The 57,671-nt window shown below is 34.2% G+C and carries 46 protein-coding genes and 1 tRNA gene; 32 read left to right on the forward strand and 15 right to left on the reverse strand.

Translation table 11 applies throughout. From position 1 onward, the window contains the following. Positions 1-68 precede the first annotated feature (68 nt). The 4 genes from SCB73_RS00005 (at position 69) to SCB73_RS00020 (ending at position 3,015) form a co-directional block, all read left to right on the forward strand. Positions 69-593 (forward strand): GNAT family N-acetyltransferase, encoded by a 525-nt coding sequence (locus tag SCB73_RS00005; RefSeq protein ID WP_320568160.1) that lies wholly within the window; start codon positions 69-71, stop codon positions 591-593. Between the two features lie 155 nt (positions 594-748). Further along, positions 749-1,873, forward strand: coding sequence for a lactonase family protein (locus tag SCB73_RS00010; RefSeq protein WP_320568161.1), 1,125 nt, complete (start codon positions 749-751; stop codon positions 1,871-1,873). Positions 1,874-1,902: 29 nt separating this feature from the next. Continuing rightward, positions 1,903-2,430, forward strand: a complete 528-nt coding sequence (locus SCB73_RS00015) for a GNAT family N-acetyltransferase (RefSeq protein ID WP_320568162.1) — start codon at positions 1,903-1,905, stop codon at positions 2,428-2,430. Positions 2,431-2,433: 3 nt separating this feature from the next. Then, a complete protein-coding gene (locus SCB73_RS00020; protein WP_320568163.1) occupies positions 2,434-3,015 on the forward strand; it encodes an LOG family protein in 582 nt (193 codons plus the stop codon). 11 nt (positions 3,016-3,026) lie between these two features. On the opposite strand, the gene SCB73_RS00025 is transcribed toward SCB73_RS00020, so the two are convergent. Further along, complete coding sequence (locus SCB73_RS00025) at positions 3,027-3,863, reverse strand: helix-turn-helix domain-containing protein (RefSeq protein WP_320568164.1); 837 nt, start codon at positions 3,861-3,863, stop codon at positions 3,027-3,029. 85 nt (positions 3,864-3,948) lie between these two features. On the opposite strand from SCB73_RS00025, the gene SCB73_RS00030 reads away from it, so the two are divergent. From SCB73_RS00030 to SCB73_RS00055, 6 genes are all read left to right on the forward strand, one after another. Then, positions 3,949-4,341 (forward strand): DoxX family protein, encoded by a 393-nt coding sequence (locus SCB73_RS00030; RefSeq protein ID WP_026730320.1) that lies wholly within the window; start codon positions 3,949-3,951, stop codon positions 4,339-4,341. A 5-nt stretch (positions 4,342-4,346) separates the two neighbouring features. Further along, positions 4,347-5,297 (forward strand): polysaccharide deacetylase family protein, encoded by a 951-nt coding sequence (locus tag SCB73_RS00035; protein WP_320568165.1) that lies wholly within the window; start codon positions 4,347-4,349, stop codon positions 5,295-5,297. A gap of 168 nt (positions 5,298-5,465) precedes the next feature. After that, a complete protein-coding gene (locus SCB73_RS00040) occupies positions 5,466-5,933 on the forward strand; it encodes an SRPBCC family protein (protein WP_132989957.1) in 468 nt (155 codons plus the stop codon). 247 nt (positions 5,934-6,180) lie between these two features. Continuing rightward, positions 6,181-6,549, forward strand: coding sequence for an iron chaperone (locus SCB73_RS00045; protein ID WP_320568166.1), 369 nt, complete (start codon positions 6,181-6,183; stop codon positions 6,547-6,549). Positions 6,550-6,590: 41 nt separating this feature from the next. Next, positions 6,591-7,487 carry a TlpA family protein disulfide reductase gene (locus SCB73_RS00050; RefSeq protein WP_320568167.1) on the forward strand — a complete coding sequence of 299 codons (897 nt, stop codon included), beginning with the start codon at positions 6,591-6,593 and terminating at the stop codon, positions 7,485-7,487. Between the two features lie 8 nt (positions 7,488-7,495). Further along, positions 7,496-8,179 carry a 2'-5' RNA ligase family protein gene (locus tag SCB73_RS00055; protein WP_320568168.1) on the forward strand — a complete coding sequence of 228 codons (684 nt, stop codon included), beginning with the start codon at positions 7,496-7,498 and terminating at the stop codon, positions 8,177-8,179. Between the two features lie 85 nt (positions 8,180-8,264). On the opposite strand, the gene SCB73_RS00060 is transcribed toward SCB73_RS00055, so the two are convergent. Both SCB73_RS00060 and SCB73_RS00065 read right to left on the reverse strand, forming a co-directional pair. Then, the gene (locus SCB73_RS00060; protein ID WP_320568169.1) at positions 8,265-8,630 is read right to left on the reverse strand and encodes a VOC family protein; all 366 of its coding nucleotides are present in this window, start codon (positions 8,628-8,630) and stop codon (positions 8,265-8,267) included. A gap of 31 nt (positions 8,631-8,661) precedes the next feature. After that, positions 8,662-10,809, reverse strand: coding sequence for a cation:proton antiporter (locus SCB73_RS00065; RefSeq protein ID WP_320568170.1), 2,148 nt, complete (start codon positions 10,807-10,809; stop codon positions 8,662-8,664). A 304-nt stretch (positions 10,810-11,113) separates the two neighbouring features. Between SCB73_RS00065 and SCB73_RS00070 the strand changes: the two genes are divergently transcribed. The 7 genes from SCB73_RS00070 to ypfJ all read left to right on the forward strand — a co-directional run bounded on the left by SCB73_RS00070 (position 11,114) and on the right by ypfJ (position 21,368). After that, a complete protein-coding gene (locus tag SCB73_RS00070) occupies positions 11,114-12,541 on the forward strand; it encodes an L-serine ammonia-lyase (protein ID WP_320568171.1) in 1,428 nt (475 codons plus the stop codon). A 90-nt stretch (positions 12,542-12,631) separates the two neighbouring features. Beyond that, the gene (gene panB, locus SCB73_RS00075) at positions 12,632-13,450 is read left to right on the forward strand and encodes a 3-methyl-2-oxobutanoate hydroxymethyltransferase (protein ID WP_320568172.1); all 819 of its coding nucleotides are present in this window, start codon (positions 12,632-12,634) and stop codon (positions 13,448-13,450) included. Positions 13,451-13,641: 191 nt separating this feature from the next. After that, positions 13,642-14,331: an RluA family pseudouridine synthase gene (locus SCB73_RS00080; protein WP_320568173.1), complete on the forward strand. Its 690-nt coding sequence runs from the start codon at positions 13,642-13,644 to the stop codon at positions 14,329-14,331. 78 nt (positions 14,332-14,409) lie between these two features. After that, positions 14,410-15,738: an aldehyde dehydrogenase gene (locus SCB73_RS00085; RefSeq protein ID WP_320568174.1), complete on the forward strand. Its 1,329-nt coding sequence runs from the start codon at positions 14,410-14,412 to the stop codon at positions 15,736-15,738. A gap of 119 nt (positions 15,739-15,857) precedes the next feature. Further along, on the forward strand, positions 15,858-16,652 hold the full coding sequence (locus SCB73_RS00090) for a hypothetical protein (protein WP_320568175.1): 795 nt from the start codon (positions 15,858-15,860) through the stop codon (positions 16,650-16,652). Positions 16,653-16,742: 90 nt separating this feature from the next. Further along, positions 16,743-20,426 (forward strand): response regulator, encoded by a 3,684-nt coding sequence (locus SCB73_RS00095; protein WP_320568176.1) that lies wholly within the window; start codon positions 16,743-16,745, stop codon positions 20,424-20,426. Between the two features lie 93 nt (positions 20,427-20,519). Beyond that, positions 20,520-21,368 (forward strand): KPN_02809 family neutral zinc metallopeptidase, encoded by an 849-nt coding sequence (gene ypfJ / locus SCB73_RS00100; RefSeq protein WP_320568177.1) that lies wholly within the window; start codon positions 20,520-20,522, stop codon positions 21,366-21,368. A gap of 368 nt (positions 21,369-21,736) precedes the next feature. On the opposite strand, the gene SCB73_RS00105 is transcribed toward ypfJ, so the two are convergent. The 4 genes from SCB73_RS00105 to SCB73_RS00120 all read right to left on the reverse strand — a co-directional run bounded on the left by SCB73_RS00105 (position 21,737) and on the right by SCB73_RS00120 (position 24,240). Next, positions 21,737-21,810: transfer RNA gene (locus SCB73_RS00105), tRNA-His, on the reverse strand. Between the two features lie 77 nt (positions 21,811-21,887). Next, positions 21,888-22,604, reverse strand: a complete 717-nt coding sequence (bshB1, locus tag SCB73_RS00110; protein WP_320568178.1) for a bacillithiol biosynthesis deacetylase BshB1 — start codon at positions 22,602-22,604, stop codon at positions 21,888-21,890. Positions 22,605-22,734: 130 nt separating this feature from the next. Continuing rightward, positions 22,735-23,805 carry a chorismate-binding protein gene (locus tag SCB73_RS00115; protein WP_320568179.1) on the reverse strand — a complete coding sequence of 357 codons (1,071 nt, stop codon included), beginning with the start codon at positions 23,803-23,805 and terminating at the stop codon, positions 22,735-22,737. A gap of 3 nt (positions 23,806-23,808) precedes the next feature. Then, positions 23,809-24,240, reverse strand: a complete 432-nt coding sequence (locus SCB73_RS00120; protein ID WP_012026684.1) for a PaaI family thioesterase — start codon at positions 24,238-24,240, stop codon at positions 23,809-23,811. Positions 24,241-24,547: 307 nt separating this feature from the next. On the opposite strand from SCB73_RS00120, the gene SCB73_RS00125 reads away from it, so the two are divergent. From SCB73_RS00125 to purL, 3 genes are all read left to right on the forward strand, one after another. Next, positions 24,548-26,062 (forward strand): hypothetical protein, encoded by a 1,515-nt coding sequence (locus SCB73_RS00125; RefSeq protein ID WP_320568180.1) that lies wholly within the window; start codon positions 24,548-24,550, stop codon positions 26,060-26,062. A 341-nt stretch (positions 26,063-26,403) separates the two neighbouring features. Next, complete coding sequence (locus SCB73_RS00130; RefSeq protein WP_320568181.1) at positions 26,404-28,251, forward strand: endonuclease; 1,848 nt, start codon at positions 26,404-26,406, stop codon at positions 28,249-28,251. Positions 28,252-28,634: 383 nt separating this feature from the next. Further along, on the forward strand, positions 28,635-32,306 hold the full coding sequence (gene purL, locus SCB73_RS00135) for a phosphoribosylformylglycinamidine synthase (protein ID WP_320568182.1): 3,672 nt from the start codon (positions 28,635-28,637) through the stop codon (positions 32,304-32,306). A 201-nt stretch (positions 32,307-32,507) separates the two neighbouring features. Here purL and hypE read toward each other — a convergent pair whose 3' ends face one another. The 4 genes from hypE to SCB73_RS00155 are packed head-to-tail and all read right to left on the reverse strand — an operon-like array spanning position 32,508 to position 34,978. Then, positions 32,508-33,518, reverse strand: coding sequence for a hydrogenase expression/formation protein HypE (gene hypE, locus SCB73_RS00140; RefSeq protein WP_320568183.1), 1,011 nt, complete (start codon positions 33,516-33,518; stop codon positions 32,508-32,510). 9 nt (positions 33,519-33,527) lie between these two features. Beyond that, positions 33,528-33,764 (reverse strand): HypC/HybG/HupF family hydrogenase formation chaperone, encoded by a 237-nt coding sequence (locus SCB73_RS00145; RefSeq protein ID WP_091491746.1) that lies wholly within the window; start codon positions 33,762-33,764, stop codon positions 33,528-33,530. Between the two features lie 2 nt (positions 33,765-33,766). Beyond that, positions 33,767-34,615 carry a hydrogenase nickel incorporation protein HypB gene (hypB, locus tag SCB73_RS00150; protein ID WP_320568184.1) on the reverse strand — a complete coding sequence of 283 codons (849 nt, stop codon included), beginning with the start codon at positions 34,613-34,615 and terminating at the stop codon, positions 33,767-33,769. 6 nt (positions 34,616-34,621) lie between these two features. Further along, on the reverse strand, positions 34,622-34,978 hold the full coding sequence (locus SCB73_RS00155) for a hydrogenase maturation nickel metallochaperone HypA/HybF (RefSeq protein WP_320568185.1): 357 nt from the start codon (positions 34,976-34,978) through the stop codon (positions 34,622-34,624). A gap of 160 nt (positions 34,979-35,138) precedes the next feature. Here SCB73_RS00155 and SCB73_RS00160 point away from each other — a divergent pair, with 160 nt between their 5' ends. The 12 genes from SCB73_RS00160 (at position 35,139) to SCB73_RS00215 (ending at position 50,487) form a co-directional block, all read left to right on the forward strand. Then, positions 35,139-36,266: a hydrogenase small subunit gene (locus SCB73_RS00160; protein ID WP_320568186.1), complete on the forward strand. Its 1,128-nt coding sequence runs from the start codon at positions 35,139-35,141 to the stop codon at positions 36,264-36,266. A gap of 17 nt (positions 36,267-36,283) precedes the next feature. Beyond that, complete coding sequence (locus SCB73_RS00165; RefSeq protein WP_320568187.1) at positions 36,284-38,020, forward strand: nickel-dependent hydrogenase large subunit; 1,737 nt, start codon at positions 36,284-36,286, stop codon at positions 38,018-38,020. A 15-nt stretch (positions 38,021-38,035) separates the two neighbouring features. Continuing rightward, a complete protein-coding gene (gene cybH / locus SCB73_RS00170) occupies positions 38,036-38,800 on the forward strand; it encodes a Ni/Fe-hydrogenase, b-type cytochrome subunit (RefSeq protein ID WP_320568188.1) in 765 nt (254 codons plus the stop codon). Positions 38,801-38,808: 8 nt separating this feature from the next. Next, positions 38,809-39,315 carry a HyaD/HybD family hydrogenase maturation endopeptidase gene (locus SCB73_RS00175; RefSeq protein WP_320568189.1) on the forward strand — a complete coding sequence of 169 codons (507 nt, stop codon included), beginning with the start codon at positions 38,809-38,811 and terminating at the stop codon, positions 39,313-39,315. 11 nt (positions 39,316-39,326) lie between these two features. After that, a complete protein-coding gene (gene hypF / locus SCB73_RS00180) occupies positions 39,327-41,600 on the forward strand; it encodes a carbamoyltransferase HypF (protein ID WP_320568190.1) in 2,274 nt (757 codons plus the stop codon). 3 nt (positions 41,601-41,603) lie between these two features. After that, positions 41,604-42,230 carry an FKBP-type peptidyl-prolyl cis-trans isomerase gene (locus SCB73_RS00185; RefSeq protein ID WP_320568191.1) on the forward strand — a complete coding sequence of 209 codons (627 nt, stop codon included), beginning with the start codon at positions 41,604-41,606 and terminating at the stop codon, positions 42,228-42,230. A 191-nt stretch (positions 42,231-42,421) separates the two neighbouring features. Beyond that, the gene (hypD, locus tag SCB73_RS00190) at positions 42,422-43,498 is read left to right on the forward strand and encodes a hydrogenase formation protein HypD (protein ID WP_320568192.1); all 1,077 of its coding nucleotides are present in this window, start codon (positions 42,422-42,424) and stop codon (positions 43,496-43,498) included. Positions 43,499-43,506: 8 nt separating this feature from the next. Beyond that, on the forward strand, positions 43,507-44,223 hold the full coding sequence (locus SCB73_RS00195; RefSeq protein ID WP_320568193.1) for an urease accessory protein UreH domain-containing protein: 717 nt from the start codon (positions 43,507-43,509) through the stop codon (positions 44,221-44,223). A gap of 154 nt (positions 44,224-44,377) precedes the next feature. Then, positions 44,378-46,783, forward strand: coding sequence for a TonB-dependent receptor domain-containing protein (locus SCB73_RS00200; RefSeq protein ID WP_320568194.1), 2,406 nt, complete (start codon positions 44,378-44,380; stop codon positions 46,781-46,783). A 275-nt stretch (positions 46,784-47,058) separates the two neighbouring features. Then, complete coding sequence (locus tag SCB73_RS00205) at positions 47,059-47,511, forward strand: hypothetical protein (RefSeq protein WP_320568195.1); 453 nt, start codon at positions 47,059-47,061, stop codon at positions 47,509-47,511. Positions 47,512-47,659: 148 nt separating this feature from the next. Next, complete coding sequence (locus SCB73_RS00210) at positions 47,660-49,438, forward strand: AMP-dependent synthetase/ligase (RefSeq protein WP_320568196.1); 1,779 nt, start codon at positions 47,660-47,662, stop codon at positions 49,436-49,438. Between the two features lie 134 nt (positions 49,439-49,572). Then, entirely contained in the window at positions 49,573-50,487 is a 915-nt protein-coding gene (locus tag SCB73_RS00215; RefSeq protein ID WP_320568197.1) for a phytanoyl-CoA dioxygenase family protein, read from the forward strand. A 6-nt stretch (positions 50,488-50,493) separates the two neighbouring features. Here SCB73_RS00215 and SCB73_RS00220 read toward each other — a convergent pair whose 3' ends face one another. From SCB73_RS00220 to SCB73_RS00235, 4 genes are all read right to left on the reverse strand, one after another. After that, positions 50,494-51,039, reverse strand: coding sequence for a 3'-5' exonuclease (locus SCB73_RS00220; protein ID WP_320568198.1), 546 nt, complete (start codon positions 51,037-51,039; stop codon positions 50,494-50,496). Between the two features lie 800 nt (positions 51,040-51,839). Beyond that, positions 51,840-52,325, reverse strand: coding sequence for a hypothetical protein (locus tag SCB73_RS00225; RefSeq protein WP_320568199.1), 486 nt, complete (start codon positions 52,323-52,325; stop codon positions 51,840-51,842). A 1,338-nt stretch (positions 52,326-53,663) separates the two neighbouring features. Further along, positions 53,664-56,579, reverse strand: coding sequence for a TrlF family AAA-like ATPase (locus SCB73_RS00230; RefSeq protein WP_320568200.1), 2,916 nt, complete (start codon positions 56,577-56,579; stop codon positions 53,664-53,666). 202 nt (positions 56,580-56,781) lie between these two features. Further along, positions 56,782-57,582: a TatD family hydrolase gene (locus SCB73_RS00235; protein ID WP_320568201.1), complete on the reverse strand. Its 801-nt coding sequence runs from the start codon at positions 57,580-57,582 to the stop codon at positions 56,782-56,784. Between the last annotated feature and the right edge of the window lie 89 nt (positions 57,583-57,671).

Here is a 57,671-nt window from a genome sequence, read left to right on the forward strand (position 1 = left end):
CGAAACTTGAAACTCGAAACTTGTCCCGATAGCTATCGGGATGAAACCTGAAACTTGAAACTTAAAAAATGAACAATTATATCATACGAAACGCAAAACCTTCAGAATTTGAGGAAATCGGGGAACTTTTAATTCGCGTTTATTCAGCTTTGGAAGGTTTTCCTAAAGAAGAGGAACAACCAAATTATTATAAAATGCTGGCCAATATTGGCAATTTTACGCAATATCCAGAAACAGAACTTTTAGTGGCAGTTGATGAAAATAATACCATTTCTGGAGCAGTTGTTTATTTTAACGACATGCAATATTACGGCTCTGGTGGCATTGCGACTCAAGAAAAAGATTCGGCCGGATTTCGATTGCTTGGAGTTGATTCTCAAGCGAGAGGAAAAGGAATTGGAAAGCTTTTGACTTTAGAATGCCTCAAAAAAGCACAAGATTCCAAAAGGAAACAAGTCATTATCCATTCTACTTTAGCAATGAAAACAGCTTGGAAAATGTACGAAAATATCGGATTTAAAAGAGATGAAATTCTGGATTTTATGCAAGGAGAACTTCCTGTATTCGGATTCAGATATCCATTAATTTCATAAAAAATAAAAACTTTAAACATTTTCTATGTCACCCTGAGCGAAGTCGAAGGGCGCTGCAATTGGAAATGGGGCTTCGACTTCGCTCAGCCTGACAAAACAAACAAAAACTTGAAACATTAAACTTGAAACATTAAACTTGAAACAAAACAAAAGCCTTGAAACTAAAAACTATCCTTTTTATCGTTGCTTTTCTGGCAACTTTTAACCTTTTCGCACAAAATACCTACGTTTTTCTAGGTTCCTATAATCGTGATAAATCGGCGGAAGCCATTCAAGTTTATCAATTGGATACGCTAAATGGAAAATTGACAAAATTTGCTTCGGCAAAAAACATTGTAAATCCATCTTATTTGGCGGTTTCTCCAAATGGAAAATATGTGTATGCTTGTACCGATACTAAAACGCCAAACGCGGGAAGCATTAGCAGTTTTGAATTTAATTCTGAAAACAAAAGCCTGACTTTTTTAAACAGCCAAAGAAGTGGTGGTGAAAATCCAGTTTATGTTACGATTCATAAAAGCGGAAAATGGATTGCCAATGCCAATTATACTGAAGGAAGCGTTTCTGTTTTTCCAATTTTAGAAAATGGCAAAATAGACTCGATTGCACAAAATTTCCAATATATGGACGGAAGTACGCACAAAGAAAGACAAACCCGTTCACATGTACACTCGGCAGTGTTTTCGCCTGAATTTGATTATTTGTTTTTGCCCGATTTAGGTGCCGATAAAATTCGTTGTTATGCCTTTGATGAAAATCAGAAAAAACCTTTACTTGACACTAAAAATCCATTTACAAAGACTGATTTAGAAGCTGGTCCGAGGCATTTTACTTTTCATCCCAATCAGAAATTTGGGTATTGTATTGAGGAAATGGCTGGACAAATTAGTGTTTACAAATATGAAAATGGTGTTTTGAATAAAATTCAGCGCATCGCTACGCATCCTGATAAAATAAAAGAAGGTTTTGAAAGCTCAGATATTCATATTTCGCCTGACGGGAAATTTCTGTATGCTACAAATCGTGGAAAAGAAAACAATATTGCCATTTTTGCAATTGATGAAAATGGACTTCTGAAAAATATTGGTTATCAATCTACTTTAGGAAAACATCCAAGAGTTTTTGCCATTGATGAAAGCGGAAAATTTTTAATTGCTTCAAATGTGAATACCGGAAATGTGGTTGTTTTTAAAATAAATCCAAAGACTGGTCTTCTAAAAAAGGTCGGAAAAGAAATCAAAATGGAAAGTGTTTCCTGCGTTCAAATCCGAAAAATTTAAAAATAGAATTTTAATCTGTTACAAAAAAAATGACTCCGAACAACTTTAATTTACAGCCTGATTTTCTCGAAAACGAAATCTTAAAATTGATTCCGTTGCAAGAAAATCATTTTGAAGCGCTTTATAAAGTCGCTTCAGATCCTTTAGTTTGGGAACAACATCCTAATAAAAATCGCTATGAACGAGACGTCTTCCGAAACTTTTTTGAAGGTGCGATGGAAAGCAAGGGCGCTTTTGTTATTTTGGACAAAACAACAAATGAAATTGCCGGCAGTACACGATTTTACGATTATGAACCAGAAAACAAAAGCATTTTTATAGGCTATACTTTTTACGGCAGAAACTTCTGGGGAACTGGTTTTAATGCACAAGTAAAAAAAATTATGCTCGATTATGCGTTTCAGTTTGTTGATAACGTTCAGTTCCATATTGGGGCAGAAAATTACCGTTCGCAAAAAGCAATAGAAAAATTAGGTGCCAAAAAAATAGACGAAATCAATGTTGCTTATTATAACGAACCTTCGCGTCATAATTTTGTTTACAGAATAAAAAAATAAAAAATGAAAAATATAACCGTTTTCTGCGGATCCAGTTTTGGAACCGATGAAATATTTAGAGAACAGGCAGAATTGCTTGGAAAAACTTTAGCCAAACAAAATATAGGTTTAGTTTACGGAGGCGCAAACGTAGGCTTAATGGGCGCTGTCGCAGATGGTGCACTGAGCGAAAACGGAACCGTAATTGGCGTTCTTCCAAATTTTCTAAGATCTAAAGAAATTGCACATTTGGGTTTGACCGAATTGATTTTGGTCGAAAGCATGCACGAACGAAAAACCAAAATGAATGATTTATGCGATGGTGTAATCGCGCTCCCAGGTGGTTTTGGAACACTAGAAGAGCTTTTTGAAATGCTGACTTGGGCACAATTAGGACTTCATAAAAAACCAATCGCGATTTTAAATACGAACGGTTTTTATGATTCGCTGATTGAATTGACAGAAACAATGGTTGAAAAAGGCTTACTGAAAGACGTCAATCAAAAAATGCTTTTGGTAAGCGACAATATTCCCGATTTGCTGGAAAAAATGAAAAACTACAATCCGCCAACGGTTGGAAAATGGATAAATAAAGAAGAAGTTTAATGTGTTTCAGATTATAAGTTTTTAAACTGCTTTTTATATGCACTCGGGTTTAGTCCTGTATATTTCTTAAATAATCGATTCAGATGGCTTGCATCACTAAAACCAAATTCGTACACGATTTCATTAATACGCATATTGGTAAATTTTAATCGGGTTTCAATCAGCTTAATTTTATATGCGATACTATATTCTTGTATATTCTGTCCTGTTTTGGTTTTAAAATACTCGCTTATATACGTTGGTGAAACATTAAAAGCTGTTGCCATTTTCGAAGATTTCAATTGATCTGGCCGATAGATATTCTGATGAACATAATGTAATAAATCTAAATTTGGCATCGTGGTGGTCTGCTCAAAATTTATATTCGCCACAAGCGAAATATTTCTGGCAGCAATGGTTATTATAGTATTTAGAATTTGTTTTATTACTTCTTGTTGCTGCTGATCATGACTTTTTTCTTCTCTAATAAGGGCTTCGATCATTGCTCTTATTAATGGCTTGTCTGTCACTGTCTTTAATATACATCCCGGCAAATGATTATGATTGTGAAAAATAAATTCAAGTTTTTGAATCCATTCGCTGCTTTGAGTTTTAAGATAACTGTTATGAAATCTAATAAAGAAAAATTTCGTTTTCTCAGTAACTTCAAAACTGTGAGTATCTTCAGGAAAAATCAAAAATAACTTATCACTGCTGTAAGGTAATCGATGATCATTTATGATCTGAATTCCTTTTCCTTCCAATACAAAAACCATTTCAAAAAAAGTGTTTTTGCGCTCTTTCGCTTCATATTCTAAAACTTCTAAAAACTGAAGTTCAAATGGATGGTATAAATTTCTAATTTCCATCTTTCAAAAGTACAAAATATTCCAATGATTGTACAAATTTAAAAAAGCAGATCTTCTCAACTTTGTTGTATAAAATTACAACAATATGGAAACAATTTCTTTTTTATTATTGCGCATTGCAATAGCAATCAGCATGTTTGGACATGGATTAGTACGACTACCAAAACTGGAAGCTTTTAGTAACTGGATGACCAATAGTTTTGAAAATTCTATGCTGCCAAAAATTCTTGTAACTCCTTTTAGTTACATCTTACCCGTAGCAGAATTTTCAATTGGCGTTTTATTATTACTGGGTTTATTTACAAAACCATCTTTAATTGCCGGAGCTGTAATTATGCTAATTTTATTATTTGGCACCTCAATGATTGAAAACTGGGAAGCCATTCCGTCACAACTAATGCACATTGCTTTTTTTGCTTTACTGTTACATTTTATAAATGATAACAGTTGGGCTATTGATACATTAATTAAAAAATAAGCATTATGAGTTCAAGAAGAAATTTTATTAAACAAACCGGAATAATAGGAATGGTTGGCCTGATGAATCCTATTGAAACATTTTCTGAAGTTTCAAACAATGCTCCTGTTTTTTCTTCTAAAAAAACTAAATGGGCAGACGGCTCAAGATTAGTGGTTTCAATCTCTATGCAGTTTGAAGCCGGAGGACAACCGCTAAATGCCGAAAGTCCTTTTCCTCAAAATATGCAAAAAGGGTTTATTGATCTACCTGCTTCTACCTGGTATGAATACGGATATAAAGAAGGAATTCCACGTATGTTGGACAATTGGGATAAACTTGGCGTAAAAGTAACTTCGCACATGGTTGGAACCGCTGTTTTAAAAAATCCGGAACTGGCAAAAGAGATTATACAAAGAGGCCACGAAGCCGCCGCACACGGAATGAGCTGGAGCACACAATATACAATGCCGTATGAAGAAGAAAAAAAGTTCATAAAAGATGGTATTGATGCTATAAAAAAAGTCACTGGTTTTACTCCTGTTGGTTATAATGCCAACTGGCTGCGCCGAGGACAAAACACACTCAATATTTTACAAGAACTTGGTTTCAAATATCATATCGATGATCTTAGCCATGATGAACCTTTTATCATTCAGGTAAAAAATAAAGATTTTGCAGTAGTTCCATACACAATCAGATGCAACGACATAGTTCTGATTGAAGGGAAAAACTTTTCATCAGATCAATTTTTCCAACAAGCTAAAATGGAATTTGACCAATTATACGCCGAAAGTGAAACACAACGACGCCAAATGTCAATTAGTTTTCACGACCGCATTGGAGGAACTCCACAAATGGTAAAAGCCACAAATGATTTAATAAAATACATGCAACAACATCAGGGTGTGAGTTTCAAACGCAAAGATGAAATCGCCGAAATTGCACTTCACGACAAGACTACAATAAGAGAATAATCAATTTAGAATTTGAAATCCATACAAGTTAAAACTTGTGTGGATTTTTTATTTCTGGTAATTGGAATTTCTTTCTTAAATTAGGGCTTCAAAAAAAAATGTTTTGATTTTTCGTTTTTTTTTGAAGTATTTGCCTCTATTTTACAACGCACATTTTAGACATAAACCATGAAAACAGAAAACAACAAATTTGCAAAAGCCGAAATGCTGATTAGAAAACCTGTTTCAGAAGTTTTTCAGGCTTTTATAGATCCAGAAATCACACGTAAATTTTGGTTTACAAAAGGTTCCGGAAAATTAGAAGAAAACCAAAAAACCGAGTGGACTTGGGAAATGTATGGTTTTTCATTGACGGTAACAACATTAGTATTGCAAGAAAATAAAAAAATTGTGATTGAATGGGGAAATCCAGACGAAATCACTTTGGTCGAATGGATTTTTAGTCCGCTGAATGAAAATGAGACCTTTGTAAGCATTACGAATTCGGGCTTAAAAGGTGATGCCGATAAAATAATTGACCAGGTTCGTAATTCTACTGAAGGTTTTACGTTGGTATTAGCGGGAGCAAAAGCCTATTTAGAACATAATTTAAAGCTGAATTTAGTTCTGGATAGATTCCCGAAAGGTCTTGCCTGATAGTATTTTAACCGCAAAGGTCACAAAGATTTACGCAAAGGTCACAAAGTTTTTTGAGAATCACTAAAGTGAAATGCCCACAAAACTTTGTGCAGAAAAAATGGTAGGCAAAGCTTTGCGAACTTAATATAGATTCTGCTTGCTCCAGCAACTAAAAATACTTAGCGCACTTTGCGTTAAAATAACAGATATGTTTTGATCGTAGTACAAGTTCAGCAACCTGAAACTTGAAACCTAAAACAAAAAAATGGAAGTTAAAAAACCCGAAAATATCGACGAGTACATTGGCGGATTTCCAAATGATGTTCAAGAAATTTTGGAAAAAATCAGAATGACGATTCAGAAAGCAGCGCCCGATGCGAAAGAAAAAATCAGTTACTCGATGCCAGCTTTTGAGCAAAACGGAATTGTCGTGTATTTTGCTGCTTTTAAAAATCACATCGGACTTTATGCTTTACCAAGCGGACATGAAGAATTTAAGGATGAACTTTCAAAATATAAATCGGGAAAAGGTTCTGTTCAGTTTCCTATAAAAGAAAAGATGCCTTACGATTTGATCACAAAAATTGTAAAATTTAGAGTTAAAGAAAATCTGGAAAAAGCAAAAAAGAAATAGTTTTAGATTAATCATTACCGCCATTAACAAAGCATTATTCCATGAAAAAAATAAATCTTCTTTTTGTCATTTCTACCTTTTTTGTGAGTTTCTTTTGCAACGCGCAAGACGAAGCTTCAATTGAAAAAGAAATTCTTGAATTGCATAAACCAACAAAAATAGTTCATGATTCTATTTCAAAATTAATGAAAGAAGTTAATTTAAAAATAGAGACAGAAAAAGATTCTATTAAAAAAAATCAGCTTGCAATACGTTTAGATACATTATGGAATGCATTAGATGAGAATGGGATAAATGAATTAAAGCTTGATTTTGATTTTGCCCGAAAACATCCAAATTCATTAAAGGCGCTCCGCTTAATTAGAATCTCCGTAGGTCGTTTTGTTGGAATGAATTTTTATGACACTTTTGTGGAGGTTTTCCAAAATTTTTCTCCAGAAATCAAAAATTCAGAAGAAGGAAAAGAGATGGCCGAGAAATTGAATTATTTTAAACAAAGCAAAGTAGGAAGCATCGCTCCAAATTTTAGCTTAAAAGATATCGACAATAAAACTATTTCGCTCAGTGACTATAAAGGAAAATATATCTTGATTGATTTTTGGGCCAGCTGGTGTGCTCCTTGCAGAGAAGAATTGCCTTATATTAAAGAATTATATAAAAAATATCAGCAACAAGGTTTAGAAATTATCAGTGTTACCAAAGATGAAAAATCAGATCTTTGGAAAAATGCGATCACAAAAGAAAAAATTCAATCTTGGAAACACATTTCTATTTTAGAAAACAATAGCTCAATCGATAAAGATTACTTCGTAAATGGCATACCTCACAAAGTGTTAATCGATAAAAACGGCATTATTATTGGGAAATGGAAAGGTAGTGGCGAAAACAATAAACACGACCTACAGCAACAATTAAAATCGATTCTTGAAGTACAATAATACGGCAAATGAATTTAACCGAACATTACAACCAACTTTATAAAACAGCTTCTGAAGCAATTTCGGCAGGAAAGTATGCAATTGATTCAGAGCTCAAAAACGAATCCGATTCACGATTTGGAATAACATTATTAATTCGCCCAAGCGATGAAATAAAAGCAAAAATGGAGCTTTTTATCAATGAATTAAAAAAAGCCGAACCCGAGCAATATTTTTATCCAGATTCTGATATTCACATTACAGTACTGTCGATTATTTCCTGTTCGGAGAAATTTCAGTTAAATCAGATTGCACCAAATGATTATATTCAATTAATCTGCAAAAGTATGGTCGATGCTGACAAAATCAAAATTCATTTCAAAGGCATTACTGCTTCTCCTTCTGCCCTTATGATTCAAGGTTTTCCAACTGATGAAACGCTGAACAATTTCAGAAACAAGCTTCGCGATAATTTCAAAAACTCAGATTTGCAACAAAGCATTGACAGCCGTTATTCGATTTCGACAGCGCATTCTACTATTATGCGTTTTCAAGAACCGCTTCAAAATCCACAGAAATTAATTGAAATTGCGGATAAATTTCGTGATTATGATTTTGGGGAACTTGATGTAAAAAACTTAGAACTTGTTTATAATGATTGGTATCAGCGTAAAAGTACTACGCGCGTTTTGGGAAATTTTGGTTTGAGGTAGTTTATTTTGCCACAAATTTCACTAATTCTACTAATTTTCATTCACTTAACAAAAATACAATTCGTGTAATTCGTGGCGAAAAAAATCATTTTATGAATGTTCCAAAATGCCATAAAACACCAGACGGATCAAGAAGAAAACATTCGCTTCCCCAATCTAAATATTTTACTGGAGTGAGTTTTACACCTTCATATTTTTCAGGAAGATTTAATGCTAAAAGCTCATTATAATATCTTTCTGGATCATCAACTTCTAGAAAAATCATAGTGTTTTCAATCCATTCTTTGGCATAATAATCCTGAAGATAAAAAGCAAATTCTTCGTTTTTAAAAACAGAAAAATTAGATTCTAAGACACCTTCTTCAAAACCTAAATCACGATAAAAACTTCTTGATATTTCAAAATTTTTGGATCCTATAAAGGGACGAATTGATTTTATATTATGGTTCATTTTTATCACAGATTTAGTAAGTTGCGAAAAATTATCCTTTCTTTAAAATATTCCCCAAACCACGACCAATCTGCTCAATGGCTTCAAGACCTTTGGTTAAAGGCGTTGCCGTGAAATCTTCGTAGGCATCCATTGCGCTTTCTTTGCGGTCGTCTTGCGGATAAACCAAGAGAATATTATTGTCAGCAAACAATTTATCAAATTTTTGAGGCAGTCTGTCAAAAATAGACTGATACGAAACCGAACCTTTTCTAGATAAATTGAAAACAATGAAATCGGTTGGCTTTATTTCGTCTGAAATCGATTCAAAATTATCCCATTCCATTACGCTTTTAAAACCAAATTTAGCATTCAGTCTCAAATTATTTGCTATTTCTTGAATCGTTTGATGCGTTTTATAATCGGCGTAAAGCACAATCGGAATACTTAATTCTTGAGATAACCTGCAGATCTTCTGTAATAAAAGATGGAAACCAATTCCTCTTTCAGAAAATGGCGGACAAATAAAAACCAGTCTTTTTTCTTCAACAAAATTAGTTGGAAACCTGCAAATGAATAAACTCTTATCAACATTATTGATGATAGAATCAACATTTTCACCAAAAATTTTATCCAAGAATCCCGTTTTTTTTGGCCAGCCAATAATCACAATATCCGACATGATTTCTTTAGAAGTTCTTGCAATTCCGCTCGCCGGATTATGATCAATTCGGGCAATCGTATTAATTTTCACTTCTGAAGCCGATCCTTGAATCACAAATTTATCAACCGCTTTTTTATACTTCAGAATATTTTTTTCGGCTTGATCGTTATTCGGAACAATCGTCAATAAAGTCACAGGATTAGCTGATTTTTTATCTTTAATTAAAAGCGCGAAATCCAATAAACTTGCCGTCGCCGACGTTTTTGCCAATGGAATCAAAATATGTTCGTCTAAAATTTGATCATGCCCAGCATCTTCATGGGAGATTTCTTCTTCACAAATCGCGATTTTTTTAGCCGCTTTTTCAGTTGCAAAAGAAGCGACAATACAAGTAATCAAAATCAGAATAATTGTTCCGTTTAGGATATTTTCATCTAAAATTTTCGCTTTATAACCCACCAAAATTACAGCCAAAGTCGCTGCCGCATGCGCACTGCTTAATCCAAAAATCAATTGTCTTTCGGTTCTGGTATATCTAAAAACGACTTGTGTAAAAAAGGCAGCTGCCCATTTTCCAAAAATAGCCACAACACTCAAAGTTGCTGCTACAATTAAAGCTGTCGGTCCGCTTAAAATAACGCTTACGTCAACAAGCATTCCCACAGAAATCAAGAAAAAGGGAATAAACAATGAATTTCCAATAAATTCAATTCGGTTCATCAAAGCAGACGAATGCGGAATCAAAGGATTCAATGCCAAACCTGCAACGAAAGCACCAATAATAGGTTCTACTCCTGCAACTTCGGCCAAAAAGGCAGCGAAGAAAACAACTGAAAGCACAAAAATATAATGTGCATGTTTTTCACTTTCTAATTTCTTGAAAAACCATTTGGCAATTCTTGGAATAAGCAAAAACATAATTGCTGAAAAAATGGCTAATGAAACGGTCAATTTGATCCAAAAAGCCTGATTTAAACTTCCTTGACTACTTCCCATAATTACGGCAAGAATAATCAAAACGGCAGTATCAGTCAAAATTGTTCCTCCAACTGTTATGGCAACTGCTTGATTTTTTGCAATTCCTAATTTGCTCACAATTGGATATGCCACTAAAGTATGCGTTGCAAACATACTCGCTGTTAAAAAACTGGCATTAAATTCATAATGCAACAAATAATAACAAACCGGAAAACCGATTGAAAGCGGAATTATAAAAGTGAAAAAACCAAATAATAAACTCTTGTTTCGATTCGCTTTAAATTCATTCATATCAAGTTCAAGTCCAGCAATAAACATGATGTACAAAAGTCCGATAGTTGAAAATAAATTAACAGCTGAATTTTTTTCTAAAAGATGCAAACCATGTGGTCCTATAATAACTCCAGAAATGATCAATCCGATGATTCCGGGAATATTGATTTTTTTTAATAAAATCGGCGAAAGCAGAATTATAAAAAGTATTAAGGAAAAAATCAATACTGGATTCGTAAGCGGTAATTCGAATTCGTGTAAAAAATGCCTGAAAAATTCTATCATATTGTAATTTTATGCTTTCTGGTATTGTAATCGTAAAAAGACATTTTTCAGAATTAAAATAAAATCCTTTGAAGTGATTTCGTAATTATACCAAACAAATTAAGCGGTTTTAATAAAAGGCTCTCTACAAAAATACCGAAAAATAGCCAACTTTCTACGCAAACTACATATTAAACAATTAAATTTATTTTGTTGCCAAATTATTAAAATTTAATACCATTTTTAACAAAAGTGCAACATTCACAACCAAAATATAACTATCGTTGCATTATTCAATTATCTTTGTAATAACAAAATTGTAACAATGGAAGAATGTATCTCTGTTTTTGATATGCTTAAAATTGGTGTTGGACCTTCATCCTCACATACTTTGGGTCCTTGGAGAGCCGCTGAACGTTTTTTGGAAGAGCTAAAAAACGAATCTATTTTAGACCAAATCAAGCGCGTAAAAGTCGATTTATATGGCTCGCTTTCTCTAACAGGAAAGGGTCACGCTACAGATTTGGCTGTAATGCTCGGATTGAGTGGTCAAGATCCCGAATATATTCCTGTTGAAAATATTGCTGGAATTATCAAAAAAATTGAAGACCAAAACGAAATTATTTTGGCCAACCAATATACAATTCCGTTCTATTTTCTTCAAGATATTGTCTTCAATAAAGAATTCTTGCCTTTTCATGCAAATGGATTAAAATTTACTGCCTATAAAAATGATGATTCAGAATATGAGTCCACTTTTTATTCTATTGGCGGTGGTTTTGTGGTGAAAGAAGAACGCGAAAATGCCAAAATTAAAGAAGTCATCAAATGCGCTTTCCCTTTCCCAATTCAAAATGCAGTTGAACTTTTAAATTATACGGTTTCTGAAAACAAATCGATTTCCGAGATTGTTTATGAAAACGAAAAATCAATGCGCTCTGAAGCTGAAATTCATTCTGAATTGATGCGCATTTGGAATACCATGCTGGAATGCATGTACATTGGTTGTCATTCTGAAGGAATTTTGCCTGGCGGACTTCATGTTCGAAGAAGAGCTTTTGATATGCACCAAAATTTAATTGGTTTATCCAATTATACAGATCCGCAATCTTGGCTCGAAGAAATTAGAAAAACCGAAGTTAAATTCCGTCAAATCTTAAAATGGGTAAGCTGCTTTGCGCTTGCCGTAAACGAAGTAAACGCCTCGTTGGGGCGTGTTGTTACTGCGCCAACAAACGGAAGTGCCGGCGTTATTCCAGCAGTTTTAATGTATTATATGGTAATCGAAAACCATAATGCAGGCGAAAAAGAAATCAAACAATTTTTGATGGTTGCCGGAGAAATTGGAAGCATTTTCAAAAAAGGTTCTACAATTTCAGCTGCAATGGGTGGCTGTCAAGCCGAAATTGGTGTTTCGTCATCAATGGCTGCAGCAGCACTTTGCGAATTAATGGGCGGTACTCCTGCGCAAGTTTTGATGGCCGCTGAAATTGCTATGGAGCATCATTTGGGTTTAACTTGCGATCCAATTGGCGGTTTGGTTCAAATTCCGTGCATTGAAAGAAATACTATGGGCGCTATAAAAGCCATAAATGCTGCAGAATTAGCTCTTGAAACCGATTCTAAAAATGCCAAAGTTCCATTAGATAAAGTAATCAACACGATGTGGGAAACGGCAAAAGACATGAATTCAAAATACAAAGAAACCTCAGAAGGCGGATTGGCAATTGCGGTAAATATGGCTGATTGTTAGAATATATTACTTAATTTTGCAAACAAAATATCACGTTTTAAAAGTATAATCTGCTTTTAAAATCATTAAAAAACTAAAATTTACTCATAAATGTCAGTTGCTAAAAAAGATTATAAAAGAATCACTACCAAATCGTTAATTGAAATGAAAAGCAATGGAGAGAAAATCTCTATGCTTACTGCGTATGATTACACAATGGCCAAAATTGTTGATACTGCAGGTGTCGATGTGATTTTAGTAGGAGATTCTGCTTCAAATGTAATGGCGGGACACGAAACAACTTTGCCAATTACTTTAGACCAGATGATTTATCATGCTTCATCTGTTGTTCGCGCTGTCGAGAGAGCTTTAGTTGTAGTTGATTTGCCTTTTGGAAGCTATCAATCTGATCCTAAAGAAGCTTTGCGCTCTTCTATCAGAATTATGAAAGAAAGTGGCGGACATGCTGTAAAATTAGAAGGTGGAAAAGAAATTAAAGAATCTATCAAAAAAATATTAAACGCCGGAATTCCTGTTATGGGACACCTAGGTTTAACTCCTCAGTCGATCTATAAATTTGGAACTTATACTGTAAGAGCTAAAGAAGAGGAAGAAGCTGAAAAATTGATTGAAGATGCTAAAATGCTTGAAAAAGTAGGATGTTTTGCTGTAGTTCTTGAAAAAATCCCAGCTGAACTTGCTAAAAAAGTGGCGAACAGTATTTCGATTCCTGTGATTGGAATCGGTGCCGGCGGAGGTGTTGACGGACAGGTTTTGGTAATTCATGATATGCTAGGAATGAACAATGAATTTAGTCCGCGTTTCTTGCGTCGTTACTTGAATCTTTATGAATTAATGACGAAAGCAATTGGTCAATATGCCACTGATGTGAAGTCGAAAGATTTCCCTAACGAGAAAGAACAATATTAACTCTCTAAGATACTAAGATGCTAAGTTACTAAGATCCTAAGTTTTTTTAGCTACAAAGGCTCAAAGCAACAAAGGTTTAAAAAAATATAAAATCTCAAAACTCAATTGCCTCCAGCTTTAGCTGGAGGTTTATTTTGAGGCCTGCAACAAGGCTTTAGCCAAACTTTCCTCTATTTAAATTTCGCTTCAAAATGAAAATTCTTTCAGATAAAAACAACCTCCAAATACTTCATGAAGACAATCACATTATTGTGGTCAACAAGCGTGTAGGAGATATTGTACAAGGAGACAAAACGGGAGACAAACCTTTATCTGATGTTGTAAAAGAATACATTAAGGAAAAATACAATAAACCAGGCGATGTTTTTTTGGGTGTGATTCATCGTTTGGATCGACCTACTACCGGAATTGTAGTTTTTGCTCGAACCAGCAAAGCATTGTCACGAATGAATGAATTATTCAGCAATCGTGAAACTAAAAAAACATATTGGGCTGTTGTAAAAAATAAACCTAGCGAGGCTTCGGCCAAATTGCTGCATTATTTAAAAAGAAACGAAAAAAACAATACTTCAAAAGCGCATTTAAAAGAAGTTCCTGATAGCAAACTGGCAAGTTTGGACTACAAAATTATTAAGGAACTCCAAAATTATACTGCTCTTGAAATCAATCTTCATACGGGGCGCCATCATCAAATTAGAGCACAACTTTCTGCAATTGGCTCACCAATAAAAGGCGATTTAAAATATGGTGCAGATCGCAGCAATCCTGATGGTGGCATTCATCTTCACGCCAGAAAACTGGTTTTCGTACACCCTGTTTCAAAAGAAAACATCACGATTATCGCGCCAACTCCAGATGAAACAATTTGGAATGCGGTTTAATTTTTTATGATATAATTGTTAATTTTTTAAATTTTATCGATTAACTTGCATAGCCATAAAAAACAAGCTATTCATAAAATGGACTACAAAAACGACATCGGATACAGAAAAGAAACGCTGAAAAAATTGTTGTATAACATTCAAAAAAGCGAAGATTTGATTGTCCAAGCTTTATACGATGATTTTAAAAAACCTGAATTTGAAGCTGTTTTGACGGAAACAAATTATGTCATTTCGGAACTAAAAGATACCATCAAAAATATTTATTCGTGGGCAAAACCCAAAAATATTTTTCCTTCGCTTCTCAATTTTCCTTCTACTGATTATATCTACAAAGAACCTTATGGAAAAGTTTTAGTTATTGCACCTTGGAATTATCCGTTTCAATTGGCATTATGTCCTTTGGTTGCGGCGGTTGCAGCAGGTAACAGAGTCGTTTTAAAACCATCGGAACTTACGCCTCATACTTCAGCAATTATCGCAAAAATCATTTCTAAGACATTCCATGTCAAACATGTTGAAGTTGTTGAAGGCGGTGTTGAAGCATCAAACAAACTGCTGGCAAAACGTTGGGATTATATTTTCTTTACAGGAAGTGTTTCTGTTGGAAAAATAGTCGCAAAAGCTGCCGCAGAAAATCTGACACCGGTTACATTAGAATTGGGAGGAAAAAATCCGTGCATTATTGACGAAACCGCAAATTTAAAATTAGCTGCGAAACGAATCGTTTGGGGCAAATTCATCAATGCGGGACAAACTTGCATTGCACCAGATTATATTCTGATCCAAAAAAATATGAAGGTAAATTTTGTTAGTTTTTTGATTGACGAAATTTTAAATGCATACGGAAAAAAAATAGACAAATCGCCTGATTTTGCGCGCATCATCAATACAAAAAACTGGTTGCGTCTGGACAGTATGATAGAACGAGAAAAGGTGATTTTTGGAGGAGAAACTGATGCCGAGAAATTATATATTTCGCCTACTTTGATTGAAGAACCAGCATTAGATAGTCCTGTAATGAAAGAAGAAATTTTCGGCCCAATTTTGCCAATTCTAACTTATGAAAACGAGACAGACATCGAAAATGTAATCAGTCAATATGAAAAACCTTTGGCTTTTTATGTTTTTAGTGAAAATAACTCTTTTGCGAAAAAACTAATTACAACATATTCCTTTGGAGGCGGATGCATTAACGACACAGTAGTTCATTTCTCTAATAAAAGACTTCCTTTTGGCGGTGTCGGACATAGTGGAATCGGTGCTTATCACGGGCAATTAAGTTTTGATATTTTCTCACATCACAAAGCTGTGGTAAAAAAAGCAAACTGGCTAGATCTTCCTATGCGATATGCTCCTTATAAGGATAAACTGACTTCTCTTAAACGATTACTAGACTGGCTTTAAGCCTCAAAAAAATGTCGCTGATAATTTTGTAGAATATCATATGTAATTGATTAAAAATACTATATTTACGTTTCAAATATGACCGTAAATTCTAAAAGTACAAACAATTCCATACCAAAATGAAATCTACACTTGCCAAAATCGAAAACATTAAAAAAAATGGCTACACAATAGATTTTTCTACTGTCTTTGATCATGCTTTCGAAAACTTTAAAAAAATAACACTTTATTCTGCACTTATTCTATTGGTTTTCTCTTTTATAGCCGCAGTTGTCGCAGTAACGGTTTTAGGCAATATTTATGGTTTTGAAAATGTAACAAAAGTAGTTCAAGAGAGTTTAAAACCAACAAAATTAACTTTAGACGAAGCTTTAATTTCTACAGTTGGAGTTTCATTCTTAAGCGCTATTCTTGCACCATTCAGTGCTGGTTTCTACAAAATGGCCGATGCTGCCGACAAAAACAATGAATTTAAGGCTTCATACATGTTTAGTTATTATAAAACACCGTTTTTTGCGCCATTATTTGCTTCAACTTTAATTATTACAGCAGTCAATAATGCCATTGCAAACAGCCTTGAAATAGCTGGTTTTATATTCATTGGAGTAGCAGTTTCGATAACGATTAACTTCTTTATGTATTTTACTGTTCCGCTGATTGTGTTCGGAAATTTAAAAGCGATAGATGCAATTAAAGGAAGTATAACATTGGTAGCCAAAAATCCTTTATTGATTTTCGGGGTGTTCATTGTTGGAATAATAGGCTCAATTGTTGGCGTGTTTGCTTGCGGTGTAGGTTTTCTATTTACATACGTTTTTAATACATCTCTGAATTACGCAGCATATTACGATATATTTGACATGGAACAAGAAGAAGATTCAATTGACTCTATTGGCCAATCAGATCAAATATGAAACTGAATTTCTGAACAAAAAAAAGAGCCTAACCTACTCTTTCAGAAATTCGTAAAATGCTATTAACTAAACCGTATATTCCCAAATTTTATGGTAGAAAACTACAGTTTTTATAGTACATTGGATTCAGGAATTGCTTTTATTGGCAATACCCTGAAATCAATTATAACAAACTGGTTCGTTTTCAGCCCAGAAGTCATTTTCTATAACAATCCGAAACTTATAGTTTTAGGATTTTCCTTATTTGCCTTTTTAGGAATCTTAATTTATCAGTTCTTCAGAATCAAAGCTAGAATTGGTTATTTTATTCAGAAGAAAAAAGAGACTGAAACCCTTACCAAAGAATATCAACTTTATATTCTCTTTTTTGGAATCGCCGTTATTGTTATTGAGATTATCAATGAAATTTTCAAGATACGACCAAAAAGCCTTTTGATAATAAACTTAATCATCGGTTTCAGTGTTTTGGTGATTTACATGCTTACTGACAAAATCAAATATTTTCGCGACCGAATTCAGAACATTTTTATTGTTTCTTTCTTTTTTTACATGTCCTATGTAATGCGCAATATCATTAATCTTCCAGATGATGTTCTGCCCATTATTACTTTTTTGATATCTTTTTTCTTTTCCTACAGCGTACTAAAACCTATAAAAGTATATTGGGCTTTTGTTGGCTTGGCTTTTCTTTATTTGATATCGACAGTTATTTTTCAATTAATCCCAATAAGATCATCGGTTTTGTTGATCAATTTCAGCATTGTCATTTTTATCATAAATCAAGTAAAATATGCTGTTTTGCAAAACAATAAAGACAATTACAGATTTACCAACGAAATTGTTCATAAAGGAAATTCGCTTACAATAGCAACAAACGAAAACGGAGAACTATTGTTTTGCAGCGAAACAATCACCTCTATTTTAGGTTATCATCCTGATGATGTTATGGCGCTGGAATTTTGGAAAGTTACCGAAGATTCAGAATTCAATAAAGATAATTATTACAAAAACTATATTGACAACAAGTTATATATCAGAAAATTAAAAAGTAAAAACGGCGAATACAAATACATACAGTGGAAAGACAAAAAATTTTCTAAAGATCTAATTATCAGTATCGGACAAGACGTTACAGAACAAATTATCGTTCAAGATCAGTACAAAAACCTGATTCAGACTGCTACTGACATTATTTTTGAAATCAGTATTAACGGCCATTTTACTTTCTTAAATGAATTTGGCTATTCGATTTTAGGATATACCGAAAACGAAGTCATAATGCAGCATTATTCAAATTTCATACATGAAGATTACATTCGAAATGCTGTTGATTTTTATGAGAATTTAGAGAAAAACGAGCTTAATTATCCCACAATAGAAATTCCGATTTTGAAGAAAAACGGAGAAGAATTATGGATTTCTCAAAAAGTTATTGTTCGCAAAAATGATTTAGGAACCACTGTAGGTTTTGCCGGAATTGCAAGAGATATTACCGAATTAAAAAATGTCGAAAACGAGAAAAAAAGACGTTTAGAAAAAATCGAATCGTATAATAATTCCACCAAAAAACTTTCTACAACAAACTTTACCGATTACGACAACATGCAAACCGTGATCGATTATGTAATCAAAGAGGCCGCTTTAGTATCAAATGCCAATAGAGTAAGTTTTTGGAGGTTTTCAAATGACGTTATTACCTGTAAAAATTTATTTAGTCGCGACGATCAAACTTTGAGCGACAAAAACATTCTCGATAAAGAATCGTATCCAATTTATTTTGAAACGCTTAAAAATAAAGCTATTATAAATGCTCCTGATGTTTTTGACAAACTAGAAACATCAGAATTTCAAGAAGGTTATTTCACGAAAAACAAAATAAAATCAATGCTTGATGTTCCAATTTTCCTTAACGGACAATTGGCAGGAGTTGCTTGCTTTGAAAGTACAGGCGAAAAAAGAGAATGGGACAATGAAGACATCAATTATGCCAAAACGATTTCAGATGTAATTTCATTAGCCATTTCTTCACAAATGAGGCTTAAAGCTGAGAAAAAACTAGAACTTAAAACCGATTTGCTATCTGCAATGGCACTTTGTACCGAAAAGTTTTTATCGAGCAAAGGGCCACAAAAAATGTTTCAGGAAACTTATGATATTATTGGAAAAGCATCAAAAGCCGATCATATTTTTTATTATGAAAAAGATTTTGAAACCAATACCATCAGCCAGCAATATAAATGGTCAAGAGAAGGCGTTGTTCACCAAATAACAGAACTTCAAAGATTTACAGATGAAAATCTGAAAGAGATTATTTTTCATTCACAAAGCAAAAGGGTTTTAAGCATGTTGACCAAAAATCTTGAAGAAACATTTTTCAAGAAATTGCTTGTTGCAAATGACATTAAATCAATTTTAATCCTTCCAATATTTTCAAATGATGTCTTTTCTGGTTTTATTGGTTTTGATGATTGCACAAAAGAAAGAAGATGGACTGATGATGAAATTTACATCTATCAAACATTAGCCAATAATATTTCCGCGGCTTTAGACCGACATCGAAATCAGGCTAAAATCAAGGAAAGTGAAGATGCAATTAAAGCCAAAGAACTTGCCGAAGCAGCAAATAAATCAAAATCTGATTTCTTGGCCAATATGTCGCACGAAATCCGAACTCCGTTGAATGGAATCATTGGATTTACGCATTTGCTGATGAAAACCAATCTTGAAGAAATTCAGGAAAAATACATGACAACCATTAATCAATCGGCACATTCGCTGCTTGAAATTATAAATGACATTCTTGATTTCTCAAAAATTGAAGCTGGAAAACTGGAACTTTATATTGATTTATATGATCTTCAAAAAATTCTCGGACAAATATTCGATTTAATTATATATGAATCAAATCAAAAAAACCTTCTATTGGAGCTTAACGTTGATCCTAACGTACCCAAATACATCTGGACTGATATTGTTCGTTTAAAGCAAATTTTGATCAATCTGCTGTCAAATGCAGTCAAATTTACCAATGAAGGATCAATCAAATTAAATGTTTCGGTACTGGATCAAAAATACGACGATCAGTATCTGATTCGTTTTTCGGTTATTGATACCGGAATTGGAATTTTGGAAAAAAATCAGAAGAAAATTTTCAAAGCATTTTCTCAGGAAGATAGTTCAACAACGAGAAAATTTGGAGGAACAGGTTTGGGGCTTACAATTTCAAATCAATTATTAGCGTTAATGGAAAGTCGTTTGCAACTGAAAAGCAAAATCGGCGAAGGAAGTACCTTTTATTTTGATTTGAATTTGAAAACAAGCGAAAATACCGTAAGCGAGAAACTAAAGGCGCTATCAAACGGACACGAGCCCGAATATGCGCTGAGCTACAATTCGAATGTCAAGAAAATTACCATTTTGATAGTTGAAGACAATAAAGTAAATATGCTTCTTTTGAAAACCATTGTCAAGAATCTCAATATGAATTCGATTATTTTTGAATGCGAAAATGGTTATGAAGCTGTAAAACAAATTGAAAATATCAATCCAGATTTGGTTTTCATGGACATTCAAATGCCAATAATGAATGGTTATGAAGCGACAAAAGCCATACGAATTACAGAAATTGGCAAAAATATTCCAATCATTGCTGTAACAGCCGGCGCAGAAAAAGAAGAAAAGAACAAGTGCATCGCTGCTGGAATGAACGATTATATTTCAAAACCTATTATCAGAGGCACTGTAGAAGAAGCGTTACGAAAATGGCTAAAATAATTCAAAACTTAATCGCTCTTATCGCCTCAATATTGGTAAAAAATATATAAATTCGTACTAATAAAAACATAATAAGTTTAAATCTAGCATACTATGAAATGGCAAGGCAGAAGGCAAAGTGATAATGTTGAAGACCGAAGAGGAATATCTGGCGGAAAAGTCGCTATTGGCGGAGGAGTTATCGGAATCATTATTTTGCTATTAAATGTTTTTGGCGGCGAAACTGGTCAAGCTGTAGGATCAGCATTGGAACAAATGCAAGGCGGACAGCAGCAAACAGAAGCAGCAGCACCGTTAAGCAAGGAAGATGAGGAAATGGGAAATTTTGTAAGAACAATGCTTGCATACAATGAAGATACTTGGAACAAAATTTTTGAGGAACATGGAATGACATACAAAAATCCAAAATTAGTCCTTTTTAGAGGTTCTGTTCAAACAGCCTGTGGTGGAGCCTCATCTGCATCGGGTCCCTTTTATTGTCCCGGAGATCAAAAAGTTTATATGGATTTGGGGTTCTTTGAAGAACTTAAAAATAAGTTTGGCGCCAAAGGAGGCGACTTTGCCATTGCATACGTTATTGCGCATGAAATTGGTCATCACGTACAAACCTTGCTTGGCACTTCGGCAAAAATGCGTGAGGCGCAAGAAGGAAAAAGTGAAGTTGAAGCCAATAAACTTTCTGTTGCTTTAGAACTTCAAGCTGACTTTTACGCGGGAGTTTGGGCTCATGATCACCAGCAAGAACTTGAAACTGGGGACATTGACGAGGCATTGAGTGCAGCGAATGCTGTAGGTGATGATGCCATTCAAAGCAAAATGCAGGGACACGTCGTTCCAGATTCCTTTACGCATGGATCGTCTGAACAAAGAATGTACTGGTTTAAAAAAGGTTTTAAAACCGGAGACATTAGGCAAGGCACTACATTTGAAGAAATTCGATAATACGCAAACCAAATATAATAACCGCCCAAAAAAAAGCACAACTTTGCAGTTGTGCTTTTTTAATTTCCAAAAATTAAAAATCCAAATTCCAAATCTCTCAAGTCCATAAATTTGGACTATTGTAAAAGCAAGAATAAAAATCCATAATTAGAACCGTAGCCAGCGGTTTAAACCGCTGGAACGCAACGTTACAAAACGTTGCCACAACGAATATTCGTATCGTCCGTGCGGTTGAAACCGCAGGCTATATTTAAAATTGATTTTGGGTTTTGGAATTTTGGAGTTTGGATTTTGGATTTTAAAACTTGGAATTTCCCTAAAGGTATAAAACAAAAAAAGCCTTGAATTTCTTCAAGGCTTTAAATCTGGGTGGCTGACCGGGTTCGAACCGGCGACCCGCGGCACCACAAACCGCTACTCTAACCAGCTGAGCTACAACCACCATTTTTGCTTAGCGAGTGCAAATATAGAACAAAGGTTGAGTTCTACAAAGAAAAAAATGAAAAATTTTCATAAAAATTAAATCAAATCTTCTAAACTATTGACTGCCAAACACCTTTCAACAGTAAATCCTTCAGCAAAATCTTTCCCAACTAATCTCCCTAAGTCCTGCGCGCGATAATTTAAACTTTCAAAGAAGTTTTTACTCGTAATTGGAGTTGCAGGTTCATTCGAATTTGGATCATAAAATTGGGTTTTATAAGCCATGATCGCTTCTACTTTCTTTTCTTCAAATCCTGTAATGTCAACTACAAAATCTGGAGTAATATTTTTCCACTGAATATAATGATATACCACTTTTGGCCTCCAAGCTTCTTGTGGCTCTCCATCAATTGAAGTTTCGATTTTCATCAAGCCAGAAAGAAAACAAGCATCAGAAACTAATTTACTTCCTTTTCCATGATCAATATGGCGATCGTCGATTGCGTTGCACAATACTATTTCCGGCTTGTACTTGCGAATCATTTTGATGACTTCCAACTGATGTTTTTCATCATTAACAAAAAATCCATCACGCATTGCCAGATTTTCACGAACCAGAACTCCCAAAATCTTTGCGGCATCTTTTGCTTCCTGATCCCTAATTTCTGCTGTACCGCGCGTTCCTAATTCGCCACGAGTCAAATCGACAATACCTACTTTTTTCCCAAGTGATACTTCTTTTAAAATTGTTCCAGCACAACCTAATTCTACGTCGTCTGGATGTGCGCCAAATGCTAATATGTCTAATTTCATTTTTGTTTTTTGTTTGTTTTGTTTGTTTGAGGTTTCAAGTCGCTCATTTGTCAGGCTGAGCGAAGTCGAAGCCCTTTGCGCCCCTCGACTTCGCTCAGGGTGACAACTCATAACTCATAACTCATAACTTTTAACTCATAACTCTCAAGACTCTTTTCATCGTCATTGATTTATTGACGCTTTCTTCCCATTCTTTTTCGGGAACGCTTTCTTTTGTGATACCGCATCCCATATATAAAATCGCTTTATCTTCCTGAATCTGCATGCAACGTAAATTTACAAATAAATCAGAACTTGCATTATTTCCTGCAAAAGAGCTGTTCAATTCGCCTAGAAAACCTGTATAGAAAGTTCTGTCGTAATTTTCTTTTTCTAGAATAAATACTTTCGATTTCTTTTTTGGAAGTCCGCAAACTGCAGGCGTTGGATGTAGCGTATCAATAACCTCTTCTAAAGTTGAGTTATCTTTCAAAACACCCGAAATATCAGTCTTAATATGCCAAATTGATCCTGCTTTTAAACTGTAAGGTTCAGAAACCACAACCGAAGCCGTAAATTCACGAAGCCTTTTCACAATAAAATCCGTCACAAATTGCTGTTCGTCTTTTTCTTTTTGCTGCCAAACAATTTCTACTTCCTGATTATCTTTTTGCGTTCCTGCCAAAGCCATCGTTTCAAAAACATTTCCGTTTGCTTTTAGCAGTTTTTCTGGTGTTGCTCCCATCCAAAGTCCAATTTTTGGATGAAAAAAACAATAACAAAAAGTGGCAGGATATAACTGAACCAAATGCTGAAAAGTTTCAATAAAATCAAATTCAGCCAAGGGAACTTCTTCACTTCGTGATAAAACTACTTTTTTGAATTCGTCATTTTTAATGGCTAGAATTCCCTGAGCTACTAAATATTCATATTGAAATTTAGCTTCAGAATCAAAATTCATATCGTCAATTTCGACTGTTGCAAATGAAGTCGCTTCTTTTTCAGCAATAATAATTTCAGATTCATTCTCAGGAATCAGGATTAATTGTTTTTCATCAAAAGAAGCAAAAACAAATCCTTTTTCGCTGTAATCTGAAACGGTATTTAAAACATTATTTTGTTGTAAAATCCCAACATAGTTTTCTGAATTGGGTTTTGAATAAAGCACAAAGGGTAAATTTTGCTCTTTATGATTTTTAATTTTTAAGAAAAATGCATTCATAATTTATTCACTTTTCTTTCTATCCAAAACCATATTCGTCAGTTTGCAAAGCGAAACCAAATTTCCTTCTTCGTCAGTAATTTTAATTTCCCAAAGATGAAGACTTCTTCCTTTGTGAATAATTCTGGCTGTTCCGAAAACATAACCTTCGCGAATACTTTTTAGATGATTTGCCGAGATTTCAATGCCTCTTACCTCCTGTTCTTTCGGATTGATAAAAAAGAAAGAAGCTGCACTTCCAACACTTTCTGCCAAAGCTACTGAAGCACCACCATGCAATAATCCCATTGGCTGGTGAACACTTGGATTTACAGGCATTTTTGCAGTTAAAAAATCTTCTCCGGCGTCGATATATTCAATTTTGAGCGTTTCCATTAATGTGTTTTTAGAAAACTCATTACAGCGCGCCAAAATCTGCTCTTTTGTATAATTCATTAAAATAAACTTTAAAAACGTAAAATTAAAGAAAGATAAGACACAAATTGAAAAATCGGATTCTAAAATTGAAAATCAACTTCAAACCTCTAGGTTTTTTGTTATTTTTACAAAAACAATCAAAACCAATCTTTGGCTATTTTTTGCCACAGATTACACAGATTAAAAGGATTTTGAAATACTTTGTATTGAGTTTTTCTGCCACGAATTCACTAATTTTTCTAATTTAAAAAACAAATAATTAGTGAATTCGTGGCGGAAAAAAATCATTCTAATCCTCTTAATCTGTGGCAAAAAAACTATTTAAATGCGTCAATACTTTGCACTCTTCATTTTCGGAATAATTATAACTTTCAGTTCTTGCCGAACTGACTTTGAAACCGTTGCAAGCACTGGAGATTTAAAGTTCTCAAAAGACACTGTTTATTTGGACACTGTTTTTAAAAACATTGGTTCAAGCACTTATCAATTGAAAGTGTACAATAAAAGCAAAAACGACATTTCAATTCCGATTATTCAGTTGAAAAAGGGATTGAATTCAAAATACAGAATGACCGTTGATGGAATGGCCGGCAACAACGGAAAAATTTTTAAAGATGTTACGCTTTTAGCAAAAGACAGTTTGTACATTTTTATTGAAACTACTGCAGATATTACAGATGCTAACCCGACTGATTTTCTATATACTGATGAAATTGAATTTGACAGTGGCGCCAATCTTCAAAAAGTAGCTTTGGTCACTTTAATTCAAGATGCTGTTTTTTTATATCCAAATCAAAATCCTGATGGAACAAAAGAGAAAATAAAAATCGACGGCAAAGATGTTGACGGATTTTACTTAAGCGAAAATGATCCCGCTAACGGAAATGAACTTATTTTCACCAAACAAAAACCATATGTAATTTATGGATACGCGGGAGTTCCCGAAAATAAAACAGTAACTTTTGAAGCTGGTGCACGAGTTCATTTTCATGTCAATTCTGGGCTGTATGTTGCCAAAAATGCTTCACTTCAGATTAACGGAACAACCTCAACAACTGATAAACTTGAAAATGAAGTTATTTTTGAAGGCGACCGTTTAGAGTCACTTTACTCTGACATTCCTGGACAATGGAATTCTGTTATTCTTGAAAATCAAAGTGGCACACATTCAATCAATCATCTGACATTGAAAAATGCTGCTACAGGTTTAGAAATCAGAAACACAGCAAATACGATTCAAATCAAAAACAGTCAGTTTTATAATTTTGTTGAGCACGGAATTCTGACGAAAAATGGCCGAATCAACGGAGAAAATTTAGTCATAAATTACGCGGGAATCGCAAGTTTATCTTGTGTTTATGGCGGCAATTACAGTTTTGCGCATTGCACTTTTAATAACAATTGGCAAAACAGTTCGCATTTTGCAGTCAATTTGAGCAATAGTTTGGCTGGAGCAACGCCAGAAACAAATCCGCTTACACAGGCAACTTTCAACAATTGTATTATTTACGGCTCAAATACAAACGAATTTAATTTGAGCAAAAATGCAAACACAGCATTTGTGCATCAATTAAATAATTGTCTTTTAAAATTCAGCAGTTCGACAACAAATCCGGATTATCAATTCAAAACTGACACACAACATTATAACAATATCATTTTGAATGAAAATCCGAAATTTTATAATGTTTCTCAGAATAAATTCAATATTGATAAAACTTCTGCCGCTTTTGCGAAAGGGAATCAGGCCTATATAATTCCGACAGATATTTTAGGAATTACAAGAACTTCTCCTCCGGATTTGGGAGCTTATCAGAGTCAAGATTTCCCGAAGAAATAGTTTTTGCCACGAAGGCGCTAAGGTGCAAAGGTTTCTTTTTGCATAAAGTACATTTGTAGAGACGCACTGCAGTGCGTCTACGCAACGAATACCTACCGTTACACGCACTGCAGTGCGTCTCTACGGAATATTGGAACGAAAATCTAATCTGCCGAAATAACCTTGCGTCTTAGCGCCTTCGTGGCAAACAAAAACACCTCGTAAGAAAATATATCTAAAATTAAACTTCCCATAACATTTTACATTCAAAAAAGTAGTAGTTTTGTTACAATACATTTTTAAAAATTTAATAATCAAGTTTTTAAAAATTTATTTTAAACCAAATCTTAAAACTATTACTTATGAAAAAAAACTACTTTTTACTATTATTGTTTCTTTCCACGATTGGTTTTGCCCAAATTCCTTCTGGATATTACAGTACCGCAACCGGAACAGGCTATACCTTAAAAACACAATTGTACAACATTATTAAAGGTCATACCGACAATGGATATGCCGGATTGTACACAACCTATCAAACTTCTGACGTTGATAATTTTTATGAAAATGACGGAACTGTTTTAGATATGTATTCTGAAAATCCTTCTGGAACAGACCCATACAATTACAGCACTGGAACAACTCAAAGATGCGGAAGCTATTCTGTTGAAGGCGATTGCTATAATAGAGAGCATATCATACCGCAATCGGTTTTTAATGAACAGTCGCCAATGGTTGCCGATGCCCATTTCATAACTCCAACTGATGGAAAAGTAAATGGAATTCGTTCCAATTATCCGCACGGAAATGTAAGCTCCGCAACCTATACTACACAAAACGGAAGCAAATTAGGATCAAGTGCCGTTTCTGGATATTCAGGAACAGTTTTCGAGCCAATCAATGACTTTAAAGGCGATATTGCCAGAATGTATTTTTATTTTGCCACACGATACGAAAACACAGTTGCGGGCTATTCTTATGCTATGTTTAATGGCACAAGCAACCAAGTTTTTACAATAGCTTTCTTGAATCTGCTTTTGGCCTGGCATGCGCAAGATCCTGTGAGCGCAAGAGAAATCGCTAGAAACAATGCCGTTTATGCAAGACAAAACAATAGAAATCCGTTTATAGATCATCCTGAATATGTCAATCAAATTTGGGGCGGAACACCTTCTGGAGATACTCAAGCTCCGACGACACCAACAAGTTTGGCTTCAACATCTACAACAGCAACTTCAATTTCACTTTCGTGGACAGCTTCAACAGATAATGTAGCGGTTACGGGTTATGATGTTTATGCAAATAGTGTTTTAAAAACAACTGTTTCCAGCACAACAGCTACAATTACAGGTTTGATAGCTTCCACGGCATATTCTATTTATGTAAAAGCAAAAGACGCAGCCGGAAATACTTCTGCTTCAAGCAGTACTATTTCGGTTACAACCAACAGCAGTGGAACAGGAACTGCAACAGATCTTCTTTTCTCTGAATACATTGAAGGTTCAGGAAACAATAAAGCATTGGAAATTGCTAATAATACAGGAAGTTCTGTGAGTTTATCAGCTTATACTATAAAAAAACAAACAAACGGTGCAGGTTCCTGGAGTACAGGTTTGGCTTTAAGCGGAACATTAGCTTCAGGAAGTAAATTTGTAATTGTAAACAGCTCTATTTCTTCAACTTGCTTTTCTACGAGTGCTGCAAACATTTCGACAACGGCGACTGAACTGACTTTCAACGGAAATGATGCTGTAGGTTTATTCAAAAATGGCGTTTTAATTGACATCATTGGAACTTTCAATGGTGGAACAGCCAATTTTGCAATAGATATGACTTTAAGAAGAAAATCGACTGTAACTTCTCCAAGCACCTCATTCAATTTAAGTGCGCAGTGGGATTCTTACACAACAGATACCTGCAACAACTTAGCGAGTAAAAAAGCATTGCCTTTAGAAGATGAAGAAATTGTTGAATTATCAGATGAAATTGTAATTTATCCAAATCCTTCTGATGGAAATTTCAATGTCGGCCTAAATGATTTTTCAACTCCTTATTCGATAGAAATAATTTCGTTTTCTGGACAAAAAGTTTTCGAAAAACAAAACACAACTTCTTCTAAAATTTCGGTACAAAATTTATCGTCAGGAATCTATTTTATTAAAATTATCAAGGGAGAAAAAACAACTTTTAAAAGAATAATTATCAATTAAAAATACTTTTTCACATCTTAAAAAGCGGCTAATTGCCGCTTTTTTTATCTTAAAATGACAATTTTTACAAAAATTACATTTTCCATCTGTTTCAAGGTTTCGTAAATTTTGCAAAATCATTTTTATCCAGATGCTCAAAATCTAAACTTTCATTTTTGATTTTTTCCTTTCTAAAAGTTTAATATTACAGAACATATCAAAAAAGAAATTTTACTAAAACATTAAATTTCACCAAATACCGAAACCTCTTGATTTTGCGTCTTTTTGGTAGAAAAAATGCAAGAAAAAAGCAATTTCATTTTTTTTGAAAAGAGATCGTTTCCAAATTTGCGCTTACTATTTATTTACATTAAATTTGCAGCTCAATACAACAAACTACACAAATGATCCATTTCTTTGAAAACCAAAGCAAAACTGTTTTTGCCGTACAAACGCAAAACGAAATTTCAGCTCAAGACATTTCAAAATTAAACTGGCTTTTTGCCGACGCGAATAAGATCGAGAAATCTGCATTACCAGGTTTTTTTGTTGGACCACGCGCAACTATGATTACACCTTGGAGTACAAATGCCGTAGAAATTACTCAAAACATGGGAATTTCGGGCATTATCAGAATTGAGGAATTTCATCCTGCGATGGAAGATTTTACTGATTTTGACCCAATGCTTTCTCAAAAATTCAACGAATTAGATCAAGAAATCTTCACTATCAACATTCAGCCGGAACCAATTCTGGAAATTGATGATATTGCTGCTTACAACAAAGTTGAAGGTTTAGCTTTAAGCGAAGAAGAAGTCGATTACTTAAACAATCTTTCAACTAAACTTGGAAGAAAATTAACTGATTCTGAAATTTTTGCTTTTTCTCAAGCAAACTCAGAGCACTGCCGTCACAAAATCTTCAACGGAACATTTGTGATTGACGGAGAAGAAAAAGAAACTTCTCTTTTCAAATTAATCAAAAAAACATCTCAGGAAAATCCTAACGATATTGTTTCTGCTTACAAAGACAACGTTGCTTTTGTAAAAGGACCAAAAGTGCAGCAATTTGCACCAAAATCGGCAGACAAACCTGATTTTTACGAAATAAAAGAATTTGATTCTGTAATCTCTTTAAAAGCAGAAACACACAATTTCCCAACTACAGTTGAGCCTTTCAACGGAGCTGCAACAGGATCTGGAGGAGAAATTCGTGACCGTTTAGCTGGAGGTCAAGGATCATTGCCATTAGCTGGAACTGCTGTTTACATGACTTCTTACTCTCGTTTAAAGTCCTTCGACTCCGCTCAGGATGACAGAAAATGGGAAAATGCAGTGGAAGAAAGAAAATGGTTGTACCAAACACCAATGGATATTTTAATCAAAGCTTCAAACGGAGCTTCTGATTTTGGAAATAAATTTGGTCAGCCGCTTATTACAGGTTCTGTTTTGACTTTCGAGCACGAAGAAGAAAACAGAAAAATTGGTTACGATAAAGTAATCATGCAAGCGGGTGGAATTGGATACGGAAAATTAGATCAATCTATCAAACACAAACCAAAAGAAGGCGATAAAATCGTAATTCTTGGAGGTGAAAACTATAGAATCGGAATGGGTGGTGCTGCGGTTTCTTCTGCAGATACAGGAGCTTTCGGTTCAGGAATTGAGTTGAATGCGATACAGCGTTCAAACCCAGAAATGCAAAAACGTGCTGCAAATGCTATTCGTGGTTTAGTAGAAAGCGACAACAATCCAATTGTTTCTATTCACGATCACGGTGCGGGTGGACACTTAAACTGTCTTTCTGAATTGGTGGAAGAAACTGGAGGTCTAATCGATTTAGATAAATTACCAGTTGGAGACCCTACTCTTTCTGCAAAAGAAATTATCGGCAACGAATCTCAAGAAAGAATGGGATTGGTTATTGGTCAAAAAGATATCGATACATTACAAAGAATTGCCGACAGAGAGCGTTCTCCAATGTATGAAGTTGGAGATGTAACAGGAGATCACCGTTTTACTTTCCAATCAAAAACTAACGGTTCAAAACCGATGGATTATGCTTTAGAAGATTTCTTCGGAAGTTCTCCAAAAACAGTTATGACTGATAGTACAGTTGACAGAAAATATGCTGATGTTGCTTACAACGCAGGAGATTTCGAAAGTTATTTAAAAGATGTTTTACGTTTAGAGGCTGTTGCTTCAAAAGACTGGTTAACAAACAAAGTGGACCGTTGCGTTGGAGGAAAAGTGGCCAAACAACAAAATGCAGGTCCGTTACAATTACCTTTGAATAATGTTGGAGTTATGGCTCTGGATTATTTAGGAAAAGAAGGTATTGCAACTTCTATCGGCCATGCTCCTATTGCTGCTTTGATTGACCCAGTTGCTGGATCTAGAAATGCAATTGCAGAATCGTTATCAAACATTATTTGGGCTCCGATTAAAGATCAGTTAAAAGGAATTTCATTATCTGCAAACTGGATGTGGGCTTGTAAAAACGAAGGTGAAGACGCTCGTTTATACGCTGCTGTTGAAGGCTGTTCTGAATTTGCAATCGAATTGGGAATCAATATTCCGACAGGAAAAGATTCACTTTCGATGAAACAAAAATATCCAAATGACGAAGTGATCGCACCAGGAACGGTTATTATTTCAGCAGCTGGAAACTGTACCGATATCAGAAAAGTGGTTGAACCAGTTTTACAGAAAAACGGAGATTCAATCTATTATATCAATTTGTCTCAAGACGATTTCAAATTAGGAGGTTCATCTTTTGCACAAATCAGAAATACAATAGGAAACGAAACTTCTACAATAAAAGATGCTTCTTTCTTCAAAAATGCATTTAATACGATCCAAGAATTAATCGGCGAAAGCCAAATCTTAGCGGGTCACGATATCGGAAGCGGCGGTTTGATCACTACTTTATTAGAATTGTGTTTTGCTGATGTAAATCTTGGTGCTAAAATTGATTTGAGCGGTTTCGCCGAAAAAGACTTATTGAAAATCCTTTTCGCAGAAAACATCGGAATTGTATTCCAAGCTAAATCTGACGCAGCTGTTGAAGCTAAATTAAAAGCTAATAATGTTGAATTCTTCAAAATTGGTTCAGTTCAAGAAACTGCAATTTTGGAATTTGGTACTTATAAATTGGATATTCCAACCTATAGAGATGTTTGGTTCGAAACTTCTTATTTATTAGATCAAAAACAATCTAAAAACGGAACAGCAAAAGCTCGTTTTGAAAACTATAAAAATCAGGTTTTAAATTACACTTTCCCTGCACACTTTACAGGAAAGAAACCAGAAATCGACAATTCTAAGCCAAGACCGAAAGCGGCGATTATCCGTGAAAAAGGAAGTAACTCTGAACGTGAAATGGCAAATGCTATGTATTTAGCAGGTTTTGATGTAAAAGACGTTCACATGACTGATTTAATTTCTGGCCGTGAAACTTTAGAAGATATTCAGTTCATTGGAGCTGTTGGAGGTTTCTCAAATTCTGACGTTTTAGGTTCTGCTAAGGGTTGGGCTGGAGCTTTCTTATACAACGAAAAAGCAAAAACAGCTTTAGATAATTTCTTCAAAAGAGAAGACACTTTATCTGTTGGAATCTGTAATGGATGTCAATTGTTTATGGAATTGGAAGTAATTAATCCAGAGCACGAAGTTCACGGAAAAATGCACCATAATGAAAGTAACAAACACGAAAGTATCTTTACTTCTGTAACAGTTCAAGAGAACAATTCAGTTATGTTGTCAACTTTGGCTGGAAGCACTTTAGGAGTTTGGGTTTCTCACGGAGAAGGTAAATTCAAATTGCCTTATGCAGAAGATCAATACAATATTGTTTCGAAATATGCTTACGAAGGTTATCCAGCAAATCCAAACGGTTCTGATTATAACACGGCTATGATGTGTGATAAAACAGGAAGACATTTGGTTATGATGCCTCATATTGAGCGTTCGACTTTCCAATGGAACTGGGCTCATTATCCAAAAGACAGAAATGACGAGGTTACGCCTTGGCACGAAGCTTTTGTTAATGCCAGAAAATGGATTGAGAAAAACTAAGAAATATATTTTTACTAAAAACGCCCGAATTTATCGGGCGTTTTTTTTGATAGCCACGAATTACACGAATTTTCACAAATTATTTTTTTGCCACAGATTTTCACAGATTTTTTTTACTTTATAAAAAAATCATTTTAATCATTTTAATCTGTGGCTATTTTTAATTCGTGCCAATTCGCGTAATTCGTGGCTAAAAAAAAATCAACAAATTCGTGGCAACTGTTCTCCAACCAAAGGATTCACCACTCTTTTGCCTCCAAAAGCGCTTTCAATAATTATTTTTGATGGATGTTCGGCAGTAACAAAACCAATTTCTGATGCATTTGGATTTATCTTTTGCAGAATCTCCAATACTTCATCTTTGATTTCGGGCGCTGTAACACAAACAAAAATTCCTTCATTAGCCACATACAGCGGGTCTAAACCTAATAATTCGCAGGCACTTTTTACCTGATTTTCGACTTTTATATTTTCATCCAAAAGCGAAATTCCTAAATTAATTTCTGTCGTTATTTCGTGTAGCACCGAAGCCAGTCCGCCACGGGTGGCATCTCTTAAAAAATGAATTTTATTTCCGAATCGCTCAATTAAATCTAAAACTGTATGGTTCAAACTGGTTGTGTCGCTCAAGATATCGCTTTCAAATTCCAATCCTTCGCGTTCCGACATTATTGCCATTCCGTGCGAAGCAATTGGGCCGTTTATGATTACAATATCATTTTCCTTAATGTTTTGAGTTTTAATGTTGGCTTTTTCATGAAGAACACCAATTCCCGAAGTGTTGATATAAATTTTATCGCCTTTTCCTCTTTCGACTACTTTTGTGTCTCCAGTAACGATTTGAACATTGGCTTTGTCTGCAGTTTGTTTTATTGATTTAATGATTTCTGTAAACTCATCTAAACCAAAACCTTCTTCAATAATTAAAGCCAGCGAAAGGTATTTTGGAACTGCACCGCACATCGACAAATCATTTACAGTACCGTTTACTGCCAGCTCACCAATATTTCCGCCTTTAAAAAATACCGGCGAAATAACATAACTATCAGTCGAAAAAGCCAGATTTCCTTGTAAATTTAAAAATGCACCATCATGGCGGACTTCTAAAATATCATTTTTCAGAATCTTAAAAATTACTTCATTGAGGAGTTTAGTCATATGTTCACCGCCACTTCCGTGGTGCAGATGAATTACTTCCTGTTTTTTTTCCATCTCACAGTTTTAAATCTCTTCGCCCATTTGTTTTAAAACCTCCATTGTCCTTTTTGCTTCGGCTTCATCAATAATTCCAATCGCTGCGCCTACATGAACCAAAAGATAATCGCCCACTTTTGCTTCGGGAACCAAAGCTAAATTGACTTCTTTAATAATGCCTTCAAAAGAAACATTTCCAATTCTAAAAGTTTCATCAAGCTCTGCTGTCACTTTTTCAAGTCGGCCGGGAACTGCTAAACACATACTTATTTTTTTATAGATTGGGTTAAATAATCGTACCAAGCCGATAAGCCTTCGCCAGAAGTTGCTGAAACTTCAAAGAAAGTCAAATGCGGATTTACTTTTTTTGCATATTCTTTCAGTTTCTCCAAATCAAATTTCAAATACGGCAATAAATCAATTTTATTGATGATGCAGATTTGCGATCCCGAAAACATATCAGGATATTTCAGCGGTTTATCTTCGCCTTCGGTAACTGAAATAATCACGATTCGTTTTAATTCTCCTAAATCAAACATGGCAGGGCAAACCAGATTTCCAACATTTTCAATCATTAAAACAGAATCCTGAACCGGTTTTAGTTCTTTTACTGCTCTTGATATCATTTCGCTGTCTAAATGGCAACCTTTTCCAGTATTAATCTGAATTACGGGAACATTTAATTTATGAATCCTGTCGGCATCATTTGTGGTTTGCTGGTCGCCTTCGATTACAGAAAAAGCAATTTTATCTTTTAAATCAGAAATGGTTCTCTCTAATAAAGAAGTTTTTCCGGAACCCGGCGAGCTTACCAAATTGACAGAAAAAATATTCAAAGCTTCAAAAAAACCTCTGTTTCTCTCGGCAGTAAGCTGGTTTTTGTACAAAATATCTTTTTCAAGCTGTACTACGCTAATTTCATGAGAATGCGAATGATTATGGAAATGATCATGATGGTGTTCGTGATCATCGTGATCATGGTCATGGTCAAAATGATGATCGTGATGGTGATCGTGGCTATGATAATGACCGGAATGAGAATGCAGTTGCTTCTCTCCTATTTTAGTAAACCTGATTTCGTTTTCATCAGAACTGCAACCGCAAGTGGTACACATAACAAACTATTTTATGATTATTTTCTTTATTTTTAATTCTTTGCCCGAGATTATCTCTTTAAACTGACTGTTGCAATTGGGGCAACTATCAAAAGTTTTTTCGATATGAAATTCGGTTTCACATTCGGCACAGCGGGCTCGTCCGATTGGCTCTTCAACAAATAATTTTGTTTGGGCTAAAACATTTCCATTAATACATTGTGGCCATACAAAATAAAAGGAATCCATTTCGACTCCTGATAATTTTCCTATCTCCAGATAAAGTTCCAGAACACTTTTCCCTTTTATTTTATCTACTTCTTGCTGGACAATTTTAACAATTGAAGTAACTACAGAAAGCTCATGCATAATTTTTAATGTCATAAAAACTGCTAAAATTAAAATTAAATTCCTAAGAAAAAACTGATAATTATCATCTTTTTAAAATAACCATTTAAATAATTTCGGTATTCGTTTCATAAAAAATTAGCCCTACTTTATAGGCTCTTTTCAATAAATCAAAGTTTCTTTAAACATCATGAGTATGGAAGATAAAATAAAAGTCAATGAAACCTATTATAACAGTATTGAACGACAAGGCTATAGTAGGAGAGATTTTTTAAAATTTACAGCCTACATTGGAGCCTATATGGGAGTTCAAAGTTCTGCTATTGGCCAAATAGCTAAAGCGCTAGAAACAACTCCGCGTCTTCCGGTAATTTGGGAACACTTTCAGGAATGTACCTGCTGCAGCGAATCTTTTATTCGATCTGATCATCCTATTGTGGCTGATATTATTTTAGACAAAATATCTTTAGATTATACTTTAACCTTAATGGCTGCTTCTGGTCATCAGGCTGAAGCTGCTAAAAAAGCAACAATGGATAAATACAAAGGTGAATATATCCTTTGTGTTGAAGGTTCTGTACCAATGGGAGCCGACGGAAATTATTGTTGTATAGGCGGAAGAAGCGCTATTGATATCCTAAAAGAATCTGCCAAAGGAGCAAAAGCTATCATTGCCTGGGGAAGCTGTGCTACAACCGGATGTGTACAGGCAGCAAAACCAAATCCTACTGGAGCTGTACCTATCAATAAAATTATTACAGATAAACCTATAATAAATGTTCCGGGCTGCCCGCCAATTGGCGAAGTTATGGCCGGAATTATTGTACACGTGGTTGCTTTTGGAAAACTACCTGAATTAGACAGTTCCAACCGTCCTAAAGCTTTTTATTCTAAAAGAGTTCACGACAGCTGTTACCGAAGACCTTATTTTGATGCCGGATTATTTGCCGAAAATTTTGATGATGAAAACGCTAAAAAAGGGTATTGTTTATACAAAGTGGGCTGTAAAGGGCCAAGCACTTACAATGCCTGTGGCAATATGAAATGGAATGGCGGGGTTAGTTATCCAATTCAATCGGGTCACGGTTGTTTAGGATGTAGTGCCAAAGACTTTTGGGATGCAGGAAGTTTTTATTCAAGAGATGCTTCTATAAATGGAGGAAGCATCGAAGCAAATGCCGATACTCTTGGCAAAATCGCTCTTGGAGGGGTTGTTGCCGGAATTGGAGCCCATGCTATAATTTCGAATGTATCAAAAAGAAAAGAGCTAAAACACCGAATTAATCAGGGAACTGAAAACGAGAAACACTTAGAGGATTTATAACCTATACAAAAAATAAAATGGCAAAGAGAATAGTTGTAGACCCAATTACCAGAATAGAAGGACATTTAAGAGCTGAAGTTGAAATTTCAGACGGAACTATAAAAGAAGCCTTTTTATCATCGACAATGGTGAGAGGTTTGGAGAATATTGTTAAAGACAGAAATCCAAAAGATGTTTGGGCATTTGTACAAAGAACCTGTGGTGTTTGCACCTCAACTCATGCTACAGCATCTGTAAGAGCTGTTGAAGATGCACTCGGAATTGTTGTTCCGCCCAATGCAGAAATAGTTAGAAATATAATGCTTGGAGCTTTGTATTTACACGATCACGTAGTTCATTTTTATCATTTGCATGCTTTTGACTGGGTAGATGTTATAAGTGGTTTAAATGCTGATCCTGTAAAGACTTCACAACTGGCGCAATCTATTTCAAATTGGCCAAAAAGTTCACCGGGTTATTTTTCTGATTTGCAAAAACGATTGAAAAAGTTCGTTGCCAGTGGTCAATTAGGGATTTTTGCCAATGGCTATTGGGGACATCCGCAAATGAAATTACCGCCAGAAGCCAATTTAATGGCTACAGCGCATTATCTTGAAGCTTTGGAATGGCAAAAAGAAATCGTAAAAGTACATGCTATTTTTGGAGGTAAAAATCCGCATCCTAACTTTTTGGTTGGTGGCATGGCATGTTCAATAAATCTGGATGATGCAAGCGGGCTAAATGCTGAAAGACTTGCCTTTGTAAGACAGCTTTTGGAGGACGGAAAACGTTTTGTAGAACAAGTTTATCTTCCGGATGTTCTTGCTATTGCAGGTTTTTATAAAGACTGGGGCGCTATTGGAGGCTTTCATAATTTTATGAGTTTTGGTGATTTCCCAACACAAGGGCATAATAATACTAATAATGACACTTTTAAATTTCCGTCGGGAGTCATTTTAGACAAAGATTTGACAAAAGTCCATGATTTAGATTTAAGAGATTTAAAAACTGTCGAAGAATATGTAAACAACTCTTGGTATGATTATGAAGGCGATGGAAATTCAGGAAGACAACCTTGGTCTGGAGAAACAAAAATCAATTATACTGGACCAAAACCGCCTTACACGCATTTAAATGTTGATGAAAAATACAGTTTTATCAAAACTCCAAGATGGAAAGGCCACGCTATGGAAGTTGGTCCACTGGCAAGAATGCTGGTTGGTTATGCATCCGGAAGGGAAGAATTTAAAGAAATTGTCGATTCTACCTTATCAAAATTACAAATTCCTGCTGGAGCTTTATTCTCAACTTTAGGAAGAACTGCAGCACGAGCGCTCGAATCGCAATTGGTAGCCAACTGGAATCTTGAGTTTTTTGATGATTTGATTAAAAACATCAAAAACGGCGATACTAAAATGGCCAATATGGAAAAATGGGAAACAACAACTTGGCCAAAAGAAGCACAAGGTGTTGGTCTTGTAGAAGCTCCACGTGGTGCTTTAAGCCATTGGATTGTAATAAAAGATGCAAAAGTTGCCAATTATCAGCAGGTCGTGCCATCAACATGGAATGCTTCACCGAAAGATCCTAAAGGTCAGCGATCTCCTTACGAAAGCACTTTGTTGAATACTCCAATTGCAAATCCAGAATTGCCTTTAGAAATTATCAGAACCATACATTCCTTTGATCCATGCATTGCCTGTGCAGTGCATTTATACGATGAAAATGGCGACATTATTAAAGAAGTAAATGATATAACAATCTGCACCGTTTAATTTAAATTGAACAGTATGCCAACAAAAACTAACGATTATAAAAGAGCTTACATATGGCAGTTGCCCATACGAATTTTTCATTGGGTAAATGCCTTGGCCATTACAGGACTTGTAGCTACAGGTTTTATTATTGGTGATCCGCCGGGAATTATTTCTAATAAAGAAGCTTCTGGACAATTCTGGTTTGGATACATTCGGGAGATTCATTTTATATGTGCTTACTTATTGGTTGCAGTTATGATCTTAAGAATATATTTTGCTTTCAAAGGAAATAAATATGCAAGCTGGCGTGTCTTTTTCCCTTTTAAAAAAAATGGATTTAAAAGAATGTGGCATGTAATTAAATATGATATTTTTCTGCAAAATGAACAATCGTCCGATTCTCCTGTTGGCGCCGTAGGTCATAATAGCGTAGCGGCGGTATCTTATCTGGTCATGTTTTTTATGGCACTTATAATGATTGCTACAGGATTTGCAATGTACAAACCCAATTCTACTTGGTTTTTACCTAAAATGTTTGGGTGGGTTGTAAACCTGGTTGGAGGAGATTTAAATGTTAGAATGATCCATCATTTTACTACCTGGACCTTTATTTTATTTGCAGTAGTACACGTTTATCTGGTTTTCTTTCATGATTGGCTGGAAGGCTTTGGAGAAACATCGGCTATGGTGAGCGGTTACAAATTTGTTCCTACTGAAAGAGTCAAGAATGAAGAAATTGAACTTTCTGAAATAAAAACAATAAATCAAGATTCGCTGGAGACAAAAGATGTTAGTTGAAATAAAATATGGAAACAGAATTCAGTACAAGAAAAATAGACGAATTCCATTCTGATGGAAATACCATTTTAGTTCTCGGAATAGGTAACTATTTAATGGGCGACGAAGGTGTCGGTGTACATTTTATCAACAGAATAGATAAGACCCTATTTCCAGAAGGCATTTCCTTTGTTGATGGCGGAACTGGTGGTTTTACCTTAATTCCATACATCGAAAGTCATCAAAAAGTAATTATTGTAGATGCTACAATGGATGGAAAAGAAGAAGGAACAATTTCACTTTTGAAACCACGTTTCTCAGAAGATTTTCCTATTTCGCTAAGCGGGCACAATTTTGGACTTAAGGATATGGTCGAAATCTTGTCGATGCTCGATACCATGCCCGAAATCTATTTATACACCATTACCATTTTAAAAATGGAGCCAATGTGCATGCAACTTTCACCAAAAGTAGAAGCTTCAATAGAAAAAGTAACTGCTGAAATTATCCAACTGATAGAAAAAATTAAAATTTAATAATTCTTTTTTTGACACCTACATTTCAAATAACCATTTCAGGCATTGTACAAGGTGTTGGTTTTCGTCCTTTTGTATACAATTTAGCAATTCAATACAACTTGAAAGGATTTGTTTCTAATAATGAATTTGGTGTTGTCATAGTTATTCAAAAAGAGAAAAAAATAATAAACGAATTTATTTTTGATATAAAAAAAAGGCATCCTAAAAAAGCTAAAATTAATACCATACAGATTTCAGAAATCCAAATAGAGGAAAGATTTAACCTTTTTTTTATCAAAGAACCAGAAAAAGGAATTTCAATCAATGCGCCTTTAACTCCCGATTTCGCTATCTGTAAAAACTGTAAAGAAGAGATTTTAAACCCGGAAAATAGTCGTTACTACTATCCTTTTATTAGTTGCACTTCATGCGGACCACGCTATGCTATTGCTGAAAAATTTCCTTTTGAAAGAGAAAACACAAGCATGAACACTTTTAAAATGTGCGAAACTTGTCTGGAAGAATACAACAATCCTGGGGATATTCGGTTTCATTCTCAAACCAATTCATGTCCGGAGTGTGGAATTCAAATTTCATTTACAGATCATAATGGAACCCATATTTCTGGAACAAACAAAGAAATTTTTGAATTTGTTTCGGAAAAATTAAACGAAGGAAAAATCATTGCCCTAAAAAATACTTCGGGTTATTTGCTTCTTTGCGATGCCACAAATGCCAAAACTGTTCAGGAATTACGAAACCGAAAAAAGCGTTCAACAAAACCTTTTGCCGTATTATTTCGCGATTTTAAACAAATTAAAAAACATTTATTTTGTCATAAAACCGAAAAAAAATGGCTAAAATCAACTCAGGCGCCCATTGTAATTTTACCTCTGAAAAATCAAAAAGATTTGGCGGTAAACCAAATAGCTCCAAACATGAAAACTATCGGAGCAATGTTGCCCAATTCAGGAATGTTGTATTTAATTTCTAATGAGTTTCAAAAGCCTTTAATTGCAACGAGTGGTAATTTTAATGGTTCGGCTATTTTTTCTGATCAAAATGAAGCTGTTGCATCATTAAATTCTATAGCCGATTATTTTTTGCATCATAACTTAGAAATTCAAAATTCGCAAGATGATTCGGTCATTCGTTTTTCGGGAAAACATAAGCAAAAAATTGTTTTAAGAAGTGCGCGAGGTTTTGCTCCAAATTTGGATTATTCCTATCCCGAAAAAACCTCTGAAAAAATACTTTGTTTGGGTGCGTCTTTAAAAAATACGATTACCATCACTTCAAATCAGCAGATTAACAAGAGTGAATATATTGGTAATTTATTTAATTATGATGCTTATAAACGGTTTGAAAAGAAGATAAAAAACTATCAACGCTTTTTTGATTTTGTTCCAAAAACCATTGTTTATGACCAACATCCAAATTACGAAAACAATAAAATTGTTTCTGAATTTCAAAAGGAAGATTCAACCTTAAACGCTATAAAAATTCAGCATCATGAAGCTCATTTTTCTGCAATTTTGAGCGAAAAAAATCTTTGGCAAAAATCAAAAATATTGGGCGTTATCTGGGACGGAACCGGTTTTGGAAGCGAAAACCAAATTTATGGCGGAGAATTTTTTGAATACCATCACAAACAAATTACCCGAATAGGACATTTGGATTATTATTCCTGGATTTTAGGAGATAAAATGCCCCAAAACCCTAAAATGACAGCACTTTCTATCAGCGAAAATGATACTTATTTTCAACAGTATTTCAGTCAAAATGAGTTGAAAATTTATCCAAACCTCATTAAAAACAGCGCTATTAAAACATCTTCAATGGGAAGATTAGTCGATGCGGTGGCTTTTACACTTGGCTTTCAAGATGCTGTTTCGTTTGAAGGCGAAACTGGTATGTATCTGGAAAATCTGGCTCAAAAAGCATTTAATAAACCAAACTTGAAATTAAAGGATTATCTGAAAAACGAAAACATAACCAATATAATCCCAACAAAAAAATTGCTTTTGCAGATTGTTAAAGCTGTAGAAAAGAATACCAAACCGGAAAAAGTGGCTTTAAACTTTCATTATACTTTGGTAAAGTGCATTGAAAAAGTGGCTTTATTTTCAAAATCAAAAGAAATTGCTTTTAGCGGAGGCGTTTTTCAAAACTCGGTGTTGGCTGATTTAATCATAGATTACCTGAAACCGAATTACAAATTACATTTTCATGAAATACTTTCTCCAAATGACGAAAACATCTCATTTGGACAGCTCAATCATTATTTACATCTAAAAAAATAAACTATGGATATTCTTGAACTATTAGGACATGTTGGCAAAACAGAAGAAAAAGATAAAATTTCCTATTCGGCAGGAGTTGTAATGGCTTTAAGCCTGAAGGACATTGGCTTTGAAGAAATTAAATACGAAGATTTTACAGATGGAATGAAATCTGTTTTTGAGAAATCGGGAGAGAAAATTTCGCCAAAACGTTCTATTGATATTTTTAATAATTATGTGGCATTGCTACAGGAAGAATTAAAGGTTAAAAATGCTGAAATTGGAAGTGCGTTTCTAACTAAAAATGCCTTAAAAGAAGGAATTAATGTTTTGCCAAGCGGTTTGCAATACGAAATCTTAACCGAAGGAAATGGCAAAAAACCAAAAATTACTGATACCGTAAATGTAATTTATGAAGGTTATTTATTGAACAAAGATGTCTTTGATTCAACTAAAGATACAGGCCCTCAGACAATGAAAGTACTGCAAACCATAAAAGGCTGGCAGGAAGCACTGCAATTAATGCCCGAAGGTTCTCGCTGGAAAGTTTATATTCCGCATGATTTGGCTTACGCCGAAATGGGAGCTCCACCAGTAATTCAGCCCAACTCTACTTTGGTATTTATAATTGAACTTTTAAATATTGTTTAAGAGCCATATACATAAAAACTATTTCCAGGAAAACTGTTTTAGCCTAAAGTGTTTTTATGTGCAAAAATTAAAAAATCCGCATAATCCGTGTTTTCGCGATAGCGAATCCGTATAATCCGCTTCTAAAATTATAGGTTTGATTATAAGGAAAGGTTAAGTGAATTAGTATATAACTCGAAATGTAATTTAAAATGAAATACCTGTCTGAATATCGAAATCCCGAACTGGTCAAACATTATATAAATGAAATCCATAAAATAACCACAAAGCCATGGAATATCATGGAAATTTGTGGTGGTCAGACACATTCATTGGTCAAAAACGGATTGCTGGATTTATTGCCAAAAAATATCAGAATGATCCATGGTCCAGGCTGTCCGGTTTGTGTTACGCCTATTTCGTTAATCGATAAAGCTATCGAGTTACTGAAACAAGATGTAATTCTTTGTTCATTTGGCGATATGATTCGGGTTCCCGGTTCCTCAAAAAGTTTACTGCAAGCCAAAGCCGAAGGAGGCGATTTGCGTATTTTATATTCGCCTTTGGAAGCTATAAATATTGCCACAAAAAACCCGGATAAAGAAGTGGTGTTTTTTGCCGTTGGTTTTGAAACCACAGCGCCCAGCAATGCACTGGCAGTACTTCATGCGCAAAAACTGGGTTTGACTAATTTTAGTTTATTGGTTTCGCATGTATTAGTTCCGCCAGCAATGGAAGCCATTTTATCAGATGAGTTTTGCAACATAAATGCTTTTTTAGGCGCCGGACATGTGTGTACAATAGTTGGTCTGGAAGAATATTACCCGATTGCCGAAAAATATAAAATTCCGATTGTAGTTTCAGGGTTTGAACCTGCCGATATGGTTCAGGCTATTTATCATGCTGTTTTACAACTAGAACAAGGAAAATATGAGGTTGAAAACCAATATACCAGATTAGTAAAGGAAGAAGGAAATATTCGGGCAAAAGAGGTTGTAAATACTGTTTTTACAATAGGAAGTCAGGAATGGCGAGGCATTGGAGCAATTGAAAACAGCGGACTTGTATTGAGAGAAAACTACAAAATGTATGATGCCAATACTAAATTTTCTATAGAAACTACTACTAGCAAAACCGACAATTTGTGTATTGCCGGTCAGATTTTAACCGGAAATAAAAAACCGAATGAATGTCCTGAGTTCGGAAAAAAATGTAAACCTTCAAATCCGCTTGGAGCACCTATGGTTTCTTCTGAAGGGGCTTGTTCTGCTTACTTCAACTATTTATAAAAAATGAAATGATTGGATTATTAATTACCATTTATGCCGGGCTCGAGCATGCTTTTGAAACAGACCATTTGCTGGCTGTCAACAATCTGGTTACGAACAGAACCAAAATTAAAGACGCTTTAAAAGACGGAATGTTTTGGGGAATTGGCCATACTTCGACAATTTTTATTGTAGGCGTTATTATGATTGGTTTTAAGATTTCGATAAGCGAAAACATTTTTAATTATCTCGAAGCGGTTGTTGGTTTGATGTTAATTATTTTAGGAAGCTATCGTTTGTTTAAATTATTATACAAAAAAAAACATTCCCATACTTATTATCACAGTCACGAACACACGCACAGCAACGGGGTCACCCATACGCACATGCACGCACACACCTATTTTCATTCACATCCTATTGCTTCCTTTGAACATTCTCATTTTGACGAATCAACAAATTATAAAACTGCATTTGGTGTAGGCCTCGTTCATGGATTGGCCGGAAGCGGGTCTTTAGTCGTTTTGGTTATTTCGCAAATGAAAACACCTTTGGAAGGTTTGCTTTATATTTTAATTTTTGGAATTGGATCGATAATAGGAATGTTTATAGCGTCAGGATTGTTTAGTATTCCTTTTACTAAGAGTATTCTAAAATCTCAAAAATTACAGTATGTTTTAATTATAATTTCTTCTGTAATATGTATCGTTTACGGAGCCAAAATTATTTATAACAATTTGTTTTAAACTTAATTTTGTTTTTACCATTAAGAGATTAAGCCCCGTTTTATAACCTTAATCCCTTAATGCGAAAAAATTTTATATAATTGCTAAGTCTAATTTAATGATATCTTAAGGCCTTTTAAAAAGCTTCATTTGATGAGATAAATATCTTTGTCTCATGAAAAAAATGATGCAAAAATTATCCGCCTTTCTTCTCTTATTTTTAATGAGCCAGTTTTCTTTTGGCCAAACAAATCCTTCTATAAAAGGAAATGTTTCTGACGGAAAACTGCCTGTAGAATTTGTCGACGTCCTTTTGAAAAAAACAACCGATTCAACTAAAGTTGCAAGTTTTGCCGTAACAGATGCTTCCGGAAATTTTGCTTTAGAAAATGTAAATTCGGGGGAATATCAATTGCAATTCAAACTAATTGGATTCAAAACCATAACGCAGCGAATCAAAGTTTTAAACACACCCATTTCTGTTGGAAATATTGTTTTGCAAAACGACACTAATTTATTGAATGACGTTGTAGTGACATCTCAAAAAAAGCAAATTCAAAAAACAGAGGGAGGATTTGTATTTAATGCAGCTTCAAATATTTCTCAAACGGGCGGAACAGCGACAGATATGCTTAAAAGTATCCCAACTGTAGCCGTTGACGCTGAAGGCGGTATAACTTTGCGAGGAAAGTCGCCTATGATTTTGATTAATGGCAAAAATTCGACTATTACCAACATGGATCAGATTGCGGCAAGTAGTATTGAAAGCATTGAAGTAATCAGCAATCCGACAGCTAAATATGATGCAAATGCCGAAAGCGGGATCATCAATATCAAACTTAAAAAGAACAATCAAAGCGGTCTTAACGGAGCTGTTGTTCTCGGCGCTGGTTTTGGTGCAAAAGGAAGAATGAACAGTTCGGTTCTTTTAAACAATAAAACGGACAAATGGAATATTGGTTTGGGTTACGATAATCGTTTTGCGGGCCGAACAAAAGAAGTAAACAGCCAAAGAACGAATTATTTTGTTGATGATGAGCACTACATCAATCAGCATAGAAGTGACGAACGTACTGAAGGATTGCAAAACCTAAAATTCAATGTTGATTTTACACCGAACGAAAGAAATAGTTTTTCGTTTGAAGCGATTGGAAATATGGAAAGTCAAGATAATGACGAAACATTGTACACTCAGGTAAACACCCATACAAATGACTTTTTCTCTAAAAACAAAAGACATTCTTTAGAATTAGAACGCTCAAAAGTAGCCGAATTTGCTTTCAACTATGACCGAAAATTTGATGACAGCCGAAAGTCTTTAAACGCCAGCATTACCTCATCATTTAATCACGATCGAGAAAACACAGATATTGACACCTATAATTACGACCAATACAATCAGCAAATTGGTGATGTTTTATGGCAGCGCACACACAATTATGAGCATGAAAACATCACAAATGCGATTTTAAATTATGCTACACCGCTTTCAACTAAAACAATTCTCGAAACAGGTTACAAAGGAACATATCGCTTTTTTAATTCAGAATTTCAAACGGCAACTTTAATCAATGGTGATTATGTCGTAAATCCCATTGCGAGCAATACATTCGATTATAACGAACAAATAAATGCCTTTTACGGAATGCTGAATTCTTCTATTGGCGAAATCGAAAATCCAAAATGGAAATACAATCTAGGCTTGCGTGCCGAAAATGTTTCTAACACTGGAGCAACTCAAAATAACAGCGATCGCTTTAGCAATAATTATTTAAAACTTTTTCCGTCGGCTTCGTTGCAACTAAATTTAGCTACAGACGAATTTGTAAAAATTGGCTACAGCAAACGCATCAACCGACCAGATTTAGACGAATTGAATCCGTTTGTGGATATTACAGATGCCTTGAATCCGCATAGTGGAAATCCGTATTTGAAACCAGAAATTATTCACATTGCCGAAATGAGCTATAGCCATGATTGGGATAAATACTCATTTTCTACAAATGCTTTTTATAGAAATGCCACAAATACGATCAGGCAATATGCAGAACTTTTAGACAATGGTGTAGTTTTATTAATGCCAAAAAACATTGGAAGCACTATTACGTATGGCTTAGAAACTATTTTCACGCTAAAACCTTTAAGTTTTTATGATGCTAATATCAGTTTGACTGCTTTTCAGCAAAACATCAACTCATCAAATTTGGGCGAAGATATTGTGAACAATGCTTTTAGCTGGTACGGAAAAGTAATTAATAATTTTATTCCTTGGAAAGGCGGAAAACTTCAAATTATTGGAAATTATAATTCGGCTTTGGCAACTCCTCAAGGAAAACGTATTCCTGTTTATAATGTCGATATGGGATTTCAGCAAAAACTCGGAAAAGGAAATGCTCGTTTGGGATTAGTCGTAACCGATATGTTTAACACGCTTGAAAGCGGCTACAAAAACAACACGGCACTTTTTTCTAATCAAAGAACCAATAAATCAGATACACGTGCCTTGATGGTAACTTTTGCTTATACTTTTAAATCTGATTTTAAAGAAAAACTATTAGAAAATCAGTTTTCAGCTGAGTAATCTTTTTAAAAACAAGAAAGACTATCACTAGACGGATTAAAAAAACAACAACAAATTAGCACAAATTAAATCTTTGAAAAACAAAAATAGGATTTGCGCAAATTTGCGAAATTTGCGGTTATTATTAGTTCGGTACAAATTCCGGATGGTCATTAAACAAAAACATCATTCTTCTAATTGGGATTCATTTTTTATTGAAATTTGAACTATATTCGCCAAAAAGTTCCTGCCACAGAATTTTTTACGAACCCCAAAAACACTTAATCCTACATAGAATGAAAGCAATTCGTTTAGTTTTTTTTGCTCTAGTATTTTTTACTGCAAAATCGTATTCACAAGTTGAAGTAAACCCAATCACTTATAGAGATAAGGAACGCTTTATCACCACCACTATTGGTTATCCAGCACCGGGAACTTATACTCCTGCAGGAAAAAAAGAGCCTGTTTTTATCTTAAATCCAGACGGAACGGGAGTTTACCAGTACGAAGATTTGAGCAAAAAAAAGATCAACTGGGGAATTGAATGTACCGAAGAAGGTATTCCTGTTTTTAAAGAAGGTTTCAACAGTGCTTCATATACACTTTGGTACAGAACCAATGATAGCGAAGAATGGAACTATACACAGTTTTCTATTCATTTTGCGAAGAAAAAAATGTTCATTATGGGCGAAAGAGTGAAAGATTACGAAGACTATAACGACCTTGGAAAAAACGCATCAAATAAATAATTTGTAATTTTTTCGAAAATTTACTACAAAAAAGAAAACGTTTTCGTTGATTTTTAGGAGTCCATATAAATTTTCCCATAAAATTCCACAAAATTAAAAATTATACCTATTTTTTATTTAATTTGCGATAAAATTCAATATATTAAACATGGTTTCAATCACACGCCTTTTTGATTTTCCCTATTATCAACAAGAAACTTATAACCTTCCAGTTGCTTTGGCAACTAAAAAAAATGGAGTCTGGGAAAAAACATCTAGCCAAGAATATATTGCAAAAGCAAATGCAGTTTCGAGAGCATTATTGAGAATGGGCATTCAGAAAGATGACAAAATTGCCCTGATTACATCAAACAACCGCACCGAATGGAATATCATGGATATTGGTATTCTACAAACTGGCGCGCAAACTGTTCCTATTTATCCAACAATTTCTGAAGAAGATTACGAATACATATTAAATCATAGCGGCAGTATGTACTGCTTTGTTTCTGATGAAGAGGTGCTTCGCAAAGTAAACCTTATCAAAGCAAATGTACCAACATTAAAAGAAGTATATTCTTTTGATGAAATCCCGGGTTGCAAACACTGGACAGATTTATTGTTGGCAGGTGAAGACGAAAGCAATCAAAGCGAAGTTGAAGCGCGAAAAGAAAGTATTCAAACAGACGATTTAGCAACTATTATTTATACTTCTGGAACAACAGGAAGACCAAAAGGCGTTATGCTTTCGCACAAAAACATTGTTTCAAATGTTTTAGACAGTGCTCCAAGAATTCCGTTTGATCCAGGAAAAAGCACTGCTTTGAGCTTCTTGCCTATCTGCCATATTTTTGAAAGAATGATTTTGTACATCTATCAATATTATGGTGTTTCGGTTTATTTTGGAGAATCAATTGACAAAATAAGTGATAACTTAAAAGAAGTACGTCCAACTGTAATTACAGCTGTACCAAGGCTTTTAGAGAAAGTTTACGATAAAATTTACGCAAAAGGAGCTGAATTAACTGGCATCAAGAAAAAACTGTTTTTCTGGGCTATTGATTTAGGTTTGAAATACGAGCCATACGGAGCCAATGGAGCTTGGTATGAGTTCCAATTAAAAATTGCTCGAAAACTGATTTTCAGCAAATGGAAAGAAGGTTTGGGAGGAAATTTAGATTTGATGGTTTCTGGAAGTGCCGCTTTACAGCCACGTTTGACTAGAGTTTTTGCTGCTGCAGAAATTCCGGTTATGGAAGGCTACGGTTTATCTGAAACTTCTCCGGTAATTGCAGTAAACGATCAAAGAAACAGAGGTTTCAAAATTGGAACTGTTGGAAAAGTAATTCGCAATGTAGAAGTTAAAATTGCCGAAGATGGAGAAATTCTTTGCAAAGGACCAAACGTAATGCTAGGTTATTACAAAGATCCAGAAAAAACAGCTGAAGCTTTACAAGATGGTTATTTCCACACGGGAGATATTGGAGAAATCGACAGCGAAGGTTTCTTGAAAATCACCGACCGTAAAAAAGAAATGTTCAAGACTTCTGGAGGTAAATATATCGCGCCACAAATGATCGAAAATGCTATGAAACAGTCTCGTTTTATTGAGCAGATTATGGTTATTGGCGAAGGAGAAAAAATGCCAGGCGCTTTTATTCAGCCTAATTTTGAATTTGTAAAAGAATGGGCAAAAATTCATAAAATAACTTTAGGAAGCACTGACAAAGAAATCAGTGAAAATCCAGACGTTATTAAACGTATCGATGAAGAAGTAGAAAGCATAAACAAGAAATTTGGGCACTGGGAACAAGTGAAACGATTTGAGCTTACTCCAGATGTTTGGTCGATTGACGGCGGACAGCTTACTCCTACCCTAAAATTAAAACGTAAAATCATTAAAGAAATCTACAAAGATCTTTACGCTAAAATCTATGGTCATAATTAAAATTCCAAAATAGTTAACCAAAGGAAAAGGCTGTCTTTATCGAGACAGCCTTTTTTTGTATTAAAAACAGGTATTTCTACTTTGAATATCAATTTATAAATCCTTTATTTTTGATTTATCCTAAATACAAAACCATGCCTTGGACAGTCCTTGAACAATTATGGAAATGTGCTGTTGATCCTAAAAATGCTGATTTGAGCAATTCAAACTGGAACAACGAAATTAAAACTCTATATCTGTTAGGTATTGGCATGGAAGATGCTTTACAGTTTTTACATTCAGAAAAACCAGATTTTGAATCTTTTAAAGCATGGATTTACAGTAGAAAACAAGATGCTGTTGCCGAAACTGACGATTTAACAGAAAATGTTTTATCTGAAGAAGATATTAAATTCTGGAATCAAAATGGTTATATAGTAGTTAAAAATGCAATCTCAAAAGAAGCTTGCGAAAACACACAAAAAGCCATTTGGGAATATTTGAAAATGGATCCTGAAAACCAAGAAAGCTGGTACAATCGTCATGAAAATCAAAAAGGGCTTATGCTTAATTTTTCTAATCACGAAACTTTAAACCAAAACCGCTTTTCTCCAAGAGTTAAAAAAGCATATGAACAGCTCTATAAAACCTCTAAAATTTACAAAACAATTGACAAGGTAAGTTTCAATCCGCCTGAAACAGAGAATTTTAATTTTCTGGGAAGTCCACTTCATTGGGATATGAGTTTAAAAAAGCCTTTAACTTTTGGTCTGCAGGGATTGCTTTACTTAACCGATTGTGGGCCAAATGATGGTGCTTTTCATTGTGTTCCGGGTTTTCATAACCAAATTGATCAATGGCTTGACGAACTTGAGCCTTATGAAAATCCAAGAGAGAAAGCATTGCAGACATTGCAACCAAAACCAATTACGGGACAAGCTGGAGATTTTATTATTTGGAATCAAGCACTTCCGCACTGCGCTACCCCAAACAAAGGAAAAAAACCGCGAATGGTTCAATATCTTACGTATCTTCCAGATGATTATAATACAGCTGGAGAGTGGATTTAAACCATTCTAGTTTTTCAGACACCAATTCAAAATCTTAGCGATATTTTTAGCATCGTCAATGCCTCTGTGATGCGTTCCTTCCAACGGAATATTAAGCAGTGCCAAAGCACCATTCATTCCGGTTGGTTTTACCAAACCAAATTTTTCGGCAAAATGAGTTTTTACATTAATATGTTCATCTCCCATTGGATATGAAATACCGAACGATTTACACTGCTTTTTAAGCATATTCAAATCGTATTGACCGTAACTTGCCCAAGTATATAAATCGGGATTGTATTGATCGATTAACAAATCAACAGCTTCTTCAAAACTAACGCCGTTTTCATCCAGTAAATCCTGAGTTATTGTTGTCAATTCTGTACAAAACGTACTTACGTTTGAGCGTTGCGGTTTTATTAATATTCCTTTATTCTTGGAAATTTCGCCGGTTTCAGTATCTAATACGGCCAAACCAATTTCAATAATTTCATTTTCCTGACCCTTCGGGACTACGCCTTGCCAACATGTGGCTTCTAAATCGATAATAATAATTTTATCTGTTGTTTTCATTTTTTTAAATTTTTAATAATTATGTGTGTTTAACCGCAAAGAGCGCAAAGGTTTACGCAAAGGAACGCTAAGATTTTTTCTCTCGCAGATCAAGCAGATTTCAGCAGATTTTTTTAATAATCCTTTTAATCCTTCAATCTGTGGCTAAAAACTTTGCGTCTTTGCGACTTTGCGAGATTTTTTAAACGCAAGGAGCGCTAAGGTTTACGCAAAGGAACGCTAAGATTAGTTTCTCGCAGATTCAGCAGATTCAGCAGATTTTTTTAATAATCCTTTTAATCCTTCAATCTGTGGCTAAAAACTTTGCGTCTTTGCGACTTTGCGAGATTTTTTAAACGCAAGGAGCGCTAAGGTTTACGCAAAGGAACGCTAAGATTTGTTTCGCGCAGATTGAGCAGATTTGAGCATATTTTTTTAATAATCCTTTTAATCCTTCAATCTGTGGCTAAAAACTTTGCGTCTTTGCGACTTTGCGAGATTTTTTAACCGCAAGGAGCGCTAAGGTTTACGCAAAGGAACGCTAAGATTTGTTTCGCGCAGATTGAGCAGATTTGAGCATATTTTTTTAATAATCCTTTTAGTCCTTCAATCGGTGGCTAAAAACTTTGCGTCTTTGCGACTTTGCGAGATTTTTTAAACGCAAGGAGCGCTAAGGTTTACGCAAAGGAACGCTAAGATTAGTTTCTCGCAGATTCAGCAGATTTAGCAGATTTTTTTAATAATCCTTCTAATCTGTGAAATCTGTGGCAAAAAAACTTTGTCTCCTAGTTCCGATAGTTATCGGGATTGTGGTAAAAGCCCTAGAAAAAGAAACTTTTAAAATCTCGGAAGAAGTTTCCTTTCTTAGACTTTTTTTCAGCGCTCTTCTTTTCGAAAAAAGCTTTCGCTTTCTCTATTCTTTCTTTTGGTTTTGCTTTCTCAGTTTTAGAATTTTCGTAAAACTTTTTGAAAGGACGCAATTCAAAATCAACCAAAATTGCAGCCATATTGATAGCGTCAATGTTTGACGGATCTGTTTCGCCTTTGAAGAACGTTTCGATAGGTCGGAACTTATCTTTTTTCTCCTTAAACTTATTCTTTTTGGTGTGATCGAAATCTAAGCCCAAAAGATTACTGAAGACATTCAAGTCATCCTTTGTTGGGTTATTTTCGAAAATCAACCAGCACAAATCACGAAGTTTTCCACGAGAAGGTTGGTACAAATAATCAAAGTATTTCCCTTCTTTTTCGATTTCGTATTTTTTTCTAATTGCGTTTTTATATTGTTGTAATGTATTGTTTTGCATGGTATTTTGATTTTGTAATTCTTGGGAATCTCAGGAAATCGAAGGCTTTTCTAAGAAAACCCATATCACAAAACTTCAAAAGCACCAATGCTTTACCAGAGAAATATCTCTAAATGATATATATAATTTTCCTAAAATTCACCTTTCCATTCCATAGGTTAATAAGCTCTAAATCCATTTTTCCGCTCGAGGCAAATGGAGGCTCATTAAATTCCACTTTATCTGTTTGACCACTATAGTCTGACCTAAGTCCTATTTTTTGATTCATCCTTATTTTTTTTAGTTTCTGAGAGACTAAGATGCTAAGCTTCTAAGCTTTTTCTTGTAGCACTTTGTTTCTTTGTCACTTTGTTTCTTTGTTCCTTTTTCACTTGCCGTTAAGGCATAAAAAAAGCACCCAATTAAAGGTGCTTCATAACAGATACGATATAACTATCCTATTGCTTATATTGATGCACCGACATGTAAAAGCTTTCACGACTTGAAATCGAGGCTGCTAATCCTGGGTTGTGTATGTATAATTTAAAACTCATTTTATTTATTTTTTATAATTGTTGTTGTTGTTATTATTTTTTATTGTTATTGCTATTGTTATTGCAATTTGTTTCAATTTTGTTGGGCAAAGATATGATGAAAAAAATCATACTTCCAAATATTTTTTAAGATTATTTTTCTGATTATCAAATAGTTAATATAAAATAAAAGCAAAGAAATTCCTGTCCGCATACTGGTGCAGATTTATCTTTTTAGCAAATGACTGTAGCTCATCAGATTACTTTCCAAGACTATATCTTTCTATTTTTATTAATCATTAAACATTTTGGTCAATTATTTTTTTAGTTTTTTTAGTTATGGTTTGGTTTTCTATCATTTTGAACATTTTTTTGTCACACTGAGCGAAGTCGAAACATCTTTTTTGTCACACTGAGCGAAGTCCAAGTGGCTCCAAAACAAAAAAAGCGTCCTGAAATGAGGACGCTTTTCTGTTTTATGATGAGTTTGACTCTAAATTTTATATTTCAATTTCACAAAAACACACACGCATCCTGAGCTTACAGCTGGAGAATCTCCGGCTAAAGTTTCAAAATTTTGGTTTGCTGAAAGTATCATTTGTGTTTTTATTGTTTTTAATTACAGATACAAATGTAGTATATTTTGTGATAATTTAACATATATTGGTTAAAATAAAATTTTTATAACAAATGCTATGAGTTGATATTTATAAGGTTTATTGATGTGATTGTTCTCAGATTCACTATTAAGGCTCGAATTACTTTTCATCATGTGCACGAGCGGGACGCTCGCGCCAGCAAGGGAAATAACTTATATTTTTTTTAGTTAGAATCCATATTTTTCTTCACGTTTTTTAAAAGCTTCTCTTCCTCCTTCAACTATATCGGCAATATGCTCTCTAATTCCCATACTTTTCAAAAGATCTTCCTCAGTTTCAATTTTGACAAAAGAATTCTCTAAAGCTCCATTTATATAATCAAATTGATATGGACTACTTGACTTTGTATCATTTTGACCTATTTGATTAGCTATAATTATATTTTCAGCATCAGCATTTACAACTATATTAGGATTGTGCGTAACTAAAATAATTTGTCTCTCTAATTTTTTATTCTTTAAATAGTCAACTAAATCTTTTGATACCGAACGATTATCAAGATTATCTTCGGGTTGATCAATAAGGATCGGTGCTTTAGATTTGCTAAGTCCTATAATTAACATTAAAATTACAAAACTAGCCTTTCCTGACGACATCTTTCCTAATTTATCTCCTTTATATTCAATCTCCCAATAATCAAAGAAATAGTCATTCAATAATACTTTAATTGCATGTGGTTTTGTAATATTTTTTAATAATTTATATTCATCATTCTCTATTTTAAAGAACATATCTTTTAAATCTTTCATCAAAATCTGAACATCAAAATCATCTAAAGCTTTTTTAGATTCATCACAGATATCAAATTCCATATAGGATTTTGAACCTCCATGACTTATTTCCAACATATAATTTCTAAACTTAGAAAAATTAAATTTTTCTAGTCCTTTTATATCTAATTGATCCTTTTTTAAATCTTCTACTCGTGGTCTCAGATTGTGCAAAACACTTAAATATTGATTAAAGGTCTCTTGATAAAGATCAAATAACTTTGTTTTCTCTTCTGCCAAAGCTCTTTCGTATTCTTTAATTTCCTTGTTTAATTGAATAATTGCATTTAGACTTTTCTTGTCTTCATTAATAGATTCCTCCAACGTCTTTATTATCTTTTCAGTTACTTTATTTTTGTTCAAAGGTTCTAATTCTTTCTCTTTTGCTTCTTTTTCTTTTATCTTATGAGATAATAATTGTCTAAAAAGATTATCATTTTTAAATAAAGTCTTTCCATTATCATCTTGCGTAGTTTCATAAGAAATAATAAAATTATTTATGGAATTTATTAAATCATCCAATTTAACATATTGGCTTTCAAACTCTGCTTTAAGTTCAGGATTTTCGAGAGACAACTGAATTATATCTTTTTGTCTCTTTAATTCACTAAGTACTTTTTCCGATTCAAAATTAAATTTTACTATTTTTTTATAATCATTTCTAATTTTCTCAATTTCAAGATTTATCGCTTCTAAATCTTTTTGAAGCAATTCATATTGTTTTATTTGTGAATCATTTAAACCAATACTTTTATTTAACTCCGTTATTTTTTCAGAATTTCTTTTTATATTTTGTTCTAATACATCTTTATTGTTTTTAACTTTTAATGTTTTCTCTAAATCTGTTATACTATCTTTAATATTGAAATAACTGTCAATAATTCTTTCCCTCTCCTTATCATGTGCTTTGACAGTTTGTATAAATACATCTTCATATTGATAAAATGAATTTTCATCTTCAATAATTAAATCTCTAATTACTTTATTTAAAGCCCTCCCCTTTTTATTAACTTCAGGTTCAGCAAGTTTGATTAAATAATTTTGAGGTAAATATTTTATATCTGGCAGTACACTATTTTCAGAACTATCCCTAAACATCAATTGAGAGATATTTCCTTTCGTCTTTATTTCAAAATTAAAGGAATCATCATATTCTCTAAAATCATATTTATTTTCGATATTCTCATTTTTAAAAAAAATTATATCTGGGTGTAGAGTTTTTGCTATGTTATAAAGTAAGATTGACTTACCAGATGATTTACCACCAACAATAACATTTAAATTTTTGTTTAACTTTATAGGTAAAGGAGTGAATCTATCGTCCGAGGTAATAAATCTAACTTCATCAATAACAAGTTTATCTTCTTTAAAATCAGGTTCATTTTCTTGAATTCTAACTCTTTGTGTTGGTTCAAAAATAATTTGTTTTAATCCTTCAAATGTTGGATCAGCTTTTATCCAAGTCGCTTTTTTAGAAGGAAATTTTCCATAATCCGAATACTTATGCGCATCACTCCCCGCAACACAAGGCTTTGGTTTACTTCCTAACGTTTTGAAAAAATTTTCAAAAAAAGCCTTATTTTCCTCTGTCAATTTTCCACCAATTAAATCAATGTTAGTTTGATCTCTCGATTCAAATATATCAGCAGTTTGCATAAAATAGTTATCAGCATGAGGATACTTTTTCCAGTCCAACTCTAACAATCCATCGCTAGTATCGTACGGTAAAAAAACAAAACCTGATGCACTTGGAATTTGCTTAAAAGCATCATGAAGTGATTCTTTTGTTATTTCAGCCGTTTGTGAACCTAATAATAAAAGTTTATCATCATCTAAAGTTTTAGGATCCTCAAAACTATGATGTTTTGCTTTACTAGCATCTAAACTTTTAGCTAATTGAATTAATGAATCGTCTGAAAGTTTTTTATTTATTGATCTAATATATAATTCAGACTTAAAATCAATCAATTGTTGTCTTGATAATTTATCTGAAAGTATAAAGTGAATATTTAATCTGTAACTAGTTGGGCTTTCAACGCGAAGTTCCATACCAGGCAAAACTGTTTTTTTAAGTTCATCAGGATTTTTAATTAAATAATCTTGAAGTTCTAAATACCAATCAAATGTCCAATAATCCATCAAACAAAAAACTGCAACATCACTTTCATTAATTATTTTAATAAAATTTTTAATCTCAGCATTAATTTCTTCTTTAGACATTTCTTTATACTTTTTTGTTCCTGTCCAATAAAATGATGCTGGAGTGTGAATATGCAAATCCCATTTTCTCCATTCTGAACCTCGATTACTCATAATTATTTTATTTTATGTTAGTTAGCTTATGTTCTATTTAAAAATCTAGTCATCAAAAATGCATAAAATTCAAGTAGCTATTTTACGGTTTTCCATAAACACAGAAATTGAACAACTCTCAAATATATATAAACAAAAAACTCTCAAACCAAGTACAAACACCTGATTTAAAAGCCAACAAATAATCTTTATAAATTAAAACCTAAATCCCAAAAAAGCTCTTAGTATTTTTAGTCGTCTCCTCCGCTACCTTATCTAAAGTAATTCCTTTAAACTGTGCAATTGTTCCGGCAACATACGGCAGAAAAGCAGGTTCGCAACGGCGTTCGTGGTATTTATTCAAGAGACTGTTCGGGACATTTTTAGGAAGCATAAACGGCGCATCGGTTTCAATCATCATTCGGTCGAGCGGTACGTACTGAATCACTTCTTTTAAATGACTATAACGTTTGGCATCTGAAATCGCTCCCGTAAAACCCAAATAAAATCCGTTATCGAGATAGGTTTTGGCTTCTTGCAATGTTCCCGTAAAACAATGTACAACGGCTTTTGGCAATTGCGGTAAATAGTCTTTCGTGATATTCATAAAAGAATTGAAAGCGCTTCTTTCGTGCAAAAACAAAGGTTTCTGAACTTCGATCGCCAATTCTAATTGGGCTTTATAACATTCTTCCTGTTTGTTTCGGGGCGAAAAATCACGATCAAAATCGAGTCCGCATTCGCCAACCGAAACCACGTTTTTCAGTTCTAATAATTTCCTGAGTTTCGAAATACTCTGCGCATCAAAACTTTTCGCATCATGAGGGTGTATGCCCGCCGTCGAATATAATATTCCCGGATATTGTTTTGCGATTTCTAATGAAGTTTCGCTGTTTCGTACGCTTGTTCCCGTTAGGATCATTTGCGATACATCGGCGTCGAGCGCGTCTTGTACGACATCGTCTATGTCGTTTTGGAATTGTTTGTTGGTTAAATTAATTCCGATATCTATATATGTTTTCATGTTTTTGTTTTTTGCCACTAAGGCACTAAGACACAAAGTTTTTTTCTTTGGTCTGGTTATTATTTTATTAATCTCGCAATCCCGATAGT

The organism is Flavobacterium sp. KACC 22761 (assembly GCF_034058155.1).
Lineage (GTDB): Bacteria > Bacteroidota > Bacteroidia > Flavobacteriales > Flavobacteriaceae > Flavobacterium.

Excerpts from the sequence above, each read along its gene's own strand:
- SCB73_RS00230 (WP_320568200.1), bottom strand. The coding sequence starts at position 56,579 with ATGAGTAATCGAGGTTCAGAATGGAGAAAATGGGATTTGCATATTCAC.
- SCB73_RS00070 (WP_320568171.1), top strand. The coding sequence starts at position 11,114 with ATGGAAGAATGTATCTCTGTTTTTGATATGCTTAAAATTGGTGTTGGA.
- SCB73_RS00210 (WP_320568196.1), top strand. The coding sequence starts at position 47,660 with ATGGTTTCAATCACACGCCTTTTTGATTTTCCCTATTATCAACAAGAA.
- SCB73_RS00165 (WP_320568187.1), top strand. The coding sequence starts at position 36,284 with ATGGCAAAGAGAATAGTTGTAGACCCAATTACCAGAATAGAAGGACAT.
- SCB73_RS00205 (WP_320568195.1), top strand. The coding sequence starts at position 47,059 with ATGAAAGCAATTCGTTTAGTTTTTTTTGCTCTAGTATTTTTTACTGCA.
- SCB73_RS00080 (WP_320568173.1), top strand. The coding sequence starts at position 13,642 with ATGAAAATTCTTTCAGATAAAAACAACCTCCAAATACTTCATGAAGAC.
- SCB73_RS00215 (WP_320568197.1), top strand. The coding sequence starts at position 49,573 with ATGCCTTGGACAGTCCTTGAACAATTATGGAAATGTGCTGTTGATCCT.
- SCB73_RS00045 (WP_320568166.1), top strand. The coding sequence starts at position 6,181 with ATGGAAGTTAAAAAACCCGAAAATATCGACGAGTACATTGGCGGATTT.
- SCB73_RS00090 (WP_320568175.1), top strand. The coding sequence starts at position 15,858 with ATGAAATCTACACTTGCCAAAATCGAAAACATTAAAAAAAATGGCTAC.
- SCB73_RS00235 (WP_320568201.1), bottom strand. The coding sequence starts at position 57,582 with ATGAAAACATATATAGATATCGGAATTAATTTAACCAACAAACAATTC.
- hypD (WP_320568192.1), top strand. The coding sequence starts at position 42,422 with ATGAAATACCTGTCTGAATATCGAAATCCCGAACTGGTCAAACATTAT.
- SCB73_RS00025 (WP_320568164.1), bottom strand. The coding sequence starts at position 3,863 with ATGGAAATTAGAAATTTATACCATCCATTTGAACTTCAGTTTTTAGAA.
- SCB73_RS00085 (WP_320568174.1), top strand. The coding sequence starts at position 14,410 with ATGGACTACAAAAACGACATCGGATACAGAAAAGAAACGCTGAAAAAA.
- SCB73_RS00060 (WP_320568169.1), bottom strand. The coding sequence starts at position 8,630 with ATGAACCATAATATAAAATCAATTCGTCCCTTTATAGGATCCAAAAAT.
- SCB73_RS00015 (WP_320568162.1), top strand. The coding sequence starts at position 1,903 with ATGACTCCGAACAACTTTAATTTACAGCCTGATTTTCTCGAAAACGAA.
- SCB73_RS00120 (WP_012026684.1), bottom strand. The coding sequence starts at position 24,240 with ATGAATTATACAAAAGAGCAGATTTTGGCGCGCTGTAATGAGTTTTCT.
- SCB73_RS00020 (WP_320568163.1), top strand. The coding sequence starts at position 2,434 with ATGAAAAATATAACCGTTTTCTGCGGATCCAGTTTTGGAACCGATGAA.
- SCB73_RS00125 (WP_320568180.1), top strand. The coding sequence starts at position 24,548 with ATGCGTCAATACTTTGCACTCTTCATTTTCGGAATAATTATAACTTTC.
- SCB73_RS00155 (WP_320568185.1), bottom strand. The coding sequence starts at position 34,978 with ATGACATTAAAAATTATGCATGAGCTTTCTGTAGTTACTTCAATTGTT.
- SCB73_RS00030 (WP_026730320.1), top strand. The coding sequence starts at position 3,949 with ATGGAAACAATTTCTTTTTTATTATTGCGCATTGCAATAGCAATCAGC.
- SCB73_RS00225 (WP_320568199.1), bottom strand. The coding sequence starts at position 52,325 with ATGCAAAACAATACATTACAACAATATAAAAACGCAATTAGAAAAAAA.
- ypfJ (WP_320568177.1), top strand. The coding sequence starts at position 20,520 with ATGAAATGGCAAGGCAGAAGGCAAAGTGATAATGTTGAAGACCGAAGA.
- panB (WP_320568172.1), top strand. The coding sequence starts at position 12,632 with ATGTCAGTTGCTAAAAAAGATTATAAAAGAATCACTACCAAATCGTTA.
- hypB (WP_320568184.1), bottom strand. The coding sequence starts at position 34,615 with ATGTGTACCACTTGCGGTTGCAGTTCTGATGAAAACGAAATCAGGTTT.
- SCB73_RS00055 (WP_320568168.1), top strand. The coding sequence starts at position 7,496 with ATGAATTTAACCGAACATTACAACCAACTTTATAAAACAGCTTCTGAA.
- SCB73_RS00185 (WP_320568191.1), top strand. The coding sequence starts at position 41,604 with ATGGATATTCTTGAACTATTAGGACATGTTGGCAAAACAGAAGAAAAA.
- SCB73_RS00130 (WP_320568181.1), top strand. The coding sequence starts at position 26,404 with ATGAAAAAAAACTACTTTTTACTATTATTGTTTCTTTCCACGATTGGT.
- SCB73_RS00115 (WP_320568179.1), bottom strand. The coding sequence starts at position 23,805 with ATGAATGCATTTTTCTTAAAAATTAAAAATCATAAAGAGCAAAATTTA.
- SCB73_RS00035 (WP_320568165.1), top strand. The coding sequence starts at position 4,347 with ATGAGTTCAAGAAGAAATTTTATTAAACAAACCGGAATAATAGGAATG.
- hypE (WP_320568183.1), bottom strand. The coding sequence starts at position 33,518 with ATGGAAAAAAAACAGGAAGTAATTCATCTGCACCACGGAAGTGGCGGT.
- SCB73_RS00200 (WP_320568194.1), top strand. The coding sequence starts at position 44,378 with ATGAAAAAAATGATGCAAAAATTATCCGCCTTTCTTCTCTTATTTTTA.
- SCB73_RS00220 (WP_320568198.1), bottom strand. The coding sequence starts at position 51,039 with ATGAAAACAACAGATAAAATTATTATTATCGATTTAGAAGCCACATGT.
- purL (WP_320568182.1), top strand. The coding sequence starts at position 28,635 with ATGATCCATTTCTTTGAAAACCAAAGCAAAACTGTTTTTGCCGTACAA.
- SCB73_RS00145 (WP_091491746.1), bottom strand. The coding sequence starts at position 33,764 with ATGTGTTTAGCAGTTCCCGGCCGACTTGAAAAAGTGACAGCAGAGCTT.
- SCB73_RS00095 (WP_320568176.1), top strand. The coding sequence starts at position 16,743 with ATGGTAGAAAACTACAGTTTTTATAGTACATTGGATTCAGGAATTGCT.
- bshB1 (WP_320568178.1), bottom strand. The coding sequence starts at position 22,604 with ATGAAATTAGACATATTAGCATTTGGCGCACATCCAGACGACGTAGAA.
- SCB73_RS00040 (WP_132989957.1), top strand. The coding sequence starts at position 5,466 with ATGAAAACAGAAAACAACAAATTTGCAAAAGCCGAAATGCTGATTAGA.
- SCB73_RS00175 (WP_320568189.1), top strand. The coding sequence starts at position 38,809 with ATGGAAACAGAATTCAGTACAAGAAAAATAGACGAATTCCATTCTGAT.
- SCB73_RS00195 (WP_320568193.1), top strand. The coding sequence starts at position 43,507 with ATGATTGGATTATTAATTACCATTTATGCCGGGCTCGAGCATGCTTTT.
- SCB73_RS00160 (WP_320568186.1), top strand. The coding sequence starts at position 35,139 with ATGGAAGATAAAATAAAAGTCAATGAAACCTATTATAACAGTATTGAA.
- cybH (WP_320568188.1), top strand. The coding sequence starts at position 38,036 with ATGCCAACAAAAACTAACGATTATAAAAGAGCTTACATATGGCAGTTG.
- SCB73_RS00050 (WP_320568167.1), top strand. The coding sequence starts at position 6,591 with ATGAAAAAAATAAATCTTCTTTTTGTCATTTCTACCTTTTTTGTGAGT.
- SCB73_RS00065 (WP_320568170.1), bottom strand. The coding sequence starts at position 10,809 with ATGATAGAATTTTTCAGGCATTTTTTACACGAATTCGAATTACCGCTT.
- SCB73_RS00005 (WP_320568160.1), top strand. The coding sequence starts at position 69 with ATGAACAATTATATCATACGAAACGCAAAACCTTCAGAATTTGAGGAA.